A 56,975-nucleotide genomic window follows, 5' to 3' on the forward strand; every position below is an offset into this window, starting at 1 on the left:
TAAGGCCCGTTGGTCAAGGGGTTAAGACACCTCCCTTTCACGGAGGTAACAGGGGTTCGAATCCCCTACGGGTCACCATTTATTTGCTTGCTTCTGGGGATGAGAATCCCAATGGTTCGTCGAAGCATAGACATCGATAGGAATACTTCGCAGTCTCGAACAAAGTGAGAGTATCCCCTACGGGTCACCACTTATTTACTCGCTTCAGTTTTTTATGCAAGATTTACCTCTTGATAAGTGAGTAGTATTTTGATAAGATAAAAGTCGGTTTAATCATGGAGGCTTAGCTCAGCTGGGAGAGCATCTGCCTTACAAGCAGAGGGTCGGGGGTTCGAACCCCTCAGCCTCCACCATATATACACCTTTTAATGACGCGGGGTGGAGCAGTTCGGTAGCTCGTCGGGCTCATAACCCGAAGGTCGTAGGTTCAAATCCTGCCCCCGCAACCAATTATATCGCTACAAAACAGCGATAGTGCCTCATGGAACTGTGGTGTAGAGGCCTAACATGCCTGCCTGTCACGCAGGAGATCGCGGGTTCGAATCCCGTCAGTTCCGCCATTCTTCATTATAACCGAAAGAGATTTTATGGCTCGGTAGCTCAGTCGGTAGAGCAAAGGACTGAAAATCCTTGTGTCGGCGGTTCGATTCCGTCCCGAGCCACCATTTGTTTTAACAACTGTATACGCCGGTGTAGCTCAACTGGTAGAGCAACTGACTTGTAATCAGTAGGTTGGGGGTTCAAGTCCTCTCGCCGGCACCACATGGAGGATTAGCGAAGTGGCCAAACGCAGCAGACTGTAAATCTGTTCTCGTACGAGTTCGGTGGTTCGAATCCATCATCCTCCACCAGTTTTATAGGGGCATAGTTTAAAGGTAGAACAGCGGTCTCCAAAACCGTTAGTGTGGGTTCAATTCCTGCTGCCCCTGCCAATAGAACTATGACTTTGAATATGGCGGTCGTGGCGAAGGGGTTAACGCACCGGTCTGTGGCTCCGGCATTCGTGGGTTCAAGTCCCATCGATCGCCCCATATTTTTCAAAAATCATATTGGGGATTAGCCAAGCGGTAAGGCAACGGACTTTGACTCCGTCATGCATAGGTTCGAATCCTATATCCCCAGCCATTGATTTTTATGCGGACGTGGCTCAGCGGTAGAGCATCGCCTTGCCAAGGCGAGGGTCGCGGGTTCGATTCCCGTCGTCCGCTCCATTTTTGTTTTTGGCGCCATAGCCAAGTGGTAAGGCACAGCTCTGCAAAAGCTTTATCCCCAGTTCGAATCTGGGTGGCGCCTCCATTATAACTATGTGCCCTTAGCTCAGCTGGATAGAGCGTTTGACTACGAATCAAAAGGTCAGGAGTTCGAATCTCTTAGGGCACGCCATTAAGTAAGCCGGTGTGGCGGAATTGGCAGACGCGCGCGACTCAAAATCGTGAGGGAAACCGTGGGGGTTCGAGTCCCTTCACCGGCATCATCAAAAAGGACATGGATAATATCCACGTTCTTTTTTTGTGTTCTGTGGTTGACCGCCGTCATACAACGCTCAGTGTGGCGTTGGGGGTTACGCACGCTCCATACTTTTACTATAGAGTAAAGAGGCTAGAGAGTGATATATTGGTGCTTTCAATTTCATACGTTCCTAATGATGTTATGGCGGAAGAATAAACGGATAAGCAGCAATAGCAAGAACTGCGAATGATGGCATGGCTGTTATTCGCTATTTGTCGTTGTCTTGTTTAGACTGAGGTCTTACCCCTTCCCCGACTTAGGTCGAGGATGAAAAACCGTCCAGGGTCCGTTTTAGATTGAATAGAATTAACCTAAAATAAGGTCATAAGGTTGAACAAGTCACAAACGAATGATAAATAAGACGGAAAGGCGGTGTATAAATGAGAAGTACAAAAGATAATGGAATGGGAATCCTCCTTATTGGTTTGGGGGCGTTAGTATTACTTGGGGTATTCGGTCCAGTGCTTGGATGGTTGTTCAGCTTACTGATACCAGTGGCAATGATCGCACTTGGCTATTACGGAATCCGCCGCGGTAACACGTTCTTCGGCTGGATCATACTAGGTATCGGCGTATTGTCACTGATCGGTAAGCTTTCCTGGCTGTTCGGCCCGATACTTGGGATTGTCTTGATCGTCTACGGAGTTTCCCGATTTAAAGGTGGAAATAGCCGTCGTTACTACTAATAAACCTGTAACACAATGAACTTGATAGAAGAGGAGGATAAAGAAATTATGAGTGTTTTTCGACGCATAAGGGATATCACGGCTGCCACTCTAAATGAGAAGCTTGAACAAAGCCAGGATCCAGTTCGATTGATTGATCAGTTTCTACATTCTACCCGGCAGGACATTACGGAGGCTGAGAAGCTCCTGCATCAGTGTGAGTCTCATACACGACAATTGAAGCTGCAGGTAAGCCAAGCTGAAACAATGAAGAACAAACGGGAAGAACAAGCGCTTCTGGCACTGAAAGCTGGGGAAGATCATCTGGCGAAATTGGCTCTTCAAGAAAAACTGATCTATGAAGAAAAGATTGAACAGTATGAGGGGCTGTTAATGACCAGCCGCGAATCGCTCAGAGAAGTAGAAGAACAACTGGGTGAGCTTCGTATGGAATATCAGTCGGTATACAGTAAGCGTCAGTATTATGTTGCTCGGATGGAGACACTGCGACTTCAGCAAAAAATGAACGAGCGTACAGGATCTTATGGTGGCCAAGATGTACCGAAAATGTTCAACCGGTTGGATGACCGTCTCAACGATTGGGAGCTTGAAGCAAAGAGTCTCCGCGACATTCGCAAAATGGGCCAAGAGTATCTGGTTCAGACTGGTGAAAGTGTTTCGACCGTGTTGGATCGCGAGCTTGCCCGTTTGAAGGAGAAGCTGAATAACAGCGGAAAGGAGTAAATATGACAAGATTGTACCGTTCTACCAGAGATAAAATGTTCACCGGGTTGATAGGCGGATTGTCTGAAACGTTTGGTGTAGAAACAACCCTGCTCCGTATTATATTTGTCATCAGTATCTTCTTTACTGGCGGTACGACATTATTGATTTATTTGATCGCTTCATTGGTCATTCCGAAGGAACCTTATTATCACGATCCATATGGCCCGGGCGGCCCAGGCCGTGGCCAGAACAATTACCATTATGGACCGAATGGCTCATATGGCGGCTATAACAACCGTCCAGGCGGAACTTATCGTGATGACCGGGACAACTTTGGACCGAGAAATGCAGGACCGTCATCTTATGACAGAGGATATGCCTCTAGACATGAGGAAGTAGCGCCAGAGGCTGATCTGGATTCCATGATGAAGGACATAGAGAAGAAGGCTATGAAGAAAGAAATAGAAGAACTTAAGAAAAAACTATCGAAGTATGAGAAGGGAGATTTATAAAATGGGAGTATTTAAAAGAATTAAAGATATGACAAAAGCATCGGTGAACGAATTGCTCGATAAGGTTGAAGATCCAATTGTTATGCTGAATCAATATTTGCGCGACATGGAAGCAGAAATTCACGAGGCAGAGGTAACGGTTGCTAAGCAAATGGCTAATGAGCGTCGCATGAAACAACGTGTGGAAGAAGCTGTGAAAATGGCTGCTCAGCGTGAGGCTCAAGCAGAACTGGCTTTGAAGAATGGTCAAGAGGAAGTTGCACGTAAGCTTCTGGAAGAGAAAATCTATTTTGATCAAAAGGAAACAGAATACACAGAGCTTCACCTGCAGTCTGAAACCCAGGCCAAAGAATTGGTTGCTCAGCTTCATGAAATGAAGGATGAGTTCTACAAAATGCGCAACAAGCGTAATGAGCTTGTAGCTCGTGCTCAAATGGCTAAAGCGAAGAAGCAAATGTCTCAAGTAAGCAGTCTGCACTCGATCGAAAGCGGCAGCGCCTCGATGGGCTTCCACCGCATGGAAGAAAAAATTATGCAGTTGGAAGCAGAAGCGGATGTAATGCGTGCACCATACCGTCCGAACAACGTAGCTTACACAAGTCCTGTGGACGTTGAAAAGCAGATGAAAGTGGATGAGCAGCTTAACGCTCTCAGAAACAAAATGAATGGTGGCTCTGCAAAAGAAGAGTAATAGGAAGACGCAAGTCTAGGATTTTATAAAAGAAGTATTCGTAAAACGAGGAAATGTGATAAACTACTGAATGAACTTGATGTATGGGTATTGGGGTATCCTTCATAATTTCGGGGTAAACCGTTCAGTATATAATGGTAAGCCATACGGTGCGGATCCCCGCACTGTTTTGGCTTTTCAGGGTTTATAATCATCTTGGGGAGGTGCGGCATGGATAGAAACCGCTGGATCGCAATTGGATTGATTGGCATCGGTGTGTTTATGCTTTTCGGCAGATGGTTTGGTTTCTTTACCATCGTCGCTCTTCTACTGATGGTTGCAGGCATTCAGCAGATTCGAAGCGGCTCTGTCCGAAAGGGATATATTATACTTGGTGTGGGGGCCGTTCTGCTTCTTCTGGATCACCTGATGCTCATTATCGGAATCGGCTTGGTGTCGCTCGGAATATTTTATGGGAAAGCACGTCGTGCTCACGAAAGTGACCGATACGTCCAAAGGCAGAATTTCATGTCCAATTTTGATTGGGACAGTGCTCCATGGGTCATGAAGAGTATGAGCGTGTGGCATGTCCTTGGCGAAGCTGATGTGGATTTGTCGCTTGCATTGCCGGAGGAACGGAGTACGGTTATGATGTTCCATGGTATTCTTGGGGATATCGATTTAACGCTCCCTGACTATTATGGTGTAGAGATTGAAGCTTTTGTTCTTTTTGGATCAATAGACAACGGTAGGCAGCGGGAGACCGGAATCATGAATCGTCTGAACTGGAAATCGCCGAATTATGAATCTAGTGAATATAAAGTGAAGTTTATCGTTTCATATCTTGGTGGTGATCTCAACATTCGCCTGGTTTGATCCAAGATACCTCAAAGCGAAGAAAGCAGGAGGGCTGCCCGATGAAATCGGAGAAAAAGGCTAATATTATTACCCGAAGTATCCGTGAGGGCACCCTTCTGGGCTTTGTGGTTATGCTGGTTACGTTGTACATTTTATATACATACGACTATTTGAAGCCTTTTGATTCCTGGAGGAATGGTATTCAAGCCGGGATAACGTTAGTGCTTTTGCCGGTTAGCTTGGGAGCTGTGTATGGTTTTTTTCAGAGCTACCGGATAAAACGAAGGCTTGATGGGGTTAGGGAAACCTTAGTAACCTGGGAAAAAGGCGGCGTAACTTCAGCTATCATGCCCGACATGGGAGAGGACGAGGTAGGACGCCTTGGAGAACAGCTGGGACGGATCAGTAAACGCTGGGAGGAGCAAGTGAATTCGCTTCAGCGTTTATCTACCAACAACGCACAACTGGCTGAACAGGCCCGTGTAACGGCCATTGTGGAGGAGAGGCAGCGTCTGGCACGGGAGCTTCATGATGCGGTATCTCAACAGCTGTTCGCCATATCGATGACGGCCACGGCCGTTGGTCGTACGCTGGAAAAGGATTTTGGTAAAGCACAGCGGCAGGTAGCCCTGATTGAGGAAATGTCAGCGGTAGCTCAATCGGAAATGCGGGCGCTCTTGCTTCATTTGCGGCCTGTGTACCTGGAGGGTAAAGCACTTGAGCAGGGGCTCCGTGAACTGATACGGGAGCTGCAGATCAAAGTCCCGATGGAGATTACATTGGAAATGGATGAAGGAATAACCCTTGTGAAAGGGATTGAGAATCATCTATTCCGCATTATTCAAGAAGCGATGTCCAATACGTTGAGACATTCCAAAGCGGACAAAATGGACATCCGCATTCAGCGGAAGCAAAACACGGTGCGTGTTACGCTGCGGGATGATGGGGTCGGGTTTGAGGTGGATGAGAAAAAACAAACCTCTTATGGTCTTTCTACCATGCAGGAACGGGTGACGGAGCTTGGCGGCTCCATACAGTTTATTACTGCGCCCGGTAAAGGAACTCGCATCGAGATATCCGTCCCTCTGATGGACGAAGAACGAAACCGGGGTGAAGTAGATGGAGTTGGAAACGCCAATTAAAGTGCTGCTTGTTGATGATCATGAAATGGTTCGAATCGGGCTTGCCGCCGTGCTGGGCACGGAGGACGGGATTGAAGTGGTCGGAGAAGCCGGCAGTGGAGAAGAAGGCATACGGTTAGCAAAAGAATATCATCCGGATGTGGTGCTGATGGACCTCGTAATGGAAGGAATGGACGGGATAGAGACCACTCGGCAGCTGCTAAAGCTGTATCCTGACTGTAAAGTGATCGTCCTTACCAGCTATTTGGATGATGAAAAAATGTATCCTGTCATCGAAGCCGGGGCATTCAGCTATTTGCTGAAGACGTCCAGAGCTTCGGAGGTTGCCGATGCCATCCGGGCAGCCGCACGTGGACAGTCGGTACTGGAATCCCAAGTAGCATCCAAAATGATGCACCGATTCCGTCACCCGCAAGCGGAAGCTCCTGCTCACAGTGAGCTGACGGATCGGGAAATGGAAGTGCTGCGCCTGCTCGCACAGGGCAAGTCCAATCAGGATATTGCGGATGATTTGATCATAGGCATAAAAACCGTAAAGTTTCACGTGACAAACATCTTGGCGAAGCTTGGGGTTGAGGACCGTACACAGGCGGCCATCTATGCTTACAAGAACGGGCTCGCAGAGTAACGGTTCCAACATACCAGTAGTACAAAGATCCCGACTGCCGGATAGCGGTTGGGTCTTTTTTTGATATGAACAGAATATTTTCGCTGTAACCGGGAATCCTTTTACTAGATTGATAGATTTCGGTATAAAGGGGCGGTTATTCATGCAGCGGTTCGGAATGAAATTTATAGCAGGTATGGTGCTATTATGCGGGATTACAGGGATATTGGCCGGATTCACGATGGATTCTACGAATAAGAGAGGTTCCGAGCTTTTGGTGGAGTCTTCCGGCAGTCAACTGGAACTGCTGTATGCGCTGGGAAAGGCACAAATTGATTCACCGCTGCATGTAACTGTAAAATTGCAAGGAGAGAGCCAGACTTTGTCGGTTAAGAAAAGTGAACAAGCCGCGAGTATTCTTGCTGAAGAGATGGGTATAAGTGATCTGTCTGTTGAGTTGGAACACGGGGAGAAGGCCTATCGAGCCCGGGATGTCATCTCTGACACCGATATACGGTTGGACTGGGTTCAGGCTGGAGAGACGAGCTACGTGAAAATACAACTGGATGCCCAAGGGCCGGATGGTATTCGGCACCTGATTCGCATACAGGAGAAAGCGCAAGCTTCTATGATGAAAGCGGGAATTACACCCGCATGGAATGCTTCAATTCAGGGCAGTGTATACAATGGAATGACAGCAGGTGAAACTGTACAAAGATTAGAGGAAGAGCTGGCTGTACAACTGCCACTTAACGCAGTGGATTCCTATCAGGATACCACGACCGAAAGCCGCTCTTATGAAGTTCCCTCTCTGAAAACCTATGTTATGGGTGGGGAGAACCCTATTCATATGCAAATAGCAGTGCATGAAGATTCGATGAAGGAAAATAATAGAATAACAATCGGATTTCCCGTTATTACAATAGAATACTAAGCTCCCTTTCTGAAATAACGATGAAAATGTATGAAATGAGATAGCATACTTTATATGAATATGCTAAAATGTCATCACATCATGTTATGTTGTGATGCATAAAAATACACTATATTACATAGAGAAAGAATGAGGAGCCATGGCTGAAAATCAAAATCTAGATTCATTAAAGACACCGGGAGCGGTATTTTTCATCTTTGGAGCGACCGGCGATTTGGCAAGACGCAAATTGTTCCCGGCGATCTATAGTCTCTATCGCGAAGGAAAGTTGGCAGAGGATTTTGCGGTAATCGGCGTGGCGCGGCGTCCGCGGTCTCAGGATGAATTCCGTGAGGACGTGCATCGCTCGATTCAGGAATTTTGTCGATATCGTTCTGAACAGGATGAGGAATGGCATAATTTCGCGCAGCATTTTGAATATAAATCTTTAGATATTAACAATATTGACGGATTCCGCGAGTTACGGGAGCAAACCGAGCAGCTGGAAGCCAAGTTTAATATAGTTGGCAACCGCTTGTTTTACCTAGCGCTTGCTCCTGAATTGTTCGGCAGTGTTTCCTTTAATCTGATGAAGGGCGGCATGCTGGATGGAGCAGGTTGGAACCGTCTTGTCATTGAGAAGCCATTCGGTTACGACCTCGAGTCGGCTGCAAAGCTGAATGAAGAAATCCGCCAGGTGTTTAAGGAAGAGGAAGTCTACCGTATTGACCACTACTTGGGCAAAGAAATGGTGCAGAACATCGAAGTTATCCGTTTTGCCAATGCATTCTTTGAGCCGCTGTGGAATAACAAACATATCGCTAACATTCAAATTACACTGGGGGAAACCGTCGGTGTGGAGGAACGTGGAGGCTACTACGATCATGCGGGTGCACTTCGCGATATGGGACAGAACCATATGCTTCAAATGCTTACTATGATTGCTATGGAGCCGCCTAGCCGTCTTCTTCCGGAAGATATCCGTGATGAGAAGGTGAAGGTACTTCGCTCTCTTCGTCCCTATGCAACAAATGAAGAAGTGAAGGAGAACGTTGTCCGCGGCCAATATACGAGTGGTTCCGTAGGAAGCAAAGATTTGCCTGCGTATCGTCAAGAGGACAAGGTTGATCCAGAATCGAATACGGAGACGTATTTTGCAGCACGTGTGTTCGTGGACAATTTCCGCTGGGCGGGGGTGCCATTCTACATTCGCACAGGTAAGCGCCTGCCGGTGAAAACAACGGAGGTCGTTGTGGAATTCAAGCGTATGCCGGGTAATGTATATCTTGGGCAAAAGCACACGCTGGAACCAAACCTGCTCGTTATTCGGGTTAACCCGATGGAAGGGCTGTACGTGAAGATCAATGCGAAAAAACCGGGTTCGGAATCGGAAATTGAACCGGTTGCTATGGACTTCTGTCAGAGCTGCATGGTTGGTATTAACTCACCTGAAGCTTATGAGCGCCTGCTGCATGATGCGGCCCGTGGCGACTCAACTTACTTCACGCGATGGGATGAGGTTGCATCGGCCTGGTCCTTCGTGGATCGCATCGCTGAAGCTTGGAGAGAAAACCAGGGTGAATTGGAAACCTATCCTGCAGCATCGTGGGGTCCTACGCAAGCGGATGAACTGCTTGAAAAGGATGGATTCCACTGGTGGCCTGTAAATGGACAAGAAGAAGATAATGTAGTATGGCTGAAGGGCTCGAATTAAATATTGTATCGTACCATCAAAAATCATCCTCATACGCTTTGCGTATGGGGTTGGTTTGCGTATGGATTGTGGTACAATAATGTACATGACTTTAGTACGAAGGGAACAGTGAGATGGGCAAAACAGTAGATGAACTGCAAAGTGAAGTGGATAAGCGCAGAACTTTTGCGATTATTTCCCACCCGGACGCCGGTAAAACAACACTAACGGAGAAGCTGCTGCTCTTCGGTGGTGCCATTCGCTTGGCAGGTTCGGTTAAAGCGAGAAAGGCAAGTAAACACGCGACAAGTGACTGGATGGAAATCGAGAAGCAGCGGGGGATATCGGTAACGTCTTCCGTTATGCAATTTGACTACAAAGGTCACCGGATTAATATACTGGATACACCCGGTCACCAGGACTTCAGTGAGGATACTTACCGGACGCTGACTGCGGCAGACAGCGCGGTCATGTTGATTGACGTGGCGAAGGGTGTCGAAGCTCAGACGATTAAGCTGTTCCAGGTATGTGCCAAGCGAGGCATTCCTATTTTCACCTTTATCAATAAATTGGACCGTGAAGGTAGAAGTCCATTTGATCTGATGGAAGAGATTGAGCAAGTACTTGGTATTCGTTCCGTCCCAATGAACTGGCCTATCGGTTCCGGACGTGAACTCAGCGGGGTATACGACCGGATGAAAAATCAAGTTGAACTCTTCCAAGGGGACGACCACTCATCCATCAAGGTGCAAAAGGTTGAAGATTACAATGACCCTGTAATCCGTGAAATGGCAGGAGAGTTTTTGCACGATCAATTGTGTCAGGATCTCGAATTGCTGGATGTCGCCGGAGATCCGTTTGATTTTGAAAAAGTATTGAAGGGTGAACTGACTCCTGTATTTTTCGGCAGTGCGGTTAACAATTTTGGTGTACAGACATTTTTGGAAAATTTCCTTCAACTCGCACCGAAGCCAGAACCGCGCCGGAGCACAGCAGGTCTTGTACAGCCAACGGATGAGAAATTCTCGGGCTATGTGTTTAAGATTCAGGCCAACATGAACCCGGCACACCGGGACCGCATTGCGTTTCTCCGTATCGTGTCTGGTAAATTTGAACGCGGTATGAGTGTGAAGCATATCCGGATAGGCAAGGATATAAAGCTTTCACAGCCTCAGCAGTTTTTGGCGCAGGACCGGGACATTGTGCAGGAAGCATATCCGGGAGATATTATTGGTTTATTTGATCCAGGAATTTTCCGGATCGGTGACTCTCTCAGTCAGAGCGGTGATATCCAGTTTGATGAGATGCCAACGTTCTCGCCTGAATTGTTCGCCAAGGTTACTGTGAAAAATGCATTAAAACATAAGCAGTTCCAAAAGGGAATCGATCAGTTGACTGAGGAAGGCACGATTCAGGTGTTCCGTACGGTCAGCTTTGACGAAATGATTCTCGGAGTTGTAGGCCAGCTTCAGTTTGAGGTGTTTCAGTACCGGATGAAAGCTGAATACGGTGTTGATGTTCTGCTCCAACGTATGCCTTATCAGTTTGCACGTTGGCTTGTTGATGAGAAGGTTGACCCGTCTAAATTCCGAATTAACTCAACGCTAGTTAAGGATAAGAAAGATAATTATGTTGTTCTCTTTGAGAATGAGTATGCGATGAGAACAGCCGTGGATAAAAATCCGACAGCGAAGTTTTTGGAGACTGCTCCTTAAGTAGAGTAGCTGTAATATTTCAAACATAAACAATCCCCCTGTCCATGCTCTGACAGGGGGATTGTTTGTTCATTCCCGTTCCCCGCTTAGCTTAGACCAGCTTGCCGGGAGTTACGGTTTTGAGGTGATCATGAAGGGAAGTGACAAGATCGTTTTGAGCTGACGGATTCATGTCTTTCCACATCATTTCGAACATGACGCCGAGACCAGGAAGGGCGGCTTCGGGCCCGTCCACGGAACCCTCGATCATGGAGCGAAGCTGCTCTTCATCCTGATTATGGACTTTGTGAATGACGGCCTGCCTTAGATCTAACAATATGGACATCGAAATGTTCCTCCTTGTTATTTAAGGGTCATTGATTAATGTGCCCGCAGGGAGACATATAAATTCAAGATTAACGTTCATTATGGTATACTAACACAGATAACCTAGGGTTCGGGGAGGAAAGAAAATGGCTAAGAAACAGTACGCGGTCATCGGTATGGGACGTTTCGGTACGAGTGTGGCCAAGGAGCTTAGCGGGATGGGTTTTGATGTGCTTGCCATTGATGCTAGCGAGCAGCGTATACAAGAAGTCTCTAATATGGTTACGCACGCCGTGTCATCGAATTCGACGGATGAAGAGGCACTTCGGGCTCTGGGGATCCGTAATTTTGACGTGGTCGTTGTTGCGATTGGTGAGGACATTCAGTCAAGTATTTTAACGACACTGATTCTAAAGGATTTGGGTGTACCTGTTATTATTGTCAAAGCAAAAAATGAACTTCACGGTAAGGTGCTGCAAAAAATCGGAGCCGATAAAGTGATATTCCCCGAACGAGATATGGGTTTAAGGGTAGCGCATCATCTGATTTCGCCGAACATTCTGGATTATATCGAAATATCGGATGATTACAGTATTATGGAAATGCGAGTATCAGCGGAGATGGTTGGTCAAAACCTGAAGGAGCTGAATATCCGGGTTCGCTTTGGCTGCAACGTTATGGGTATCCGCAGTAACGGGGAGATGAACATCTCACCACACCCTGAAGATCGCCTTGCTGAGGGTGATATTCTGGTTATGGTTGGACATAAGAATGATTTGACGAAGTTTGAGCTTGCTTACCCGAAATAAGTAATTTGATTATGGATATACGCCAGGAATGGGTGGAACATATATGGAAATTTTATCGCTGCAAAATGCAAGAGTGAAAAGCTGGACCCAGCTGCAGGAGAAGAAGCATAGGGACAAGCAGAACAAATTTGTGGTGGAAGGCATTCATCTGGTGCAGGAGGCGCTAATATCTGGAGCAGACATTGAATGTATTGCCTACGATTATGATCAAGGTATTCCTCATGAGCTTAAGGAATTGCCGGACAACGGACAAGGTGTCGAATGGATCGGTGTGACGGAAGCCATTATATCGAAAGTCAGCCATACTTCGACCCCGCAGCCCGTGTTCGCGGTTGTTCGTAAAGAGAAGATGACATGGGACGATCTTTTTGCCCAAAAGGACAAGCTGGTCATCGTTCTAGATGGCCTGCAGGATCCCGGAAATGTCGGTACGATCATCCGCAGTGCGGATGCGTCGGGTGTCGGTGGCGTAATCTTAGGCAAAGGCTGTGCCGACCTGTACAACCCGAAGACACTGCGCTCCACGATGGGATCGTTGTTTCATCTACCAGTGATAGAGGGGGAATTAACGGATATTCTCCCACAAGCTAGAGAAATGGGCGCACGATTAGTTACGACTTCCCTAGAGGGACAGACTACAGCCTTTCACTATGATTTTGGCGGCTCTTGCTGGATTGTTATCGGCAGTGAAGGCAGTGGTGTATCGCCAGAAGTTTCGGCACTTGTGGATGATGCAATCATCATTCCTATGCCCGGCAAGGCAGAATCACTGAATGCGGCTATGGCTGCATCGGTGCTGATGTTTGAAGCGCTGCGACAGCGGGAGTATTCAAACTAGCAATAGGCTATTGAATCCGCTTCGGAGTTTTTCAAAGTATGGCAGGACGGTCATGTCATCGGTGCTGTCATTGTATGGATTCATGAAAATCACGATAACCGGCAGGGCTGCTTATTAAGTCCGTTCGATATTCGGGAAGAGTGCTACGTTATGGAAAAAGAGATGTGAAGAAGAGCAAAGACAACCTTAACCGGTACTCTTGCTCTTCTTTTTTACACTTTGTCCGCATATCCTCTATGGATACTTGCTAAGAAGTGGGGTGCACGCCTCCAGCGCAAATGAGGGGAGGGCAAATGTGTGAGGCGAAAAAAATGGGGGAGCCGGCGGATATCGTTTCCGTCCTTGCCGTCATGGCCCAGGCCGAGAATCCGGCGTGTATATAAAAAGCGGCCTAGAAATCACTTTACACCTGTAAAAGCATCTTGGAACAGTGTACGTCCTCAGGGATCGAAACCGCGGAGCCGAAGAAAATTGTGGCTTATCGCGTCACTGATCTTATTGTTCGGAATCATTCAATTGTTTCTTTATGTGGAAAGAAATTTGAGACCGCCCATTATGCATCTGGCTCAAATCCGTGTTAAGCAAATTGCGACGGAAGCCATTAACAAAGCAATTACAAGTCAGGTAACCGACGGTAAGCAGTTTGATAACCTGGTGAACTGGAAAACCGACAGTACAGGCAAAGTGACCGGGTTTATGCTGAACTATGCAGAGCACTTAAAGATCACATCTTATACGACTCAACTTGTTCAGGAAACTTTGGAGAGTATTCACAAACGGAAAGAGCATATCCCTCTGGGCCAAGTATTAAAAAGCCCCATCGTAGCATCCTTTGGGCCGCAAATTCCAGTCAAGATTGAACCTCAAGGAGCTGTGAAAGTTCAGCTGGATACTAGGCAGCAGGAAGCCGGGATCAATATGATTCTAGTCGAGGTATACGTTCATATTGTGACAGAGGTTGCCGTTGTCGTTCCTTTTGATATGGAGCCTCAGGTTGTTGAAACGGATATCCCAATCTCCTACATGTTAGTAGTTGGTGATGTGCCCATGTATTATTACGATAATCAGGGCAGGCCGGTAGGCGAAAATAGCAATAATGCGCCGAGCATCGCTCTTCCTCCAATGAGTAAGTCAGAAGGCGGTGCTGCAACAGGGGAAAAGGCTGATCCGAATCCGGGAATCTCGGTACCAGCTCCGGAAGGGCATAAGGAAGTACCCCCTCAGGAATCAGAGGGTGTCCCTGATACAAGTATCGATCCGTAGCTCAAATCAAGAAGAAGCGCGCCCTAATGACTTAGGGACGCGCTTTTTTATTTTTTCGTAACGATTGGCGCTCTTCATTCTCCCAATGCCTGAGAAGCGGGTAAGGATCAAATGACCACTCGCTAAGACCAGTGTCTCGGTAAATTCCATAGTGTAAATGAGGTGGGAATTTACCCTGTGTTCCCGGTTTTCCATATCCGGAGCTTCCGACCCAGCCAATGGTCTGCCCCGGGGTCACCACATCGCCTGACTTGATTCCTTTATCAAAGCCCTGAAGATGTGCGTAATAATGATAATGATTGTTTAGATCACGGATGCCAATCCGCCATCCTCCGTATTTATTCCAACCCTTGAGTTCGACTATACCATAGCAGGTGCTGCGGACAGGCACCCCGTACCCCGCAAACAGGTCAGTCCCCTCATGAATTCGTTTGCCTCCCCAACTCCGTCCCATACCATAGGTGCTACGGTAGGAGTAGTTATTGCCCACAGGGAGCGGAAAGGCATGGGCGAACAGATCGAGTTTGCCAAATGTTTCATAAAGTTTGGAATACTGCATGACCCGCTGAACGGCTCTTCCGTTCTGATAATACGACCATAATCCGATTGCGAAATCATCCTTAGAGTGTCCGTAGGGCTTCAGTTTGGCCGAAATGCTGTATAGCAAGTCAGTGTTATTGTTAGGATCCGCTTTTCCGTCTCCGTCTCCATCTCGACCTAAACCGGAGAACATTTCGATCGTTGGGGGATTAGTGTCCTCTTGGTTCGGATTCAACGGACCTGTCCAAGCTGTAGTTGGAACGAAAATACCTGTAAGACGTTCAGGATGCTTGCGGTCTTTAGGATGCACGCGGGTCAATGTCCGCTCGTATTGATCGATGGCTGCCAAACGATACCAGGGTACTTGGGTCACGGCTGAAATTCGGTCATACAACATCTTTCTGGATGTAAAGACATCATCTTCCTTCGTCTGCGCAACTGTTGACGCATCAGTTAGAATAGCTTCTTCTGCTGCAGCGCAGCCCGGTCCCCAAAAGTATGCGGCTGCTGTAAAGGCGGTTAATAAAGCCGCAGTAAAGTGGCGCTTCATACCCAATCGACCTGATTTTCGTCGTGGTTGTTTCATGGTGTCCCATCCTCCTAACCTTCGTTTTCAAAAATACACGGACATTGATGCCTACCTGTAGGGTGAATCGAATGACTGATTTTTATCCATGCCGCTGAAAGATGAATTCCATATCGATGAAGATAGGTAATCATAAGATTTTCATGATATAATATGGAACAGTTAAATGGACTATCTAACTCAACTCAAATCGAACGAAAGAAGGTTCTCTTCTTGTCCAAAACTTTGAACAAACAACCTAAGCCGGACTGGATTAAGATCAAGCTCACAACGGGCGATAACTATAACGAAATCAAAAGCATGATGCGTTCCAAGACACTTCACACCGTGTGTGAAGAGGCGCGCTGCCCGAACATTTATGAATGCTGGGCTAACCGTACTGCTACGTTTATGATTTTGGGAGATATATGCACTCGGGCATGCCGTTTTTGTGCAGTCAACACAGGTTTGCCTACAGAACTGGATCTACAGGAGCCTGAACGTGTGGCTGAAGCAGCCGAACAGATGAATTTGCGCCACTGTGTTGTGACAAGTGTTGCCCGTGATGATTTGAAAGATGGCGGAGCTTATATATTCGCGGAAACGGTAAAGGCTATCCGCAAACGTCTGCCGTTGTGCAGTGTTGAAGTGCTGATTCCTGACTTTATGGGTAGCGCGGAATCGCTGCAAATCGTCATGGACGTAAAGCCGGATATTCTGAATCATAATATTGAAACGGTTGAACGGATGTCTGACCGTGTCCGTGCCAAAGCCAAATATGAGCGTTCCCTGCAATTGTTGAAAAATGCAAAGCAAATGCAGCCGGACATCCCAACCAAATCCAGCATCATGCTGGGCGTAGGTGAGGAATGGCACGAAATTTTGCAGGCGATGGACGACCTTAGAGCAGTAGATTGTGATATTATGACAATTGGTCAGTATTTACAGCCTTCACCTAAACATTTAAATGTGGAGAAGTATTATACTCCTGAAGAATTCGCTTTATTGAAGGAAGAAGGACTAAAACGAGGATTCAGCCACGTGGAATCTGGACCGCTTGTGCGGAGTTCTTATCATGCGCATGAGCAGGTAAAATCGGCTGAACGCCATAAGGATGAGATTGTACGGTCATAGCCGGGAAAGGCAGGGGAAGTTTGTTTGATCGTTATAGGCAACAGAAGTTACGAAGTACTTGAGGATCATAGAAACGGTTGGAATGCTGAGGCTTTCCGCGAAAGGTACAGTGAAGTGCTTGAGCGGTATGACTATATTGTCGGAGACTGGGGATACAACCAGCTGCGATTAAAGGGGTTTTATCGGGATAACCATCCGAAAGCCTCCAAAGACGTAACCTTCTCGACAATGTCTGATTATATTAATGAGTACTGCAATTTTGGTTGTGCTTATTTCGTGCTCCAGAAAAGCAAGGAGATCAAAGACCCGAAAGAGCTCAAGGAATTGAAGGAACAGGAATTGAGGGAGGCACGGGAGGCTCAGGAAAGTCGCGCCGAGCAGGAAGCGGATGAGTTAACCGAAAGCGAGGAAAGAATAGAGCTTAGGGAAAACAAATCTGGCGGGCGTTCGAGTGAACCGGGAACAGGTAAAGAGCCGCAGGAATACCGGAGCAAACGCGAGGCAGTAAAAGAAGTAAAAGAATCCAAGGAGCCGCGACCTAACAAATCGCCAAAATCCTGGAAGGAATCTAAGCAGCGAGACAACCGGGACAATCGAGACAATCGTCTCAATCAAAAGAATCAGCATCAGGCTGAGTAGGATACATACTATACGTACCACCAAAAACAGCAGCTCCTGCGCAGGGCTGCTGTTTTTGGTATGAATCGATAAATATTATCCGAGGAAAGCGTCCCGTACCCGATTCCAGAAGGGGAACGGACGATAGCGAGCAAAACTTACCTTCTGTTCTGCGACCTGACAGCGAACGGAAATAAGATCATCAATCATGAAATTGTTATGATCGACCGTAAGCAGCAAACGCTGGTCTTTGCATGAAAAAATATCGCAATGATGATGTTTCGGAAGAAGAAGCGGAGACCCCAGCGTTCGGAAGATCCGATTGTTTATAGAGGCAATTTCCGCGATTTGAAGTGCATCGATGGAAGGGTGAACCATAGCCCCCCCGACACTTTTGTTGTAAGCTGTACTGCCGGAAGGTGTTGAAATACAAATACCGTCTCCCCGAAACATTTCAAAGGTTACATCATTAATGTCGACTTGGGCAACGACAGTGCCGTCTACACCTTTAAGTGTGAATTCATTTAGGGCGATATACGATGCCGTCCCCGATTTTTTATGAATTTCGAGTTGAACTAACGGATACTTAACAATGCGGGGTTTAAGAATTTTAGGATCGCCGATGCCGCACATGAGATCAATCAGTTTTGGCAGTTCGTCTGCTTTCCAGTCGGCATAAAAGCCGAGATGTCCGGTATGAACCCCGACAAAAGCAAGGTCTGGAATACGGTCGATAAACGTATGGAAAGCATGGAGCATCGTGCCGTCTCCGCCAATGGAGACAACGATCTCCGGAGATTCTGCATCCAGTTCGAAGCCCCGCTGTTCCGCCAGCTTGTGAAATTGTTGACTCAATTCTACAGACAATGGGTCTCCGCGGTCCAGAACATAGTATCTCAAGTTGATAAGCTCCTTCTGTAAGGTTATATATCGATGATAATCAATCTTGGAGAATAAAACAATGTCACCTTGGGAAATTGCGGAACTTTCGTCGCAGTAGGATAAATACTTCCATCAAGAGAGTCAGACTGATAAGGATACCGAGCAATATGCAAAATACCGCCATAATATGGTTATACCCGCTGGAAGACAAATAAGAAACGGCTGAGATGGCTTGAGTTGTTATCGTCTCCCCCATAATCGGATTCCAGAACAGTAGGACCGCAGTTGCAGCCACGACCCCATGGATCAAGCGGGCAATCATGAACGGTAAATAGCGAAGATCCGTGGCATTCAAAATACTTGCGATTTGGGCATGTACTGACAAGCCGCCCCATGACAATATGAAGGCTGCAACTGCCGCTTTGTAAGCTAAAGGAATTACGTCCCCAGCTTCACCCGCATAACGGGCACCCAGCGTGACTTCAAACAGGCCACCGACCAGTGCCGTAGATAATTGTTCTGGAACACCGACAAGGGACAGGAGGGCACTTACAATCTGATTCAGGGCGGGGATGGCTCCCGCACGTGTCCAGAGCTCCAGAAAAACGGAAAAGAATACAACCAGGCCGCCTACGACAATAATAAGCTGGAGAGAAGATTGAACCGCTTGTCTCAAAAGAGTCCCAAAATCACGACCGTCTGCTTCTCTCGCATGATGCATGGCGTGAATCGCAACTTTAAGACGACTGCCCTTTGCCAAATCTGTAGAATGATCCGAAACTGTATTGTTTTTACGACCGTGGAATCGCATCAAAAGTCCTACCAGAAATCCACCGCCGTAATGCGCTAATGCAAGAATTAAACCGATTTGCGGGTTGTGGAAAAAACCAATTGAAACGGCACCAATGAGAAAAATAGGATCTGAGGAGGTTGTGAAAGCAACCAGGCGTTCTCCTTCGTCCCGGTTGACCATTTTTTGTTCCCATAACTTAGCTGTCAATTTGGCTCCCACTGGATAGCCAGACACATATCCCATAGCCGCGACAAATCCTCCGCTTCCGGGAATACGAAATAAAGGTTTCATTAAGGGATCCAGCAGAGTTCCGATAAGGTGAACAACGCCAAATCCAAGTAGCACTTCGGAAATAACGAAAAAGGGAAAGAGTGATGGGAAGAGTACGTCCCACCAAATGGAGAGACCACGGATTGCAGATTGCAGAGCGGCCCCGGGAAAAGCCGCCATAAGGACGACAATGCTGAATAAACCGGTCATGAGAAATATCCAACCCATTCTTTTCATGGTCATATATTTAACAACGCCCCCTGGGTAGAACAGATCATGTCTGCGGTAAATTTAGCCTTACTGCTTCATCTTTATGCGGAAATTAGGACAAACAGTACAAAAATAGTTAGAAAGCGGTTACAGAGGTGCTTTATTTTTGAGGACATTGTGCTATAATTAAAGCATCAAAGCACATCTTTCGAATTATGTTTGGATGGAGTGATGATCATGAGCATAGTCGCAGGTATTCTGGTTTGCGCCTTCGTTTATGTAATACGTGCCTCTCTCGTCCATCAGGGTGAAGAGGACTGGCGCAGTTATTAAATAGGAACAGGGTGCTAAACTTCGTTTAGCGCCTTTTTTGTTTTAGACGACATCCTTATATCGCAATAAAAACTTCCGCTAAACGCGGTCTGGCTTCATGTGATTACGTTGATAGAAATTTTTGTTATGTCTGATATAATGAGACTAACTTACGATTACTTATTTCAAAGATGGGGGATGGATTACGGAAATGGATCCGAGCTTGAGCATATATGATAATCTTGGCGGTGCAGAAGGAATCCGCTCATTAGTGGAAGCTTTTTATCCGCGCGTTCAGAAGAATCATCTGATTGGCCCTCTTTTTCCAGAGGATATTATGCCGGTGATGGAGAAGCAATATATGTTTCTGAGCCAGTTTTTTGGAGGGCCTGCCCTGTTCTCGGAAGCTTACGGACACCCGATGATGAGAGCAAGACATCTTAATTTCCCGATTACGAACCGCCATGCAGATGAATGGCTAGGTTGTATGGCTGGCGCTTTGGAGGAGATTGGCGTGGAAGAGACACTGCGGGATTTTGTTCTTAAGCGCTTATCCGGTCCCGCCCGACATTTTGTGAATACACCTTAAAGCTGCTTTTAGTTAAGACACCATCATGGGGGAAAGGGATGTCAACGGTATGGTTTTAGAACCTTTGTACACGATTACAGTTACATGCGGGAACTGCGATCATCCATTTACTACTTCAAGAGTACGGCCAAGTTTTAAAAAAGCGGTGAGGACAGACACGGATTTTTGCGGGTATTACAAAAATGAGAATCCTGACTATTATGTGGTAAGAGTCTGTCCAAAATGCGGATTTGCCTCAACTGAGAATTCAGCTGAAACCTTAAATGATCACCAGAAGTCAGAATTCCAGTCGAAAATCGCGAGTAGATGGATTAAGCGTGATTTTGGGGGTTCACGCAGTCTGGAGGATGCATTGGAGGCATATAAGCTGGCCCTCCTGTGCGCCCAGAGCATTGGGGAGAGGGAGCGGATTATCGCTAGTCTTCTTCATCATATTTCCTGGTTGTACCGCTATCAAGAGAATGAGGAGCAGGAACAGCGTTTTTTGACTTACAGTCTTGAATCGTACATTCGAGTCTATGAGATGGATGGGGTTGGCGCTAACGATGCTCGCTTGCTGTATCTGATCGGGGAAATTAACCGCCGGGTGGGCCGTTACAGCGAAGCCGTTCAATGGTTCTCTCGCGTAATTCAAGACAAGAAAATTGTTGATTCAGCCATGATTCGTGCTTCTCGCGAACAGTGGGCCGTATTGCGCGAACAAATGCTGGCTGAGAAATTAGCGCTCCCGGAAGAAATGAATTCCCTATAAGTGTGTGTTCAAAAAGGTCGGTTTTCAGCACCGAGAAGGTTGGATGAAGCTAGGGACTGAGGAGCGGAACGTACGTTTTGGGTACGTGAGTACCGGAAGGACCGGCTGAATTCAAGAGTCGATGCCGAGCCCACTTCCTGATTCACTTCGTGATCAAAAGCGGACTTTTTGAACAACCTCTATAACGCTAAAGAGGCCCTTGTAGAAGAGCCTGAAGCGTCACAATATGTTGTTCGCAGTGCGGTAAAAGCTTGCGTTACCTCAGCTTCTGATCGGTAAGAATATAATCGGCATCGCTGTCGAGTACGGTAACTCTATTATGGCAGCATGGAAAGATGAGGAGTTTCTTCTTGCCTTCGCGCACGCTGATCAGTTCTTTCGGCTTCATGGGAAGCAAAACATTGTCACAGCCGCAAAAAGGGCAGTTCTGTACATACACGTCTCCGGAAAGAATGTCATAAGGCCAAGCGTTTGAAAAAGGGATCATGGTTTCTCCGTGGAACCGTTTTTTGGGTCCGCTTCCCCAGACGAAGGCTTCTGCTCCGATCCAGCCAATTCTGCAATTTTTTGCATCAGAATGTGCTGCGGCATATGCATAAGGTGCTCCAACGGAACGCCAAGCTGTTTTGAGAGGATGATTGCCGTCTCCGGCGATATTTGCAATGGTCTCATAGAAGTCGCCCTCCAGCAGTAATTTATAGGATATAGTTATAGTTATACACTTTTACACGGTACCACACAAATTAAAACTTAGATTTTTGTATAAAGAAAGGTGATGACCATGAAAAAACGGCTACAGCAAACGTGGGATTTGGAGTCCATTTTTCCGGGGGGATCGCATTCTCCAGAGCTCGCTGCGTTTTTAGATTCACTTGAGAAGGAAGCAAATGAGCTCCGTGCAGCCGTTCAGGCCGCCAATGTTCCAGCAAATCTGGAGGAAGCTAAAAGTTTGGAGAACATTCTTTCTTTATTAGAGAAATGCACCGCTATGACAAGTGAAGCAGGTGCATTTGTAGGCTGTCTGGCGGCTCAGGATCAAAATGATAAAAAAGCAGTTCAGCTGTCCGGACGGGTTACTGCGATTAGAGCAAATCTTCAGAGTGTTATTGCTAAATTCAACAATCTTCTTCGTGGAATTGAAGATACACTGTGGGAAGCATGGACTTCAACAGAGAAAGTCTCGCCGCTGAAGTTTATCCTGAATGAGAGCCGTGATCTGGCGCGTGAGAAAATGAATCCTGAACTAGAAAGTCTGGCACTTGAGCTTGCGATTGACGGATACCACGGATGGGGAAACTTTTACGACACAATTGTAAGCAAAATACAAATACCATTTGAAGAGAATGGCAAGACCGAAATCCTTTCTGCAGGTCAAGCTTTCAACAAGTTACATAACCCAAATCGTGAAGTAAGACAGGAAATGTTCGAAAAATGGGAACAAGCCTGGACAGACTCGGAAGATTATTGTGCGGATACGCTGAACCATCTCGCCGGCTTCCGGCTTAAGCTTTATGCTAACCGAGGCTGGGAAGATGCTCTTAAAGAGCCACTAGCTATTAATCGTATGTCCCATGAAACCTTGGATACGATGTGGGCTGTTATTCAAGACACAAAGCCGGTGCTCGTGGAGTACCTAAACCGAAAGGCCAAACTCCTCGGACTTGATGGGTTAACTTGGACCGATGTAGAGGCGCCAATACGAACTTCCGTTTCCAAAATTACCTATGATGAGGCGGCTGAGACCATCGTTGAGCAATTTAGCAAGTTTAGTCCGAAACTGGCTGAATTCTCCCAGATGGCTTTTGACAAAAGCTGGATTGAGGCAGAGGATCGCCCAGGCAAACGTCCTGGTGGTTTTTGCACATCCTTCAAAGTAAGCGATCAGACGAGAATTTTTATGACCTTTGGCGGAACTGTTTCAAATGTATCTACATTAGCTCACGAATTGGGTCATGCCTACCATCAGCATCTGATGAGGGGCTTGCCGGTTCTGAATCAAAGTTACGCTATGAACGTAGCCGAAACGGCCTCCACTTTTGCAGAAATGATCGTGGCAGATGCTCTCGTCAAGGCGGCTAAAGACGAAGAAGAAAAACTTGCTTTGCTGGAAGAGAAAATTCAGAATAGCGTTACTTTCTTCATGAATATCCATGCCCGCTTCTTATTTGAAACCCGCTTCTATAACAAGCGGAAAGAAGGACTGCTGAACGCGGCTGAGATTTCGGAGTTAATGGAAGAAGCTCAGAAGCAAGCATACTGTGAAGCCTTATCTTCTTACCATCCTCATTTCTGGGCTTCCAAGCTGCACTTCTACAGTACGGGTGTGCCGTTCTATAATTTCCCGTATACGTTCGGCTTTATGTTTAGTACAGGGCTTTACGTTCTGGCGCAGCAGGAAGGCAGTACATTTGCGGATAAATACGATGCACTTCTTCGGGATACCGGAATAATGACAGTAGAAGAGCTTGCGAAAAAGCACCTTGATGTCGATTTGACAAAGCGGGATTTTTGGCAGAGTGCAGCCGACATGTGTGTTTCCGATATTCAACAATTTTTGCGTATGACAGATCATTTGGCGTAACTTGCAGAAGATTGAAATATCATGGATTAAAGGAAGTCCGCAAGGACTTCTTTTTTTGTCGCAAAAAATAGAATAATGCCGTAATACAGCACAGGATGTTATGAATCATATGAAAATAATAGTAATAAATACCCAATTATGTTGAATGTTGTTGATGATTGCTAATATTTGACCTATAATGAGTCATAAGCCCTATAAAAGGGAAATTTTTGAAAATACAAGGGGGGTTGAAATGATTAAATTGGATCAACTATCGCTGGTTAGGCAGTTAGATTTAGTGTTTAGAGAGTTGGAGGAGGAGTTGTCAGGACTATCTTCTGGCACTGTATTTGTGCAAATACGAAATAATGTCATCGGTAAATTCGGGATTCGTCATAATCCGCTTACCGGTCGAAACGGTGTAATTACTTCCGCTGGAGAAGGGTTGAACCAAACTCAACAATTATCCTTCCGTGCTATGGCGCTTGAAAGCTTGAAGCATAAACGCCACTGGACTCATGGAGAAATAAGCTATGATTTTACCGTGAGACAGGGACTAATAATTATTGATGCCGTACTTGAGTCAAACTACAACATGGCAAATCTGATGATTCGATACCCTAGAACAAGTGTCTCTGAAGCCGCTTTGGAATCCTGATATCATATCATTTTATATCCATAAATTTTATAAAATACATGCCGAAAGAGGCGATCTTTGGGGAGAAGATCGCCTCCTTCTTTATTTGGAGGAACAAAATCAACTACATGTTCGAACGACCTGTCAATTGTTGTTCAGCCATTTGAACCAGACGTTTAGTGATGTATCCTCCCAAAGAACCAGTCTCGCGGGAAGTGTAGTTACCCATATAACCGTCTTGTGGGATAGATACGCCCAATTCCTGTGCCGCTTCATACTTCAACTGTTGAAGTGCTGCGTTAGCTTGGGGAACGACCAGGTTATTAGAACGGCTTCCGCCTCTGCGGCCTTGACCTGCTTGACCCATACCCATGTTTGTCACCTCCTTCGGCGTTGTATGAAGTTATTATGGTTGAAAGAAGAGAATCTCATGCGTGTAGTTTCTAACATCATTCCTGGTAATATTAGGACAAAAAAAGAGCCCTGAAACTATTCAGGGCTGCGGTTGTTTTATGATACGATTTTATCCTTATGTATTCGGATAGTGTATCTGCAATTTCGTATGAAGTTCGACAGATTGACCGGGTTCCAAATGGATAAGACCCGTTGTTTCATTCGGTAGATCCAGATTCGGTGCATTAGGAAGCCAAGTATAAGGTTCAATGCACAGAAATTCATCCGCTTTTCCCTTGGTGTACAAGACCCAATGCTTGAAATAGGAGCGGTCCGCAGAATAATGGATTCCGTATCCGTCATTTCGGGTGAGAATTGCTTCGGCAGGCTCTCCCTCAGGGATACTTAAAATAGTGTCAAAATCAGCGTCTTTTAGATTGAAGCCTTTATTTAATGCTTCCAGTTCACCGAGGGGGGCCTGACGCCCTGTTGGAATAAGTTGATCATTCAATGTGTAAATACCCTCTACCGGAAGTTTTAATGTCCACTGATCAGGCTGGCCATCTAACAGGAACCAGGTGTGGTATCCCATACCAAAAGGAACAGGTTCGGTACCATTGTTGATGACGCGTAAACGCTTGTGCAGTTCCGATTCTTGTAACCGGAAATTCATCTGCAGCTTTAACGGTTGTGGCATTTGTGCCGTCCAACGGGGATCTTCAGAAGTTGAGAACTCCGTTGTAATCGCACAGCCTTCATCATCCTCTTCGATATCACTTACACACCAAGCTTGGGTGCGGTGCAGTCCATGGATATGATTGTCGTTAGCTGTATTTTGGTCAAACTGATAACTGGTGCCGCCGTATTCAAAACGGCCTTTCTCGATTCGTCCAGGCGGGATAAGCATCGGCATGCCGAAGTGGTAAGGTTTCTGTAAGTAGAACGCCAATTCACTTTCTTCTGGCCTCCGAAGTACGTGGCGCTGTTCTTGTTGGTCCTTAATTTCGATGACATTGTTACCGAGACGGGGAAGGAGTGTCACTTCTAGCCGGCCGGTTTTTAAGATATAGGTGTCGTAACCATTCCATTGTCCTTTGGTCACTTGATTCATATCGATGCCCCTTTACCACAGTAATCAATAGTAGATGATTAACCTCATCATAACAGATTTTACGGGCTGACGTAAAAAAAATGCTTGGAAAAGATACTTGCAATAGAAATGTGTGAGCTGAAAAACTTAAAAGGCTGTAGTTGCCAGAGGGCGATTGCTTACAAAATGACAAATTAGGAACGTCTGCTTCTGGCTTTAATGATAAAGCCCCAACCTATATTGAAAATGGTAAGTATACCGAGTCCTATAGCTAAGAGTATGTTATGACTTATACTTATGGAAGCTGCAGTCATCAGGATGATGGAAGATACCGCGAACCAGAGGGACAGGCCCTTGCTCATGTTAATCACCTCCAAATTTTTTAAATTTATATTTCGGTATAAGGTTACGAGAAGGAGACATAATAAGCTTGCAAGCTTGCACTGGAACACAGACATATTTCATTCAGTGAAGGGAGATTAGAATAACATGGCACAAAGAGGTTCCCGCAGCAATAATCTGGTTGTACCACAAGCAAATGCAGCCCTGCAGCAACTTAAAATGGAAGCAGCTCAAGAACTGGGTGTCACCATTCCTCAAGACGGTTACATGGGTCATTATACTTCCCGTGAAAACGGATCGCTGGGTGGATATATAACCAAGCGTCTTGTACAAATCGCAGAACAGTCGCTTTCTGGTCGTAACTCGTAATCACTATTCATAATGTGCAGTCCAAGCCCGGAGCTTTTGCTTCGGGCTTTTTGGTGCAGCGCTTTCTTAAACAAATTGTGCCTTAATAGAAGGCGTAACGTCAAGACGAAAAAGTGACATCAATTTTCACTGAATTGTCATATAGATGGAACGAATTCCGAAGGATTGATAAACACTTTTTACTAATGATATGATAAACTTTATAGCGGAGGCAGTCTTCCTCCATAACGACAGAAATAAGGAGGAATGTTTAGACGTGGAAAATCCCATGAGTTATCAGGCTCCTTCGGATTCCGCAACACTGGCTTCCGCAAGACCCAAGCCTCCCGAAAAAGCGGGTACATGGAAAGATTTCATAGCTGTGACAAAACCCGGGATTATTCGCTCTAATCTAATAGCGGCATTTGCCGGATTTTGGATGGCATCCCGTTGGGACATACATTTTGGTTTAATGATCATGACACTTCTCGGAACCGTTTTGGTTATGGCTTCCTCCTGTGTCTTTAATAATTACTTTGACCGGGATCTGGATATGAAGATGGCACGCACGAGCGATCGCTCGCTGCCAACGGGACGCCTTACGCCGACAGTGGTGCTATGGTATGCAATTACTTTAGGCATCGTTGGACTAGCCGTATTATTTATTTTCTCCGGTGTGCTGTCCGGTATATTTGGACTCGTTGGTATGTTCGGGTACGTAGTTGTTTACACGCTATGGCTTAAACGCAGCTCGACCTGGAGTACATCCATCGGCGCCATTCCGGGTGCTATGCCGCCGGTTATCGGTTATGTGGCCGTGACTCAAACGGTTGATATGGGCGCATGGCTATTGTTTGCTTTGCTGTTTCTATGGCAGCCGCCGCATTTTTGGGCATTGGGCATCCGCCGTGTCGAAGAATATCGCGCTGCAGGCTTCCCGCTTCTTCCGGTCGTGAAGGGCATTCAACGGACGAAGATTCAAATGATTCCATACATTGCGCTGTTGGTTCCGCTGCCTATCTTGATGTATGTGTACGGATATGCGGGGATCTTTTTTCTTGTCATCTCACTGCTGCTATCCGTGGTTTGGCTCTACCTTGCCTTTAAAGGCTTCCGGGCAAAAGATGATGAGGCCTGGTCGAAAAAGATGTTTTTCTTCTCCATTAACTACCTGACTATAAGTTTATTTGTTCTTGTTCTCAACACACTCCAATAACGTAGAGTGTGTTTCCATATATAAACATAGGTGGATGAAGGGAGAACGGAATTAGATGACTTCGCTAAAGCGGTATAAATGGAGTTGGCTGCTGCTCGCCGTTTGTGTGATTGCTGCAGTGGTTCTGGTTTACAATGCGCTCGGTATTGGACAAAGCAAATTTCCGGTCGTGGGGCAGGTTGGGGATTTCGCCATGGAAAATGTGGATGGTAAAAAGGTGTCCAGGGACGATACGAAGGGGCAAGTGCGATTGATGTACTTTTACTTCACCAGTTGTCCGGATGTTTGTCCTGTAACGACATTTCTGCTGTCCCAAATCCAGAATGAGCTAAAGAAAGACGGAACGTTTGGTAAAGACGCTACATTTGTTTCGATCTCCTTTGATCCGGTAACGGATACTCGGGAGAAAATTAAGGAATTCGGTGATCGTTTCTTTGCTGATTATAGCGGTTGGTATTTTCTCCGCGGTGATCAAGAAAAAACACGCGATCTGATGCAGAATTCGTTTAAAATCCCGCTTCTCGGTAAGGATTCAAGCAACTATACTCACGGCAATTACATAGCTTTGGTTGACCGTGACAACAATATCCGAAAAATGTACAATGCTGCAGATCCTAACAGTGTGCAGATCGAAGATGTCGTGAAGGATGTCAAAGCATTAGCTAAAGAGTAGGATACGATAAATTGAAGAAGCGCCTGAACTATTCTGTAGAATGGTTCAGGCGCTTCTTTTCTTAAAAGCTAAGAAAGTATAAACATCGGAGTAAAGTACATCCTTATCTCGCAAGAAAAACTACCGCTAAATGTGGTCTGTCTTCTTTGAGGTAGATCGATAGAGGTTTCTTATCGTTATTCATAAGGGCCATTTAATATCGGAGGTGGGTAAATTATAAACTCCTCCAATCCGGCCTTTTCTAGCTGGGCGATGAGGTATTCATCTGGTGTACCCTCAACCCCGGCGTACCCGCGACGTGTGTAAATATGGGAGGCATCTGGAAAAACGTCCCGCAAGAGTCCACGAATTTTTTTGCCTGAGCTGTCGTTATCCATAAACAGATACACTTCTTGATCTTTTACCCGTTTGTGCAGTGACTCCGACTTGACGGTATTCAACGTCCCAAACGTACAAAGTATCGTAATGTCGGAAGTTAGCAATCGACGAAGTCTGCTGCGATCATTTTTGCCTTCAACGATAATGAAAATCGACATGTCAGTCACCTCTGTCATATTACGGCATACCCCATCGAAATTCCCCGGGAAATGTTGCTGGTTTATATTTATGAATTCTCTATGTATGTTTAACTTGTCAACCGGACTTCATGCAAAATCAAAAGTTCCATTGACTATGACGCTTCTTTTGTACATTCAATATACAATGAACCAACTCTATCTGCCAATGGATGGGAGTGAAACACCTACGGTATGCTGGATATGTAAAGCGATGCCTCCAGAATGAAACAAACCCAAGTTATGAAGCGAAACAACTAGGGATCGACAAAAACACGGTTACAGATTGGATAAGGAAATATAGAGCAGATGGTTATGAAGGATTAAAGAAATCCAGAGGATGTAAAGCATACTCAAAGGAACTGAAGCTTGCTGCCATCAGGGATGTTTTATCCGGAAATCATTCTATACGAGAGGCGACAAAGAAGTATCATATTTCGAGTAAAAGTGTTTTGACGGGATGGATTTCCAAGTATACTTGTAGGGAAGAAATAAAACCTACTCGTAAAGGAAAAGGACTATCTCATATGAATAAAGGACGTAAAACCACTTTCGAAGAACGCATTGAAATCGCGCAGTATACGATCGCCAATGATTTGGATTATCAGAAATCCATGGAAAAATATAATGTTTCTTATACCCAGGTCTACTCATGGGTGCAAAAATATAAATCTGACGGCGAGGAGTCCCTCAAGGACAATCGTGGTCGCAAAAAGCCTGTAGAAGAGCTAGATGACCATGACGACTCAAGCTTCGGATCAAAGAACTGGAAGCACGGAACGAATATTTAGAAATGGAGAACGCCCTCGCAAAAAAGTTGGCAGAGATCAAGCGACGAAATTCACGCTAACGTTAGTCCGGCATGTGGATTTGTACCAAAGAAAATAAACCCTCAGCTCTGTTAACTTGAACTGAGGGAAATAATCTAACCAGTTTTTGTTTTTTACACTGTCTACTTGACAGGGGGCACTTCAAAACCTCGAGTGGCCTGCTTTTTCTTTTTCTGAGAGATCCCCTAGTTTTCTAACCTGAAATCTAATTTGGGAAGCCCCGGTTGAACATTTTAAATGAAGCAGCTGAGGATGATTACCAGCAAAATGTAGAGAACTAAAATCATACCTACAGAAGAGCAATGTGATACCATATGATGACAATGTTTATGAACGTGACTCATTTATCTTCACCCCTCATTTAATCTTGGTGGTCATTTGCCACACTGTATATTATGTGGAAATACCCATATGGACTGTGTGTTGGCCTACATCAGTACTTTTGGGCTGATATCATCAGGAAATTCGTTCATGATGTTAAATGTTTGCACCTGCCGGCATATCGATAGAAGGTATCTGTTTCCGGTGAGGGAGAAGCAGTAGGACGATCATCAGCATAATAAAGGCAATGAAGTACGGAGAAATTATGTCTCTAAACTGTCCTGCTGTAATAGGGCCGACAAAGGAACCTATGGACATGGCAATGGATTGATAGGAGAATACTCTGCCCAATCTTCCACCGCCGCTAAGTTCGATAAACAGGGAGGACAAGGCAGGGAAAAGAAGACCCTTTGCCGTGCCGAGCATGAACAGAATAGCAATCAACGGAAGATGATTAGCTGCAGCCAAAGTATAGAAACACAAGGCGAGTCCAAGGATGCCGATAGCCACTCTTTTACCTGGCCCATAATTATTCAAAAAGAGCATACTTAGTGTGACCAAGGCTCCCAGACTGATGGAGGAGAAGAGAAGCCCGGTTGACATAATGCTTGCCTGACCGTTAGCACGAAGTGGAATTTCGAAAAATAGAATGCCTTGCGAGCAGGCGATCACAAATGGGATCAGATACAGACGCAGACTGAAAGGGAGTGCTTTACTCGTTTCCGATTCCAATCTTTCGTTATTGTTTGTATTTTCTAGAGCAGAAGGCTTAGGAACAGTGAGAAGTGCCATGATACCTGTAAAGATCAACACCCATCCCAGAGTTTGGAATGTGCCTGAAAAGCCGGTTTTAGCCACGATAAAAGCACCTGCAGCAGGTGATAGAACGGAAGCGAGTGTATGAACTACGCCGTGACCGGACATATACTTCCCTTGAATTACCTTATCCTGTGATAATGAGGCTAACAGGGCGAGGCATGCCGGTGATAAAAAGGCGAGTACAAATCCGCTGATGGAGCGGAGTGCAAGCAGTTGCCATGGCAGCTGTACATGAGCTTGCAGCAACAGTATGATACCGGCTGCCGTCAAACTAAAAACAATGTATCTCCGGCTGCCGTGCTTGTCGATCAATCCGCCGGCAATCAGATTACCCGGTAGATGTGTTAAGGCATAGATACCCATCATCCACCCGATGAAGGTCGGGGCAGCACCGAGTGATATGGCGAACGGTGTGAGGACAGGATACTGGGCATGCAGATCAAAGAATGCCAGAAACAAAAACATGTACAACCAAATCGCTGTTTTCATAAAAGCACCTCCTACCCGCATTTAGACAGGTTATGTTCTACTTGTACGTTGAAGATGCCAAGCTTATACCTTAATTTGTATTTAAGGGGTCTTACTGACACTGAGGTGGGGAATCATGTATAATCTATAAGGACGGCTACAGGCTGCCCAGTTGATGTAAAGTGATAGGAGTGAACATGAATGGATACACAAGTATGGTTGGAATTTCTGAAACAAAATTGGCTGGTGATCGCTATCGCTTTGATCGTGCTGATTATTGTTATTAACCTGGTTAAGACAGTCATCAAATGGGCTTTGGTTATTTTGATAATCGGGGGGTTACTCATTTACAGCGGGATATCCTTAGACCAAATCAGTGAAGTTGTGACTACAGTGACGAATGAAACGGTAGATACCGTCAAAACAGAAGCTATGAACATGATGATGAAAGAAGCGAAGGAAGCAAAATATACATCAAACGGTGACGGGACATTTACCGTAAAGGCACCGAACCTGGAACTCAAAGGCAGCAGTGGATCAAAGGAAGTGGAAGTGAGCTTCCGTGGAGTGTCGGTTGGAAAATGGGATATTAACGAAACTATTCAGGAATTTATAGGACAAGCGAAAAAAAATTGAAGCAGCTAAGAGGCTAGTTAACAGGAAGGAGGGGTTTCCATGTTATCGGCATGGAGTGACAGCGTGCGGGAAGGCAATGGTATTACCATCCTGCTGCTGTTTATCGTAGCCTTTTCTTTAATACAGGGTTGGACTCGGGGAGCTTCCCGTTCGGCAGGGAAGCTTGCTTTTTTTCTCGGTGACGCTCTTCTGCGTCTAATTAGTATAGGTATTTCAGTTCCATTTACACTATGGCTGTCACCCAAAGCTTCTGCATGGCTGGAATCACTGGGAAGCCAGATTCCTGACCGAGAGCTTAAGCTGTGGGAGCAAATCTATTATACCTTTGTCAAATCTATGGCTGATTTTGCACTGCTGCGATTTGCGGTTCTCTTTATGATCAGTTACTGTCTGATTGTCTTTATACTTCGTTTATTAGTGTCATTGACGATCGGCGGCAGTTTGGGGCTGTTCGGTCTGAAGAAAGATAAACCGTCTACAATTGCTAGTCGTCTGGCAGGAGCAGGAATCGGTGCCGTTATGGGAGTAGCTCGAGGGATTGTTGTCATTGCAATTCTGTTCATATGGGTTAGTCTTTATCCGGATCATTCGTTCAGCAGATATGTTGAGTCATCACCTGTATACCAGGATGGTGCACAGGCGGTCATGGAACCATTGTCGGGTTCTCTGGTTCGTGACAAACTACCTGTATTTACTCAATCGGTTCAGGAAGAGCTGAACGGCATTATGCAGCAAAAGTATGAGGTCATTGACCATTCGATTCCGGAAGGTATCGAACAAACGGCTGCACATGTAGTTAAAGGGACGGCAACGGACGAGGAAAAGGCCCGCAAACTTTATGATTGGGTAGGAACACGAGTGTCGTACGATTATGACAAAGTAAAAGCCTATGAGGAGCAGCGGATTTGGCATGAGCAAACTCCTCAGGATACTTACGATACCCGTTCCGGGGTATGCATCGATTACGCACGTCTATACTCCATGATGGCCCGCTCCCAGGATATGAAGGTAAGAGTAGTTACAGGGCGGGGGTACAACGGTCAAGGCGGCTATGGGCCCCATGCATGGAATGAGGTTTACCTGAGCGAGAAGCAGCAGTGGATACCGCTTGACCCAACGTGGGCACAGAGCGGGAATTGGTTTAATCCTCCCCGGTTTAATGAGACGCATATTAAAGAGCAGGTATTCTAACATTAGAGGCCTCTACCTCTAAGCGAACTGTATAGTAATTCAACTGACCTTTCTTTTGAAAGGTCTTTTTTTGTTGGATTATTTTACTTCGATGTTAATTTCTTGAAATGCTCAGGGAATATGGTAATATTTTCTTATAAGGATGTGAACAAAGGGGAGAAGCTTAAGGTGAATCTTTTTAAGCCGGATAAACGAAAGCTGGATGAAGGAGATGCCGGAAGGCAATTTAATATGAGAATTAATTTGTTCTTCTTCAGTACGTTTATTATTTTTTGTGCCATCATTGTTCGTCTTGCTATTTTGCAATTTGTTGAAGGGCCTGAACTAACGGAACAGGAAACGGGTGGTCATACCAAGAACTTTCCGCTGCAGCCGATTCGAGGCAGTATCATTGATGCTTCAGGAACTCCGCTGGCTTATTCTAAGCCATCTAATGCTCTCTATGTGATACTGCTGAAGAACTATAGCCAAAAGTTAGATAAAGGCCGGGAAAACCGAACGGAAATTAAGAAGACCGCAAAGGATATTGTGAAAGCATTTAACAAATTGGGCGATGGGAATCCCGATAACAAGATGACGTTTGAAGAGGTCATTAAGGCGCTTGATCTGGATTCACAGAAGCAGCACGGTTATGAGCCAAGGCGGATTAAAGGGGATCTGACCGATAAAGAGGTTGCGTATTTCGTGGAAAACAAGGACCTGTTTCCAGGAATCGAAATTGTCGAGGAGAACATCCGATTTTATGACAAGGATACGGTGGCTGTTCAAACGATTGGTTACCTCATGGAATTTAAGAGAGTCAAAAGTTTTGAGAAATACGAAAAAATCGATAAGAAAAACAAGAACCAGAAAGATCCCGCTCTAAAATACACGGAAACGGAACGTGTTGGTGTGGATGGACTGGAAATGATGTTCCAGAATGAACTGCGTGGCAAAAACGGATATATGAGCATACCGATCAATCCGCAAAATATGATTGACGGCGTCCCGACGATGGTTCCGCCGGAGAAAGGCTATAACATCTACAGCACGATTCATAAAGAAATTCAGATGAAAACCGAGCAGGCGATTGTGGACCAGATCAAGTGGCTGCATTCGACTCCGTTCTCAGGCAGAACCCATCCGGAGGCCATAACAGGTTATGCGGTTGCGATGGAAGTGGATACTGGAAACGTGGTTGCGATGGCAAGCATTCCGGATTATGACCCCAACGTGTGGAAAGACGGTACGAATGATTTGGACAGCGTGCGCCCTTATATCGGGAACGGTACGATTTCGCCTTACAGCAGCGGTCGTTCAGCAAGAGGTCTGGATTCGATCCCCTGGCTGGGTTCCACAATTAAGCCGCTAAGTGTGCTGATCGGTTTGAACGAAGGATTATTTGGGGTCAATACTTCTTATCATGACCAAGGTTATGCTCAAATTGGTAATGACAAGAATGCAAGGCCCTCTAACTCAGGAGGGAAAGCATTAGGTTCCATCGATCCTGCCAAAGCGATTGAACAGTCTTCGAATGCCTTCATGGTTGATATGGTTGGTGAGGGGTTGTATGGCAAATATGGGGCTGAAGGTATTGATGTATGGCACAGGTATATGACAGACTTTGGTTTGGGAGTGGCACCAGGATCCGGATTGCCAAATGAACATCGAGGAAAAAAAGACTATGACAAGATTAAACAGGCAGGCAGTCCACTTGCTGCACTAGCCTATGCTTCGTTTGGTCAATCCGGCGGTTATTCGACGCTTCAGCTTGCTCAATATACGGCGATGCTGGCAAATAAAGGTGAACGAATTAAGCCGCAGCTGTCCAGCAAAATCGAGACACAGGATGGTAAACTTGTGAAAACCTTTAAACGAGAGGTCCTCAGTAAAGTAGATATTCCTGACAGGTATTGGAACGAAGTGATCCAAGGGATGAACACGCAGGGTCTTCCTTCATTTGAGGGGTTTGGTTATGACTTTGCACGCAAAACGGGTACGTCCCAGATGGAAATCTACGTAGATGGAAAACGAATCCTGACCGACAACGGTGTCTTCATTGCATTTGCACCGCGGAAGAATCCCAAACTTGCCGTAGCTGTAATCATCCCGGAAGGCGGTTTTGGTGCTTACAGCGCCGCTCCCGTCGCCCGCAAAATATTTGATGCCTATGATGAGGTGTACGGGTTGGACGGCACACCGCATCCTAAGAAAGCGGAATCCGTAGATGAGGGTGCTGAAGGATCAGATAAACCAGACGATTCAGACGCAGAAAGCACGGAATAAACTCGATCTCACGGATGGATAACGTAAAGAGCAGGCTGGGATTACATGATCCGGCCTGCTTTTTTTGAGTCCATATTGTTAAATTCTTGAAAGGTGAACCGTGTATATGGTTTATGGTAAGATGATCTTATGTGAAAGTGAACAAAGGGGAGAAGCTTAAGGTGAAGTTTTTTAAGCCGGATAAACGAAAGCAGGATGAAGGAGATGCCGGAAGTCAATTTAATCTGAGGATTAATTTGTTCTTTTTCAGTACGTTTATAATATTTTGCGTGATTATTGTCCGACTTGCTATCTTGCAGTTCGTGGAGGGCCCTGAACTGACGGAGCAAGAAACCGGCGGTCGGACGAAGAACTTTCCGCTTCAGCCGATCCGGGGCAGTATTATTGATGCGTCGGGAACACCGATTGCTTTCTCTAAGCCCTCGAATGCGCTTTATGTTACGTTGCTGAAGAACTACAACAGTCAAACAGAAAAAGGGAAGGAAAACCTTCCGGAGATTAAAGCATTTGCAGAGAAGATGTTCAAGGTGTTTGAGGAGCATGGGGCTGCAGATGCAGAGAAGATGACGGTTGAAGATATTCTGGATAATTTGGATCTCGACTCGAAGAAACAGGGCGGATACGAGCCACGAAGAATCAAAGGGGATCTTACGGATAAGGAAGTTGCTTATTTTATTGAAAATAAGGATGAATTCCCCGGTGTGGAAATTGTGGAGGAGAACATCCGTTATTACGATAAGGATACCGTAGCTGTGCAAACCATTGGCTATTTGCAAGAGTTTAAAGGTGTTAAAAGCGTTGATAAATATAAAAAGATTGATGAACAGAACAAGGACCAGAAGGATCCCGGATTGAAATATACGGAAACTGAGCGGGTTGGCAGAGATGGATTAGAACTGATGTTCCAGGATGAACTCCGGGGTAAAAACGGTTATATGAGCATTCCAATTAATCCTCTAAATATGATTGACGGTACGCCTATACTTGTTCCACCTGAGAAAGGAAACAACGTACACACTACAATTCATAAAGAGATTCAGCAGAAGACAGAGCAGGCGATTGTAGATCAGCTCAAATGGCTGCAAACCGTACCGTTTTCGGGTAAGACCCATCCCAATGCCAAGACGGGGTACGCAGTGGCCATGGAGGTGGATACAGGCAACATAGTTGCCATGGCTTCCATACCGGATTATGACCCTAATGTATGGAAGGATGGAACGGATGATTGGGATAAAGTTATGCCTTATTATGGAAATGGAACCATTACTCCGTACAGCTCTGGCCGTTCAGGGAATAATCTCGATTCTGTACCACTGCTTGGTTCAACGATCAAACCTTTGAGTGTTCTGATGGGTCTGAACGAAGGATTATTTGGAGTGAACGACTATTATTATGATAAGGGGTATGGAGAATTTGGCGGTGACAAGTCAAGAGTCCGTAATTCCCAGTCGAGAGTATTCGGACCCATTGATCCTGCCAAAGCAATCGAGCACTCCTCCAACGCCTTTATGGTGGAGTGGGTAGGGAAACAATTGTTTAACAAGTATGGTGCCAAGGGCATCGATGTATGGGATAAATATATGAAGGATTTCGGGCTCGGGGTATCAACGGAATCAGGACTGCTAAATGAATTCAAGGGTAAGATTGAGTACAGAAATATCAAACAGGCGGGCAGTCCGTTGGCCGCGCTTGTATTTGCCTCCTTCGGTCAATCTGGGGGATATACAACACTTCAGCTAGCCCAGTATACGACTATGCTTGCGAATCAAGGCGCTCGGCTCAAACCTCAGCTGGCTAGCAAGATTGAGGATCAGAACGGTAATGTTGTCAAGGAGTTTAAACGTGAGGTTTTGAATGAGGTGAAATTCCCCCAAATCTATTGGGATGAAGTCATCAAGGGGATGAATACGCAGGGATTGCCATCATTCGATGGCTTTGGGTATGATTTTGCCCGTAAGACAGGTACATCACAGCAGGATGTATATATTGACGGAAAAAGAATTTCAACAGATAACGGGGTGTTCATCGCCTTTGCCCCAAGGGAAAAACCGAAATTGGCAGTAGCCGTAATTATACCAGAGGGCGGATTCGGATCTTATAGTGCTGCGCCGATCGCTCGTAAAATCTTTGACGCATATGATGAAGTATACGGCTTAGACGGCACACCGCATCCTAAGAAAGTAGAAAATGCGGATGAAGGTGCTGATGAGTCAGATGCTGAAAGCACGGAATAATCTGCTCCCACGGATGGACAATATGAAAGGGCAGGCCGGGATCATATTATCCTGGTCTGCTTTTTTTAAAGTTCGAGGTTGTCTGTCAAATCGAGCTTTGGGCTTCTTTTTTTATTTGTGGTAAAATGTCGTTATATTTATACAAGAGAGAAGAACTAAGGGGGATAAAGTCATGAATCATAAGTTCAAACTGTTGGCATTGGATATGGACGGAACACTGCTTCAGGATGATCATGAGGTTTCACCGGAAACAGTGAAGTGGATTAAGGAGGCAGTTCGGCAAGGGGTTCATGTATGCTTGTCCACAGGCCGGGCATTTTCCAATGCATATCCTTATGCACAACAGTTGGAGCTTACAACCCCGATGATCACCGTGAATGGCAGTGAGGTTTGGCGGGCGCCCTATGATTTGTACCGCCGTTCGCTGCTTGACGTAGAGCTTGTTCGCAAAATGCACGCACTCGCTGTTGAGACCGGCTCTTGGTTCTGGGCCTACACCGTAGATCAGATGTACAACCGGGACAACTGGGCCGGAGACATTGATACTAAGGAATGGTTGAAATTCGGTTATCATATGGATGACGATGATGTACGACATAATATTCTTATGAGGCTTCAAGAAATGGATGGCCTAGAGATCACGAATTCATCGCCCTCTAACTTCGAGATTAATCCTAAGGGAATTAATAAGGCTGAAGGCATCAAGCAGGTGTGTCAGCTTCTTGGACTTGATATATCACAGGCGGTCGCTGTAGGTGACAGTCTGAACGATTTGGCAGCAATTCAACAGGCTGGCTTAGGCGTTGCTATGGGGAATGCCCAGCAGACCCTCAAGGACGAAGCGGACGTTGTAGTGGCCAGTAACAATGATGACGGTATCGTCGAAGTGATCCGTGATTATATTTTGTGTGGGGAGTGATTTATAGGTGGATGTATTGGGTTGGATCATAGTCATCGCCCTGTTTCTGGTCGGTATGGCCGGTGCTATTTACCCGATCCTGCCTGGCGTGGTCGCCATTTATTTGGCACTGTTCGTTTACGGCTGGTTCTTTACTTTTGAGCATTACAATGCGTTATTCTGGATTATTCAGACCTTGATCTTAGTTATGCTGTTTGTTGCCGATTATGCAGTTAACGCCTGGGGTGTTAAAAAACTGGGCGGCTCCAAGGCATCCATCTGGGGAAGCACCATCGGTTTAATTATCGGTCCATTTGTCATTCCCGCTTTCGGTCTTGTGATCGGTCCGTTTGTCGGAGCCTTTCTCGGGGAGATGCTGGCAGGCTCAGCACCGGGAAAATCGGTTAAGGTAGGACTCGGTTCGTTACTAGGCCTATTCAGCAGTATTGTAGTGAAGATCGTTTTACAGCTTGCTATGATTATTATTTTCTTTGTTTGGATTTTTTAGGGTGGAACTGCACTAGCAGGCGCCTTTTGTGAGAAAGAAGGGTAAGGACTTGTCAAAAAAAGATACATTCATCAGAGGTACGATCATACTGGCAGCAGCTGCATTAGTGGCCCGGGTATTGGGTCTGGCCCAGCGGATACCGCTGGAGCACATGCTCAATGATATAGGGGACGCGTCCTTTACGATTGCAAACAATGTGTATTTAATGCTGCTGGCCTTGGCAACGGCTGGTATCCCGAGCACACTCAGTAAGATGGTATCTGAGCGCTATGCGCTGAACAGACCGGCCGAGGCCAAGCGGGTTTATCAGGCAGCGCTATTCTTTTCGGCTGGTGCCGGGGTTGTCATGACGTTGCTACTCTATTTTGTCGCGCCTTATTACGCCACCTACGTTGCGGAGGTACCGGAATCTGCTGCTGCAATTCAGGCTCTGGCTCCAGCGTTGCTGCTTTTCCCAACTATTGCGATGATGCGGGGGTATTTCCAGGGTCGGAACTTTATGACGGTTGGCGGGGTATCACAGATCGTGGAACAGATCGCCAGGGTGGTGACCGGTATTGGTCTGGCTTATATTCTGGTCCGCCTCGGTTATGATGACACATGGGTAGCGGCAGGGGCGTCCTTTGGTGGTGTGCTCGGAAGTATTGCTGCTTTTGGCGTCATGATCTTTTTTGCCATTAAGCTGCGCCGTCAGGATCGGAAACAGAATCTGCCAGGAGCGGATAGGTCCATTCCTCTTGGGGGTATTTATAAAGCTATTTTTACTTTGTCCATTCCGATTGTGCTGTCGTCACTTGCGGTTCCAGCGATTAACTTCATAGACGGTTCCATTGTTAAACCATTGCTGACCGGAGAAATCGGTGCCGAGGAGGCAACGGCGGCTCTAGCGGTATTAGGGACGAGGGCGCAAAGTATCGCGGGAATTCCACCAATCCTTGCGATCGCACTGAGTCAATCCTTGATACCGATTATCTCTGCTGCGTATGCCAGAAAAGATCAGGATCATCTGCAGCGTCAAGTTACACTCGCCTTAAAGATATCGATTCTGACGGGAATGCCTATTGTACTTGCTCTGGTTGCTGCATCCTACTCCGTAAATGGCCTACTTTTCAGCTCATTAAACGGCAGTGGGATTATCGCTATGCTGACCTTCGGTACGATATTCCAAATCACGATGATGACTTCAGGCTCCATCCTGCTTGGAATCGGGAAAGCCAAGGTTTCAATGGTTCACGTGATGATCGGTATTGTTATCAAGCTGGGCGCAAGTGCCCTGCTCGCTCCGCTGTTCGGGATTTATGGAATCATTGGCGCTACATCTCTATGCTTCCTCGTGATCACAGTGCTTAACTTACGTGCAATTAAAGCCATTGTCCCGTTCTCTATTTTGGGCTCTCGTTGGACAGGCTTTATCATTACAGCACTGGCTGCTCTAGGTATAGGTTATGGAGTAAACCAGCTGGGGATCCAAATGGTCGACTTGATGCCTGCCCGGCTTGCTTTCTTTATCACATGTTTGTTGGTAGGAGCGGTCGTTGTAATAATTTATCTGGTCCTGCTTATCATGTTAGGTGTACTGCGGCAGTCGGAGCTTTCGAGCTATCCACGTCTGCTGCAAAAGTTGTTCCGTCCTCTCATGCGCCTTCAGCCTTCACGGCTTCGGGAACGTGGTTAGAAGGGGGTTTACAGCAATAACAAACGGTTCTCCGATGCGGGGAGCCGTTTTTTGTTAAAATACGCGGACAATAAACATTTGTTCATTAAGAAGCTGCGTATATCGCGGCTTGTTGGTGCTATCTAACGAAAGAGGTTAGTCTTGGAGAATATACCCTTTACACTATCAGCACTTGTTGTCATTCTAATTATTAAGAGTTTATAAAGGTTCCGGGAGCTTTATATGTTCTGCCTATAATAGATATTGAAAGAGGGATACGGCTATGAAGCAGAGCGCAGCGGTACTGCTGGTGGAGGATGACCGGGAGATTGCAAGGATTGTGTGTGATCATTTGCGTAAGGAGGAATACCATGTAACCTGGGCATCAACAGGCAAGGAAGGCTGGGAAGATTTTAAGCTGGGGCATTATGATTTAGTGCTGGTTGATCTTATGCTTCCTGAAGTGGATGGGTTCACACTTTGTCGGAGCATTAGAAAAGAATCGGAAGTGCCAATGCTAATAATCAGTGCCAGGATTGAGGATGAAAGTAAGATCCGAGGGCTTGATCTCGGCGCAGATGATTATGTGACCAAACCTTTCAGCCTGGAGGAATTAAGTGCAAGGATCGGATCTCATTTAAGGCGATACCGGCGGTATCAAAACCAGCAGGATACGGAGAAGGCGGTCAGCTATGCTCATGGCCTGAGCATTGATTTTTCCAGCAAAAGCGTCTATCTAAACAAAGAGCTTCTGCTGCTGACGGCGAAAGAGTGGGAATTGCTGTGCCTCTTGGCCAAAAACCCTTTCGAGATTTTTTCCAAATCGGCTCTGTATGAGCATGTCTGGCAGCAGGAGGATGTGAATGGGAATAATACGGTCACAGTCCATATTAAAAGTTTAAGAGCAAAGTTAAAGGATGATACCCGCTCATCTTCCTTTATTCAGACTGTCTGGGGCGTCGGCTACCGCTTTATTGGAGAGGTACTATGAAAATCAGAAATTGGCTGATGATTAGTTATATTATTGTTATGCTGCTGCCGATTATGGCTCTGTATCTTTTCTATATCACTGTGAGCAGCTATGATCAAAAGCGAGACATGCTCGAATATATGGAGTTTACTAAGTCACTATCTGAACTTGAGCCTGTCTTGGAAAATCCGGTTTATTACAAAATACAGCCGCAGAAGCAGTATAGGAAAGTGGACAGTCTGGCTGATAAGTCGATGAGAATTACACTGTATCGTTATGATGGCATCCTGCTCTACTCTTCCTCGCAAGAGCCGTTTGTAGGCCGGCTTACTAAGCTGGATAAGAATCAGCTATACAAAAATGTGAATCAGTTCCAGAAAAATCTGCGCACATATTCTGTAAAAAAACCTGTGACTGGCAGTGAAGGTGAATTAGTCGGGTTTTATGAGGTGACCATCAGCAGGGATGAATGGCTGAGGGGTGTGCAGGACCGCACGATTTTAATTTTTGGCGGACTGTTCATCTTTATGATCATTGTCTTCTTAACAGTTGTATATTTGCTGAACCGGAAGCTGAATCAGCCCTTGCAGTCGCTGCAACGACAAATGACCGCTTTTGCGGACGGCAGGAAAGTCTTATCATCAAATCCTCCCTCTAACGATGAAATTGGAGAGCTGCAGACTTATTTTTATAGAATGAAAGAACAGATCGAAAAGTCGCAGCAGGAAGTTGTTCAACAGCAAAAAGAAAAAGAGTACATTCTTGCCGCTCTATCGCATGATCTGAAGACGCCCTTGACTGTCATCCAGGCTTATTCGGAAGCATTACAAAGCAACCGGCAGCTATCTGAAAAAGAAAAGAAAGAATATCAGACTATTTTATTTGAAAAATTGGCATATATGAAGCAATTGATTGATGATTTGACGCTTTATGCCACTTTACAGGCCTCACACCACCAAACAGAGCTGGTTGAAGTGGAAGGAGAGGAATTCTTTGATATGCTTCTTTCCGGTTACGAAGAACCATGCTCGAAGAAAGGGATAAAGCTCCGTATCGACCAAAGAATCTCCGGTACTTACAGAGTAAATGTTAAGCAGATGGTTCGGCTTGCTGATAATTTGGTGGCCAATGCCATTCGCCATACAGATTCAGGAAAAGAGATTCTGCTTGCTGCACTATCGTCAGATGAGCATCTATCACAAGAAGTTTTCCCCGTATTTAAAGAGGAATTAGATGAATGGCGAAAAGGCGGAACCATAATATTGATTCAAAATGAAGGAAACAGCATACCGGAGCCTATGCAAGAAAAAATATTTCTTCCTTTTGTCCAGGTAGACGGATCGAGAGGGCATGGCGGAAGCTCGGGGCTAGGGCTGAGCATAGCCAAAATGCTGATCGAGAGACATGAAGGGAAAATAAAATTGTGGTCCAGCGCTGGATACGGAACCTTGGCCGCATGCTGGATAAAAGAAAGGTAGGAGAAGAGAGTTGAAGATAAGAAATCTGTTAATCGTACCTGTTGCAGCTATCTTTATGTTATCAGGATGCACCGGGAATATCACCGCTTCTTCGGAGGATATTATGTCTTATGTACTGGAGACGGATAATAAGCTCGAAACGTATATGGGCGAAGGAGAACTCAAGATTTTTACGAATGATGAGTTGACTGAGGATGTGTCCTTTAAGGAGTATGCCGGAACTGATGGAAAAAGAAAGTTTGTTTCAGTTGATAAATTGCGTGATAAGAAGTCTTACACACTAAATGACGGTAAACAGGTGCTGATGTATGAAGAAGGAAGTAACCAGGCTCAATCGATTGACCTTGCAGGCATAGATTTGCCAAGCAACCTGACGCAAAAAGAGCAGCTGACCAGGATGCTCGAAAGCCTGCAAGACCACTATACGTATGAAGTGGTGGGAGAGGAAAAATTACTTGGTAAGAATACTTATCATTTAAAGGTAAAAGCCAAGTCGAAGAATTCTCTTTTAGGAGACATGGAGTTTTGGGTTGATCAAAAAACATGGTTTCTGGTTAAGTCAAATTCTATCTCAGGCGATATCCGTTCTGAAGTGACTTACACATCACTGGATGATTCACCAAGTTTTGATAGTAATACCTTTACGCTTGACCTGCCTGAAGATGTAGAAATCAAGGCATTGAATACGGAATACCCAACCCATTCAGGAACGCTGGCGGAGGCTGTTGAAGCACTGGGCCATCCTTTTCTTGTATTCCAGGATTCCGAAGAGAAGATAGATAAAGTGGAATGGAACATCTATGAAGGCGAGCTGAACAGAACAGAAGTAACCGTTTATTATACCGAGCAGGATATCCCTTCATCGACACTGAGCATTTTTGAAATCCCTAAAGGAGAGGGTGCTAAGATTAAAGGAAATGTGACGGTACGAGGTATGAAGGGTGAATATATGGAAGACTTACGCGTACTCACCTGGGACGAAGGAAAACTACGCTATTCCATTATGATTGACCATCCGGATATCACCAAGGAAGAAATAATCAAAAAAGTAGATAAAATGGAGCTGAGCAGCGGAAGAGAAAGCTAAAGAAGAAAAAGAGAGAACTGCATCATGTGACCCCCACCAATAAAGCAATTGGTGGGGGTCCTTTGATTTGAATATGTTATGGATTCAAGTGCCCGCTCAGATCATGAGCGAATGCCGTTCTCTCCAGCGCAGTGCGGTGGGCATGGGTCATATCAACCAGAAAAGGGCGAATAGGCTTGCTTAGATGACGCAACATGGTAGGTTCCTGAAACCAATCAAAGCGGGGAATAGGCTCGTACTCCGTATCATGCCACACATCTTCAAGGAGCGGGCTGTATAGCTGATGGCCGTTTGTCAGCCACTCTGATTGAAGGAGCTCTTTACTTTCTACAAGTGAGTTCATAGTTTTATTGCGCTGTGTTGTGAATAGGGCTGGCCAGTATTCCGAGCGTGAGCCCAAATGCGGTGAGCAGTGGACATATTTGAATACGCCGCGGTAAATATCCTCATATCCAAACAGCATGGCATACAGCGATTTTCCAGCTTTGATCCGGGTTGATGGATCGTCAAAATGCTTCATGGTCAATCCGACTAAAGGCCGAAGAGGCAGGATGGATTGTTTAAATAAATCATGTCTGCAGCGGGTATCGCCTAATGGAAAAATGATTTGATTCAACCGCGCAAGCTCGTGCAACTGGAAAGATGGAGCGTCTAATACATTTTTACGGAAATATGGGTGGCGTACGACACGGTTTTCTATATAATTTTGCTCATTGATGATCAAGGCGACAGTCAGCAGGCTGCTGTTCCGATCGATCCAAAACCGCTCCCAAAATGGAGACATGAATGCCGAAACGTGAAAATAAGGGAGAAGATGAAAGTAGCTTTGTTCCTTCTGTTTGCTAAATTTATAGAGCAAAAGTTGCGGATAGGCGTCTTGAAATATCAAGGCATTACAACGTTCGAGAAACCGATACAGATGGCTCTTGAACCGGTTGTCGGTCAAATCGGACATGAGACCGCTCTGCAGGTCGGACATATTCCATCCGGCATTTCTAGAAACCATGTGAGCAAGAAGAGCCCAATGAATCTCTGGATAGTCCTCGTAAAACTCGAGATAAGCCCGGGTACGTGTAATGTTGCTTTTATTGGCTTCGGTAACAGCTTCATGAATACGCTGGATGAGAAGATGATCTTGTGCGGGAAGCTGACCCAGGTTATTTTCGGCCGTTGAATCCCTGAGCAAGGGATCGAACCTCATCGTTTGACCTGCGCGTTCTCGCTGGCATCCTTCGGCAGTTTTATCCAGCAAACATGTGATACTTCTGGCGGCGCCTTCATTCCAGGCTAGGTCCTTAGGGTAGCGCCGAAGTTCACTGGACGCAATCCAAGCGGCGGTTAAACCGCCAAATGCTTCAGCAGCAGCACGAGGGACGGAAAACAGCAGTGACCAGATAGACTGGCGACCGGTCTTGAAACCTTTGGAATGGCTCATAAGGCACCTTCTTTCCTGAATTTCAGTGATCTTATTGTCAGTATGGCTTTAAAATTTGACTTCCACTCAACATTTTGCTTCACTTAGGGAGAACAAATTCAGACGGAAAGGGGAGATTCCCATGGAAAAGATTACATCAGAAGCTGAATTTCAGGTATCGATTCAGTCTCCTAGATTGACGGTTGCTGTATTTAAGGCAGACTGGTGCGTCGATTGTAAATTTATTGATCCATTTATGCCGGAAGTGGAGAGTAAATATTCCGACCGGTTAACACTGGTGGAAGTTGATGTTGAAGCCGTTGGTGACGTAAGCCAGCAGCAAAACATTATGGGCATCCCAAGCTTCGTAGCCTACACAGATGGTCGTGAGCTGGTCCGGTTTGTAAATAAGCTGCGCAAGTCACGGGAAGAAATTGAAACTTTCCTAGATCGCGCTTTAGAGGTATACGGAACAATCCACAAGTAATTACATCACACCGCTGACCGTTTACACGGGCAGCGGTGTTTTGTTTTTGAACATTTTGTCACAATCAGTCTATATCGAATCCAGTGAATCAGTTATAATATATGTTGGACTGTCATTTAGTAGCTGTGAAAGGCAGTAAGCAATGTTAGATTAGTAATTATTATGAATACGGTCAGCAGGTGAAATCGTGAATAATAAACAATTAAAATGGCTTAGTTACTTGACGTGTCTGGTCATGTTTCTGGCAACCTTTGGCGGTATGGTCGTAACTAAAACCGGTTCGGGCATGGGGTGCGGACAGGAGTGGCCTTTGTGTAACGGCAAGTTTGTTCCCGCTTACACATTGTCATCCATGATAGAGTACTCCCACCGTGCTATCAGCGGAATGGCCGGCTTGTCGGCTCTTGCTTCTTTGATTGCGTTCTGGAAGTTTAAGCGCGAGCGCCGTGACCTCGTTACATATGCGGTCCTGACCTCCATATTTGTCATTCTTCAAGCAATTATGGGCGCAATGGCTGTTATGAAGCCGCAATCCGCAGCTGTGATGGCGTTGCATTTCGGATTCTCCCTTGTTGCGTTCGCAAGCTCTGTCATGCTTGCATTAGGTATGCGCAGAATTGAGCAGACCAAAGAGTCTGGTAGGCTCGAACAGCTGCCTCGGGTGAGCAAGTCATTCCGTAATTTGGTCTGGGCTACAACGATATATTCCTATATCGTCGTGTACATCGGTGCGTTTGTCAGTCACACCGATTCGAGGGAAGGCTGTTCGGGGTGGCCGCTGTGCAACGGCGAGATCATACCAGAGCTTTCCGGTGGAGTAGGTATTGCATTTATGCATAGAGTTGCAGCTGCACTTCTGCTTATCGTGGTCGCGATCATGGGGCATTTTGCATTTTGGCGTAACCGGGATAACCGTGAAATTCAAATGCTTGGAGTCGCCGCAGTGACGCTCTGTTTACTGCAAGTTCTGAGCGGTCCACTGCTGATGGCAACGATGCATAATGAAGAACTGTATATTTTTGCAGCTTTGGGACATACACTGCTTATTTCTGTGTTATTTGGAGTTTTATGTTATTTAAGTGTAAGGGCATGGCAGTTAAGCAAGCTTGAAGCACCACTTAGTGAAGAGTCAATCCCTTTCAACAATAGAGTATAAATCGTTGATTTATCATAATCATTTCTACAAAGTCCACGGGCAAGCTGTTCGGGGATTTTGTTGTATCGGGGGGAAGCTGTGAATTATCAAAATGTACGCCAATGGCTGGAAACGCTGGGAAAAGAAAAAGATCTGGCTGTGATTGAAGCACCAGTCGATCCATATCTGGAGCTGGCAGAAATTCATCGCCGCGTTATTGAAGAAGGCGGCCCAGCTCTTCTGTTTACCAATGTAAAGGGGACACCGTATCCTGTGGCTACCAACCTATTTGGTACACCGAGACGGGTTGATCTGGCGTTCGGCCCACGGCCTGAACAACTGATAAAATCGCTTATCGGCGCTACTGAAACGCTGCTTCCTCCTACAATGTCCGCGTTGTGGAATGAACGGGGGCTTATTAAGGACATTTTAAAGATAGGAATGAAAACGGTGCCTGAGCAGGAAGCGCCTGTTCTGGCGGTTAAGTTTACCGAAAATCCGTTGAAGGATCTGCCGAAGGTAACCAGCTGGCAAGCGGACGGTGGGCCTTTCATCACCTTGCCGCTGGTGTATACGGAAAGCCCTTCGAATCCAAAAGATCATAATCTGGGCATGTACCGGATTCAGCTTTATGATGACCAGACGACAGGAGTCCACTGGCAGATTCATAAAGGCGGCGGTTTCCATTACTATGAAGCTGAACAGCAGAACCAGCCTCTGCCAGTTTCTGTCTTTATTGGTGGCCCTCCGGCGCTAATTGCTTCAGCGATTGCTCCTGTTCCAGAGCATTTACCTGAACTGTTACTGGCATCGTTGATTCTCGGGGGGAAGCTTCCAATGACGGATAATCCGCTTGGAGGCCACCGTATCCCTGCTGAGGTGGAATTTGCGATTCAAGGACTTGTTCCGCCGTATGAACGTAGGCTCGAGGGGCCTTTTGGCGATCATTACGGTTACTACTCGTTAGCACATGATTTCCCAGTATTTCATGTTAAACATATGTGGCGCCGAAAGGACGCCATCTTCCCGGCTACCATCTTAGGAAAACCGCGACAGGAGGATTACTATCTCGGTAATTTCCTGCAGCAGCTGCTCTCGCCGGCTTTCCCGATGATCATGCCTTCAGTACGTTCGTTATGGACATATGCAGAAACAGGCTTTCACGCCCTTACGGCTGCTGTTGTCCGTGAAAGCTATTCGCGGGAGGCGTTGGTATCGGCTTTTCGAATTTTGGGTGAAGGACAGCTTTCTTTAACCAAGTTTCTCATGCTGACGAATCGTCCGCTTGATCTTTCTGATTTTACCGAAACACTTGAAGCTGTATTGGAACGGTTTAATCCGACCACAGATTTGTTCATATTTAATAAAACATCTCATGATACGCTGGATTATACTGGTGAGAAGCTGAACCACGGCAGCAAGGCTGTCATGATGGGCATTGGCCAGCCGATTCGTGAGCTTCCACGCACTTATGAAGATGGGGATATTCCGGGGATCGATCAGGTCATTCCCTATTGCAGAGGCTGTCTTGTCGTCTCGGGCGCATCATACGAAAGGGAGCCTAGTCTTGCTGAACGGGTGATGCACCATATGGACAGTCGGAACACAGCTTGGCCGATGATTGTATTGGTGGACGATGCTGCTGAGGTGTCTGCTACGCAGACTTCCTTCTTGTGGTCCGTATTTACCCGCTTCAACCCGGCTACCGACATTTTTGCGGCTGCAGAGGTTCGCGATCATCACCTGTCCTACAAGCTCCCGCTTGTCATTGATGCACGCATGAAGCCAGGCTATCCGGATGTGTTGATCCCACGGGAAGATATTGTAGAAATCGTGGACAAGCGTTGGAAACAATATTTCGGAAAAACCACGGTGTAGAAGTATCAAAGCTCCAGAACTTGACGCTTAGGGGGGAAAGCCATGCTTCGAATTTTGCTCGGGGAACCGCCCCGAAAAAATGAGGGTCTGCTTAAAGACGCCATTGAAACGATGTTGAAGACAACCCAGCTTTTGCAAAGAGAGATTGAGAAAAATCAGGATCCAACGCATGACTTTCGCAAGCTTGAGATATGGATCCGTGGCTTGATTGGATCATTGGATGAGCTGGAGCAGAGCTGGTTCGCGGCATGTCATTTCCGTAAATCGGTAAAGGCCGGGTATGTTGATGACATGTCGATCCAGGAACAAGGGGAATATGCTCGTTACGTGTATTTTTATAAGGACGGATTTATCCGGGTGTTCTCCATTCTTGATAAACTCGGGACAGTGCTGAATGATTTGTATGATCTTCATACGTCCAAGGTTAAGGCTCATTTTTCATATTTCACAGTGCTTCGCCAGTTTAGGTATTTAAAATATCACGATGAATTGGTGGACAAGCTCGAAGGTATTAAGAACCACTATAAGTCATCCCTAAGTGTTCTTCGCAAACGACGCAATGCGGAAATTCATTACATGAACTCTGAGATGCAGGATGATCTGTGGCAGCGGCACCAAGGACTTAACGATAGGGTGGGGCTGGAAGATATGGATAAGCATCTGGACGATTTGAATCAAGGACTTGATATGGTATGCAAAACGCTGGCCGTTTCATTTCATTACACAAACGATCTTTGGGCAGCAAAAGGCGTTAGTTCTAAGCGTATGAACCTATAAATTCCTTTTGACAAACGTGTGAAAAGAAACTATACTAACAATTGCATTCCTTGATCTGTTTTTTTAAGTAAATCAAATTATAATTTCATATCGATGTTTTCTTATCGAGAGAGGCGGAGGGACAGGCCCGATGAAGCCCAGCAACCGATTCCAGTGCACAGCCAACCTGGCTGAAGCGCAAGGAATGTCATGGTGCTAATTCCTTCAAAACTGCGGACAATATGGCAGTTTTGACAGATGAGAAAAGGCATTCGTCTTTACGTAAAGAGAGCCCTTTTTGATTCTGCAAAGAGAGGGCTCTTTTATTTTTCGATAAAAGATGTGAAAAATTAAGAATAGGAGGAACTGGGATTGATCGAACTTAAGCGATTGACGAAGCAGTACGGAAAAGCCGGAACGTTGACCACAGCCTTGTCCGAATTGAATCTGTCGATTGAAAAAGGTGAAATATTCGGAGTGATCGGACATTCTGGTGCCGGCAAGAGCACACTGATACGTTGTATTAACTTGCTGGAACGGCCAACCTCCGGTGAGGTATGGGTTAACGGGGTTAACCTGACGGGTCTTGGCAATAAGCAGCTACAAGGAGAGCGCCGCAAGATAGGAATGATATTTCAGCATTTTAATCTGCTCTCTTCAGCAACGGTATTTGATAATATTGCGTTTCCGCTGCGTTTAATCAAGACACCCAAGTCAGAGATTGAACGGAAAGTGAGTGAACTGCTGGCTCTGGTCGGGCTGGAAGCTCACCGGAACAAATTCCCTTCGCAGTTATCCGGGGGACAGAAACAGAGAGTCGGTATTGCAAGGGCGCTGGCTAGCGATCCGGAAGTGCTACTCTGTGACGAAGCGACCTCTGCATTGGATCCGCAGACTACCGATTCCATTCTCAGATTGCTGTTGGATATTAACCAGCACTTTAACTTAACGATCGTTCTTATTACTCACGAGATGCACGTTATCCAGAGTATTTGTGACCGGGTTGCGGTGATTCACCAAGGTGGCATTGTAGAGCAGGGGCCTGTGACGGAAGTGTTCCTGAAACCTAAACATGAAGTGACAAGGGAGTTTATCCGAAATGAAACGGATAGCGGAGAAGCATTGAGGCTCGCTATTCATGCTCCTCATACCGAGTCATCTCGCGCAGCAAAAATCACTTTTTTGGGTTCGAAAACATACGAATCCACTCTTTCTCAAACGGTGCGCGAAACTGGGGTAGCTTTTGCGATTTTGCAAGGTACCATTTCTACGATCAAGCATACGCCATATGGCCAGTTGATCGTCCGATTTGAAGGGGATAAGCCGGCTATTGATCTGACCATTCAGAAGTTGCAGGAACAAGGGCTTGACGTGGAGGTGATGGACTGATGTTCGGACTTGATTTTTCCGAGGTGAACTGGGAAGAGATCATCACGGCAACACTGGATACACTCCGAATGCTGGCTTCATCGGCTTTGTTTACGATTCTAATCGGCCTGCCGCTCGGTGTGCTGTTATATATGGCGGCACGATCTTCATCAGGATGGGTGCGCTTCGGATATTCCATCATATCATTTATCGTCAATGTTCTTCGTTCCGTACCATTTATTATATTGATTGTCGCAATGATTCCGATTACGAAATCAATTGTAGGTGTATCCTATGGGGTTCTCGGAACGATTCCACCGCTTGTTATTGGAGCGGCTCCATTCTTCGCACGACTCGTGGAAACCTCACTGAATGAAGTAGATAAAGGTGTAATCGAAGCGGCGCATGCGATGGGTTCATCTACACGTCAGGTCATCTGGCGGGTGCTGCTGCCAGAAGCGCGTCCAGGCCTACTTGCATCAATCACGATTACGATCGTTACGCTCGTCTCTTACACGGCGATGTCAGGACTGGTAGGCGGCGGTGGTCTGGGTGATCTGGCCATTAGATATGGTTACCACCGCTATGAAACCGAAGTTATGATTGTGGCTGTCGTCTTGATGGTGCTGCTCGTGCAGCTGCTGCAGATGGCAGGCGATCGTCTGGTACGGCATTTCACAAGAAAATAACCTAATTATGCCTGATAGCAAGACAAGATATAAATAATTTATAATTCATGATTTGGAGGGAGAGTAAGATGAAGAAAAAGTTGTTATTGGGATTGCTCAGTTTGTCATTGGTAGTAGTTTTAGGAGCTTGTGGGGATAAGGCAGCAGAAAATGGCGGTAAGGAAGGTCTGACGATTAAAGTTGGTGCATCACCAAAACCGCATTCCGAGATTTTGGAGCATATTAAGCCGGCACTTGAGAAAGAAGGCGTCAAGCTTGAAATAGTAGAGTTTACGGATTACGTGCTTCCGAATCAGCAGGTAGATCAGAAGCAAATTGATGCTAACTTCTTCCAACATAAGCCTTATATGGACAGTGAAGTGAAACAACGTGATATGGATCTTGTGTCCGTAGTAGCTGTTCATGTTGAACCTTTGGGGGCTTACTCCAAAAAGATCAAGTCAGTAGATGAACTGAAGGATGGCGCAGTGGTTGCAATTCCGAACGATCCTACCAATGGCGGACGTGCGCTTACATTGCTGGCCAAAAATGGTCTGATCAAGCTGCAGGATGAGAACAAGCTGGAATCCACAGCAAAAGATATCACAGAAAATCCGAAAAATCTGGTGATAAAAGAAGTAGAAGCGGCTATGCTGCCACGTATGTTGGATGAGATGGACATGGCGATCATTAACACGAACTATGCTCTCGAAGCAGGTCTTGATCCTACGAAGGACGCAATCTTCATCGAGGATAAAGATAATCCTTATGCAAACATTCTTACAGCACGCTCGGATAGTAAAGATTCCGAAGCGATTCAGAAATTAGCTAAAGCACTGACTTCGGACGATGTGAAGAAATTTATTGAAGAAGAATATAAAGGTGCGGTTATTCCTGCCTTCTAAGAAAGAAAAGGATATGCCCCAAAAGTTAGATTTTTAAATAAGTATTAGAGGCATCTCTAATAAAAGAAAAAGCAGGCCATCCATCCTTGGGTGGCCTGCTTTAATTTTATGATTTTTTTGAACTAGAATAACGGAATAATAACAGAGTACATGAGACATAACATATGGTGTATCATACTTTTCCAACAGGAGGTACTAAAATGAACCCTGTCTCTAATAATTCCCAGGTTTCTATTTTGGGCATCGGAACGGCTCTGCCGATCCATTCGATATCACAATCCGTTATAGCCGAGCTTTTGGCTACTTCTTTGCATGACCAACCGGACTTGGCTCGATTTTCCAGAAGAATTTTCAGATCCTGCGGAGTGGAGACTCGTTATACATGTGAACCGAACTATTTAGGTACATCCGAAGAATGCCGATACTTACCTGTTGGTGATCGGTCCAACATTCCTACAACAGAAGAAAGAATGAATACATATAGAAGAGAAGCATTGCCTTTAGCAATAGAGGCTGCAGAAAAAGCAATAAAGGATGCCGATATCCAGCCTGGAAATATTACTCATCTCATCTCGGTTAGTTGTACCGGCCAATATGTGCCAGGTCTTGATGTTATGCTGATAAGACATTTAGGGCTGTCTTCCCGTGTTAATCGTCTTCCATTGATCTTTCAGGGCTGTGCAGCAGGATTAAAAGCCATTCAAATGGCCAGGGATATCGTACAAAGTACACCAGACTCACAAGTTCTTGTCGTATGCGTTGAGCTGTGTACTTTGCATTTTCAGCCTGTAAAGGAGAGGGAAGCATTATTCGCGGCTTCATTTTTCGGAGATGGGGCTTCGTCGTGTGTTATTGGCCATGCCGACCAGTACCATACGCATTACTTGCAGCTTGGAACAGGATACTCGGTTTTATTGCCTGATTCTACGGAAGATATGACCTGGGAAGTTGGTAATGCCGGGTTTGATCTTTATCTCTCCCCGCGTATACCCAAACTGTTAGGCACACATCTTGTACCTGAATTGGAAATGTTACTTGCCGGTGACAATCTGCCAGATCTATGGGCCATTCATCCTGGAGGTCGTGGAATCGTCGATTCTGTACAAAATGTGCTGAACTTGCGTGATGATCAGACCAAATTCAGCAGGGATATTCTCAAAAATGCAGGCAATTTGTCCTCTGTAACGATTATGTTTGTTCTCGACGCCATGCGCAGCGAGCTCCAATCCGTGGATAGCACGGCCAAAGAAGGAGTCGCATTGGCCTTTGGACCAGGCCTGACAGCAGAACTTATGCGATTCAGGTATGTCCCATCTTATGCCTCTTTACTCACAGAGCATGACCATGCCTATCTTTAGAAATTTAGCTAAACGGGCACAGGAAGATGAATTGATGGATGATTTTTCGACCGGAGGCGAAGAATTGATTGAGGCGCTTAAACATTTAAGACGTCTGAACAAAATATTTGCTGCACCTGGGCCAACGAGGTACGGGATCGAGAAATTGTGGAATGACATAGGAAGACCTGAGTCTCTGACCATCCTGGATGTGGGTGCTGGTTCGGGAGACGTCAATCGCAAGCTCCTTCAATGGGCGGACGATAAAGGAATACATCTCAATATCACGCTGGTGGATCTGACGGAAGAAGCGTGTGAGGAAGCCAGGTCTCTTTTTCAAAATGAACCGCGTATACAGGTTAAACAGGCAGATGTCCGGCAAATGCCTGAGGCATTTGCCGATATTGTGACCGGTTCACAATTTGTTCATCATTTTGATGGCGAAGAATTGATTGATATCGTATCTCATATGCTGAAAGCTTCCAGGTATGGTGTTGTAATTAATGATATTCACCGCCATGTGGTCTCATATACAGCCGTATGGATTACTACGCGCATTATATCTCGTAATCGTTATATCCGGCATGATGGTCCATTGTCTGTTGCCAAAGGATTTACCGGGGCGGACTGGAAGGACCTGAAGAGAAAATTGAATCATGATTCGATGACCTACGTCTGGAAACCTCTGTTTCGTTATGCCGTCGTGATACCTCATAAGCGAACTTGAACGAATGGACAAGTGTGTGGTCAAGATTCGACGTCGATTCCAACTTCCTAATTCATTTCGTGATCAAAAATTAGCTTTTTGAAAAACTCTCAAAGGAAGGAGCTGTCCCATGGATAAGCAAGTGGATGTCATAGTGATTGGAGCCGGGGTTGCTGGCAGTAGTACAGCGGTGCAGCTTGCAGAGCGGGGACATGACACACTTTTGCTGGATCGCCAACCGTTTCCAAGGCATAAAACGTGCGGTGAATTTATGTCCCCAGAAACTCAAGAAATGCTGGAATTTCTGGGTGTTGATCTACTGCAGCATCAGGTGAAGCCGAGCACGATGAATAAGGCACGCATCTTTATGCCTTACGGTGGTGAAATAGAGGCACCGCTTCCTGGAAGCGCCTGGGGAATAAGCCGTTATGAGCTCGATCGCCTGCTTCATCAGAAAGCGTTATCTGTCGGGGCTGAAATTATAACCCAAACAACCGTTACTGGTATTGTCCAGCTGGATAACAACCGGTACAAGGTTGAAACAAGGCAAGGTAATGACACCATTTGCTATTATGCCAAGGCTGTCATTGGCGCGTACGGGACCCGAAAACCCAAGTGTGTTGTGAATACAGATGAAGCACATCGGGATGAAATCATATATGTTGGATTAAAATCGCATTACACCGGGATTAACGTAGAGTCACAGGTCGAGCTTTATTTTTGTGAAGGTGGTTACACAGGAATCTCTCCTATACAAAATGGAATGGTTAATGTGGCGGCGTTACTTACACTCGATGTCGTTCAGTCGAACGGTAAATCCGTACAGGATATATTGCAAGCAGCCTCCCGTACCAATCCGAAACTGGCTGCAAGACTGGAGCAGGCTGTACCCGTCCAAGGAACCCAGGTATCGATCGCGCCCGTCAGGCTGTCTGACATACCTGAGCCTTGGTCCACATTTCCACATGTGGGGGACGCCCTGTTGATGATCCCTCCTCTATGCGGAGACGGAATGTCCGTAGCGCTACGATCTTCTATACTGTGTTCAAACCTGACGGATCGGTATTTACGGGATGAAATGACTTACACCGAATGGCAAAGCCAGTACACAAAGGAAGCCAACTTCGAGTTTACGAAGCTGCTCAGGAGAGCACGTAACATCCAGAAGTTAGCTTTTGCGAAAACAAATCGTTTATATCCGGGGATGGCGCGCATGTTTCCGGGCTTAGCGTCATATGTAGTGAAGGCTACACGATTATCAGAGGCAGGATTATCCCGCTGAATTCGTTCATAGTATATGATTAATGTACAAAAAAACCGTTCTTTTTGTAAGTGGATGGGTTGTAACTCCATTTTATTAAAGAACGGTTTCTTTATGTGTAAATGTTTAAAGTATGATTTTTCTCATGAGGAAAAGCGTCATGTTGTGGGGATGAATTAAATCTTTTATACTGAAGAAAGATGATTATGTACGGAGGAGGGAAGGCCTTGAAGGGGAAAGTGGCGCTGATTACCGGAAGTGCGACTGGATTGGGCAAAATGACCGCCTTAACGCTGGCCCGGCAGGGATGCGATATTGCGCTGAACTTCGTTAACAGTAAAGAGCAGGCACACGCTCTTAAGAAAGAAATCGAAGGGATGGGTGTTCGGGCAATTGCAGTGAAAGCGGATATCGCTGTGGAAGAGGAATTGTACAGTCTTGTAGATCAGACTGAGGAACAACTGGGACAGGTCGATATTCTAGTGAACAATGCGGGTCCATTTATTCGGGAACGACGTCTGTTTTCACAATATGATCGTAATGAAATCGTACATCTGATTAATGGTAATCTGACAGGCGTTATGCTGCTGGACCATCGTGTCCTGCCCTCCATGAGAGAACAGAAATGGGGGCGCATTATTCATTTCGGATTCGGTCATGCGGGTGAAGCAAGATCCTGGCCGCACCGTTCTGTTTACGCAGCTGCCAAAGTGGGACTTGTGTCCTTCACCAAGACATTGGCTGTAGAAGAGGCCCCTTACGGTATTACGGTAAATATGGTCTGTCCCGGAGATATCCGGGGAGCGAATAAAGAGAAGACGATCGATGAGGTGTTCGGTATAACGGATGAGCTTACTCCTCGTGGACGTTCCGGAAGCGGTGAAGACATCGCCCGGGTCATCGAGTATCTCTGTATGGAGAAATCGGATTTCATCACAGGCAATATTATGGATATATCCGGCGGGCTGGATCCTATTCGCCCCCGCATCATCCCTGAG

At 45.9% G+C, this 56,975-nt stretch carries 56 protein-coding genes, 14 tRNA genes and 1 riboswitch (1 of these 71 running past the window's edge); of the genes, 58 read left to right on the forward strand and 12 right to left on the reverse strand.

Annotation, left to right across the window (positions count from 1 at the left end; translation table 11 throughout):
• Positions 1–3 precede the first annotated feature (3 nt).
• The 24 genes from B9N86_RS03505 to B9N86_RS03620 all read left to right on the forward strand — a co-directional run bounded on the left by B9N86_RS03505 (position 4) and on the right by B9N86_RS03620 (position 11,010).
• A tRNA-Glu gene (locus tag B9N86_RS03505) sits at positions 4–78 on the forward strand.
• A 199-nt stretch (positions 79–277) separates the two neighbouring features.
• A tRNA-Val gene (locus tag B9N86_RS03510) sits at positions 278–353 on the forward strand.
• 19 nt (positions 354–372) lie between these two features.
• A tRNA-Met gene (locus B9N86_RS03515) sits at positions 373–449 on the forward strand.
• A gap of 34 nt (positions 450–483) precedes the next feature.
• Positions 484–560: transfer RNA gene (locus B9N86_RS03520), tRNA-Asp, on the forward strand.
• A 29-nt stretch (positions 561–589) separates the two neighbouring features.
• Positions 590–665, forward strand: a tRNA-Phe gene (locus tag B9N86_RS03525).
• Between the two features lie 21 nt (positions 666–686).
• Positions 687–762, forward strand: a tRNA-Thr gene (locus tag B9N86_RS03530).
• A 3-nt stretch (positions 763–765) separates the two neighbouring features.
• A tRNA-Tyr gene (locus B9N86_RS03535) sits at positions 766–851 on the forward strand.
• A 7-nt stretch (positions 852–858) separates the two neighbouring features.
• Positions 859–932 (forward strand) — tRNA-Trp (locus B9N86_RS03540).
• Between the two features lie 23 nt (positions 933–955).
• A tRNA-His gene (locus B9N86_RS03545) sits at positions 956–1,031 on the forward strand.
• A 19-nt stretch (positions 1,032–1,050) separates the two neighbouring features.
• Positions 1,051–1,125: transfer RNA gene (locus B9N86_RS03550), tRNA-Gln, on the forward strand.
• An 11-nt stretch (positions 1,126–1,136) separates the two neighbouring features.
• Positions 1,137–1,211: transfer RNA gene (locus B9N86_RS03555), tRNA-Gly, on the forward strand.
• Positions 1,212–1,222: 11 nt separating this feature from the next.
• Positions 1,223–1,296: transfer RNA gene (locus B9N86_RS03560), tRNA-Cys, on the forward strand.
• 10 nt (positions 1,297–1,306) lie between these two features.
• Positions 1,307–1,383, forward strand: a tRNA-Arg gene (locus B9N86_RS03565).
• 8 nt (positions 1,384–1,391) lie between these two features.
• Positions 1,392–1,471 (forward strand) — tRNA-Leu (locus tag B9N86_RS03570).
• Between the two features lie 418 nt (positions 1,472–1,889).
• Positions 1,890–2,195 carry a hypothetical protein gene (locus tag B9N86_RS03575; protein WP_208917794.1) on the forward strand — a complete coding sequence of 102 codons (306 nt, stop codon included), beginning with the start codon at positions 1,890–1,892 and terminating at the stop codon, positions 2,193–2,195.
• A 48-nt stretch (positions 2,196–2,243) separates the two neighbouring features.
• Positions 2,244–2,918, forward strand: coding sequence for a PspA/IM30 family protein (locus tag B9N86_RS03580; protein WP_208917795.1), 675 nt, complete (start codon positions 2,244–2,246; stop codon positions 2,916–2,918).
• A gap of 2 nt (positions 2,919–2,920) precedes the next feature.
• Positions 2,921–3,412 carry a PspC domain-containing protein gene (locus B9N86_RS03585; protein ID WP_208917796.1) on the forward strand — a complete coding sequence of 164 codons (492 nt, stop codon included), beginning with the start codon at positions 2,921–2,923 and terminating at the stop codon, positions 3,410–3,412.
• Between the two features lies 1 nt (position 3,413).
• The gene (locus B9N86_RS03590) at positions 3,414–4,103 is read left to right on the forward strand and encodes a PspA/IM30 family protein (RefSeq protein WP_208917797.1); all 690 of its coding nucleotides are present in this window, start codon (positions 3,414–3,416) and stop codon (positions 4,101–4,103) included.
• Positions 4,104–4,313: 210 nt separating this feature from the next.
• Complete coding sequence (gene liaF, locus B9N86_RS03595; RefSeq protein WP_208917798.1) at positions 4,314–4,958, forward strand: cell wall-active antibiotics response protein LiaF; 645 nt, start codon at positions 4,314–4,316, stop codon at positions 4,956–4,958.
• A 41-nt stretch (positions 4,959–4,999) separates the two neighbouring features.
• The gene (locus B9N86_RS03600) at positions 5,000–6,082 is read left to right on the forward strand and encodes a sensor histidine kinase (RefSeq protein ID WP_208917799.1); all 1,083 of its coding nucleotides are present in this window, start codon (positions 5,000–5,002) and stop codon (positions 6,080–6,082) included.
• Positions 6,060–6,710 (forward strand): response regulator, encoded by a 651-nt coding sequence (locus tag B9N86_RS03605; protein WP_208917800.1) that lies wholly within the window; start codon positions 6,060–6,062, stop codon positions 6,708–6,710. Before B9N86_RS03600 ends, B9N86_RS03605 begins: the two co-directional genes overlap by 23 nt.
• A 142-nt stretch (positions 6,711–6,852) precedes the next feature.
• Positions 6,853–7,623 (forward strand): YwmB family TATA-box binding protein, encoded by a 771-nt coding sequence (locus B9N86_RS03610; protein WP_208917801.1) that lies wholly within the window; start codon positions 6,853–6,855, stop codon positions 7,621–7,623.
• A 139-nt stretch (positions 7,624–7,762) separates the two neighbouring features.
• Positions 7,763–9,316: a glucose-6-phosphate dehydrogenase gene (zwf, locus tag B9N86_RS03615; protein ID WP_208917802.1), complete on the forward strand. Its 1,554-nt coding sequence runs from the start codon at positions 7,763–7,765 to the stop codon at positions 9,314–9,316.
• 113 nt (positions 9,317–9,429) lie between these two features.
• Positions 9,430–11,010 (forward strand): peptide chain release factor 3, encoded by a 1,581-nt coding sequence (locus tag B9N86_RS03620; protein ID WP_208917803.1) that lies wholly within the window; start codon positions 9,430–9,432, stop codon positions 11,008–11,010.
• Positions 11,011–11,101: 91 nt separating this feature from the next.
• Here the strand turns inward: B9N86_RS03620 and sspI are convergent, their stop codons facing one another.
• The gene (sspI, locus tag B9N86_RS03625) at positions 11,102–11,335 is read right to left on the reverse strand and encodes a small acid-soluble spore protein SspI (protein WP_208917804.1); all 234 of its coding nucleotides are present in this window, start codon (positions 11,333–11,335) and stop codon (positions 11,102–11,104) included.
• Between the two features lie 127 nt (positions 11,336–11,462).
• Between sspI and B9N86_RS03630 the strand changes: the two genes are divergently transcribed.
• The 3 genes from B9N86_RS03630 (at position 11,463) to yunB (ending at position 14,226) form a co-directional block, all read left to right on the forward strand.
• Positions 11,463–12,125: a potassium channel family protein gene (locus B9N86_RS03630; protein ID WP_208917805.1), complete on the forward strand. Its 663-nt coding sequence runs from the start codon at positions 11,463–11,465 to the stop codon at positions 12,123–12,125.
• Between the two features lie 43 nt (positions 12,126–12,168).
• The gene (locus tag B9N86_RS03635; protein WP_208917806.1) at positions 12,169–12,963 is read left to right on the forward strand and encodes a TrmH family RNA methyltransferase; all 795 of its coding nucleotides are present in this window, start codon (positions 12,169–12,171) and stop codon (positions 12,961–12,963) included.
• Positions 12,964–13,260: 297 nt separating this feature from the next.
• Positions 13,261–14,226, forward strand: a complete 966-nt coding sequence (yunB, locus tag B9N86_RS03640) for a sporulation protein YunB (protein ID WP_208917807.1) — start codon at positions 13,261–13,263, stop codon at positions 14,224–14,226.
• A 31-nt stretch (positions 14,227–14,257) separates the two neighbouring features.
• On the opposite strand, the gene B9N86_RS03645 is transcribed toward yunB, so the two are convergent.
• Positions 14,258–15,352 carry a M23 family metallopeptidase gene (locus B9N86_RS03645; protein WP_244562937.1) on the reverse strand — a complete coding sequence of 365 codons (1,095 nt, stop codon included), beginning with the start codon at positions 15,350–15,352 and terminating at the stop codon, positions 14,258–14,260.
• A gap of 153 nt (positions 15,353–15,505) precedes the next feature.
• On the opposite strand from B9N86_RS03645, the gene lipA reads away from it, so the two are divergent.
• Both lipA and B9N86_RS03655 read left to right on the forward strand, forming a co-directional pair.
• Positions 15,506–16,465 carry a lipoyl synthase gene (lipA, locus tag B9N86_RS03650; protein ID WP_342193551.1) on the forward strand — a complete coding sequence of 320 codons (960 nt, stop codon included), beginning with the start codon at positions 15,506–15,508 and terminating at the stop codon, positions 16,463–16,465.
• Between the two features lie 24 nt (positions 16,466–16,489).
• A complete protein-coding gene (locus B9N86_RS03655) occupies positions 16,490–17,104 on the forward strand; it encodes a YutD family protein (RefSeq protein WP_208917809.1) in 615 nt (204 codons plus the stop codon).
• 75 nt (positions 17,105–17,179) lie between these two features.
• Here the strand turns inward: B9N86_RS03655 and B9N86_RS03660 are convergent, their stop codons facing one another.
• Positions 17,180–17,983, reverse strand: coding sequence for an NAD kinase (locus B9N86_RS03660; RefSeq protein WP_208917810.1), 804 nt, complete (start codon positions 17,981–17,983; stop codon positions 17,180–17,182).
• Positions 17,984–18,047: 64 nt separating this feature from the next.
• A complete protein-coding gene (gene ylbJ / locus B9N86_RS03665; protein ID WP_208917811.1) occupies positions 18,048–19,271 on the reverse strand; it encodes a sporulation integral membrane protein YlbJ in 1,224 nt (407 codons plus the stop codon).
• 490 nt (positions 19,272–19,761) lie between these two features.
• On the opposite strand from ylbJ, the gene B9N86_RS03670 reads away from it, so the two are divergent.
• The gene (locus B9N86_RS03670) at positions 19,762–20,139 is read left to right on the forward strand and encodes a globin domain-containing protein (RefSeq protein ID WP_208917812.1); all 378 of its coding nucleotides are present in this window, start codon (positions 19,762–19,764) and stop codon (positions 20,137–20,139) included.
• Between the two features lie 49 nt (positions 20,140–20,188).
• A complete protein-coding gene (locus B9N86_RS03675; RefSeq protein WP_208917813.1) occupies positions 20,189–20,890 on the forward strand; it encodes a DUF2225 domain-containing protein in 702 nt (233 codons plus the stop codon).
• Positions 20,891–21,146: 256 nt separating this feature from the next.
• Here the strand turns inward: B9N86_RS03675 and B9N86_RS03680 are convergent, their stop codons facing one another.
• On the reverse strand, positions 21,147–21,377 hold the full coding sequence (locus B9N86_RS03680) for a hypothetical protein (protein WP_208917814.1): 231 nt from the start codon (positions 21,375–21,377) through the stop codon (positions 21,147–21,149).
• Complete coding sequence (locus B9N86_RS03685; protein ID WP_208917815.1) at positions 21,374–21,562, reverse strand: YycC family protein; 189 nt, start codon at positions 21,560–21,562, stop codon at positions 21,374–21,376. Before B9N86_RS03685 ends, B9N86_RS03680 begins: the two co-directional genes overlap by 4 nt.
• 109 nt (positions 21,563–21,671) lie before the next feature.
• Here B9N86_RS03685 and B9N86_RS03690 point away from each other — a divergent pair, with 109 nt between their 5' ends.
• Both B9N86_RS03690 and B9N86_RS03695 read left to right on the forward strand, forming a co-directional pair.
• Positions 21,672–23,471, forward strand: coding sequence for a M3 family oligoendopeptidase (locus B9N86_RS03690; protein WP_208917816.1), 1,800 nt, complete (start codon positions 21,672–21,674; stop codon positions 23,469–23,471).
• Positions 23,472–23,703: 232 nt separating this feature from the next.
• The gene (locus B9N86_RS03695; protein WP_208917817.1) at positions 23,704–24,108 is read left to right on the forward strand and encodes an O-methyltransferase; all 405 of its coding nucleotides are present in this window, start codon (positions 23,704–23,706) and stop codon (positions 24,106–24,108) included.
• Positions 24,109–24,211: 103 nt separating this feature from the next.
• Here the strand turns inward: B9N86_RS03695 and B9N86_RS03700 are convergent, their stop codons facing one another.
• From B9N86_RS03700 to B9N86_RS03710, 3 genes are all read right to left on the reverse strand, one after another.
• On the reverse strand, positions 24,212–24,454 hold the full coding sequence (locus B9N86_RS03700; RefSeq protein WP_208920071.1) for an alpha/beta-type small acid-soluble spore protein: 243 nt from the start codon (positions 24,452–24,454) through the stop codon (positions 24,212–24,214).
• A 162-nt stretch (positions 24,455–24,616) separates the two neighbouring features.
• On the reverse strand, positions 24,617–25,591 hold the full coding sequence (locus B9N86_RS03705; protein WP_208917818.1) for an aldose 1-epimerase: 975 nt from the start codon (positions 25,589–25,591) through the stop codon (positions 24,617–24,619).
• A 173-nt stretch (positions 25,592–25,764) separates the two neighbouring features.
• Positions 25,765–25,932, reverse strand: a complete 168-nt coding sequence (locus B9N86_RS03710) for a hypothetical protein (protein ID WP_208917819.1) — start codon at positions 25,930–25,932, stop codon at positions 25,765–25,767.
• 127 nt (positions 25,933–26,059) lie between these two features.
• Here B9N86_RS03710 and B9N86_RS03715 point away from each other — a divergent pair, with 127 nt between their 5' ends.
• The 3 genes from B9N86_RS03715 to B9N86_RS03725 all read left to right on the forward strand — a co-directional run bounded on the left by B9N86_RS03715 (position 26,060) and on the right by B9N86_RS03725 (position 28,149).
• The gene (locus B9N86_RS03715; protein ID WP_208917820.1) at positions 26,060–26,281 is read left to right on the forward strand and encodes an alpha/beta-type small acid-soluble spore protein; all 222 of its coding nucleotides are present in this window, start codon (positions 26,060–26,062) and stop codon (positions 26,279–26,281) included.
• A 268-nt stretch (positions 26,282–26,549) separates the two neighbouring features.
• Positions 26,550–27,476 carry a heme o synthase gene (cyoE, locus tag B9N86_RS03720; protein WP_425298597.1) on the forward strand — a complete coding sequence of 309 codons (927 nt, stop codon included), beginning with the start codon at positions 26,550–26,552 and terminating at the stop codon, positions 27,474–27,476.
• Positions 27,477–27,531: 55 nt separating this feature from the next.
• On the forward strand, positions 27,532–28,149 hold the full coding sequence (locus B9N86_RS03725; RefSeq protein WP_208917822.1) for an SCO family protein: 618 nt from the start codon (positions 27,532–27,534) through the stop codon (positions 28,147–28,149).
• A gap of 176 nt (positions 28,150–28,325) precedes the next feature.
• Here B9N86_RS03725 and B9N86_RS03730 read toward each other — a convergent pair whose 3' ends face one another.
• Positions 28,326–28,685, reverse strand: coding sequence for a toprim domain-containing protein (locus tag B9N86_RS03730; RefSeq protein ID WP_208920072.1), 360 nt, complete (start codon positions 28,683–28,685; stop codon positions 28,326–28,328).
• 191 nt (positions 28,686–28,876) lie between these two features.
• Here B9N86_RS03730 and B9N86_RS03735 point away from each other — a divergent pair, with 191 nt between their 5' ends.
• Positions 28,877–29,494, forward strand: a complete 618-nt coding sequence (locus tag B9N86_RS03735) for a helix-turn-helix domain-containing protein (protein WP_208917823.1) — start codon at positions 28,877–28,879, stop codon at positions 29,492–29,494.
• A 516-nt stretch (positions 29,495–30,010) separates the two neighbouring features.
• Here the strand turns inward: B9N86_RS03735 and B9N86_RS03740 are convergent.
• Positions 30,011–31,162 carry an MFS transporter gene (locus tag B9N86_RS03740; RefSeq protein WP_208917824.1) on the reverse strand — a complete coding sequence of 384 codons (1,152 nt, stop codon included), beginning with the start codon at positions 31,160–31,162 and terminating at the stop codon, positions 30,011–30,013.
• Between the two features lie 180 nt (positions 31,163–31,342).
• Between B9N86_RS03740 and B9N86_RS03745 the strand changes: the two genes are divergently transcribed.
• The 10 genes from B9N86_RS03745 (at position 31,343) to B9N86_RS03790 (ending at position 44,062) form a co-directional block, all read left to right on the forward strand.
• Positions 31,343–31,777: a hypothetical protein gene (locus tag B9N86_RS03745; protein ID WP_208917825.1), complete on the forward strand. Its 435-nt coding sequence runs from the start codon at positions 31,343–31,345 to the stop codon at positions 31,775–31,777.
• A 39-nt stretch (positions 31,778–31,816) separates the two neighbouring features.
• Entirely contained in the window at positions 31,817–32,968 is a 1,152-nt protein-coding gene (locus tag B9N86_RS03750; RefSeq protein ID WP_208917826.1) for a transglutaminase domain-containing protein, read from the forward strand.
• 168 nt (positions 32,969–33,136) lie between these two features.
• Positions 33,137–35,233 (forward strand): peptidoglycan D,D-transpeptidase FtsI family protein, encoded by a 2,097-nt coding sequence (locus B9N86_RS03755; protein WP_208917827.1) that lies wholly within the window; start codon positions 33,137–33,139, stop codon positions 35,231–35,233.
• A gap of 161 nt (positions 35,234–35,394) precedes the next feature.
• A complete protein-coding gene (locus B9N86_RS03760; RefSeq protein ID WP_208917828.1) occupies positions 35,395–37,467 on the forward strand; it encodes a peptidoglycan D,D-transpeptidase FtsI family protein in 2,073 nt (690 codons plus the stop codon).
• 172 nt (positions 37,468–37,639) lie between these two features.
• Positions 37,640–38,386: a Cof-type HAD-IIB family hydrolase gene (locus tag B9N86_RS03765; protein WP_208917829.1), complete on the forward strand. Its 747-nt coding sequence runs from the start codon at positions 37,640–37,642 to the stop codon at positions 38,384–38,386.
• 7 nt (positions 38,387–38,393) lie between these two features.
• The gene (locus B9N86_RS03770; RefSeq protein ID WP_208917830.1) at positions 38,394–38,873 is read left to right on the forward strand and encodes a DUF456 domain-containing protein; all 480 of its coding nucleotides are present in this window, start codon (positions 38,394–38,396) and stop codon (positions 38,871–38,873) included.
• Between the two features lie 49 nt (positions 38,874–38,922).
• Complete coding sequence (locus tag B9N86_RS03775) at positions 38,923–40,548, forward strand: putative polysaccharide biosynthesis protein (protein ID WP_208917831.1); 1,626 nt, start codon at positions 38,923–38,925, stop codon at positions 40,546–40,548.
• Between the two features lie 262 nt (positions 40,549–40,810).
• The gene (locus B9N86_RS03780) at positions 40,811–41,518 is read left to right on the forward strand and encodes a response regulator transcription factor (protein WP_208917832.1); all 708 of its coding nucleotides are present in this window, start codon (positions 40,811–40,813) and stop codon (positions 41,516–41,518) included.
• Positions 41,515–42,975, forward strand: coding sequence for a sensor histidine kinase (locus B9N86_RS03785; protein WP_208917833.1), 1,461 nt, complete (start codon positions 41,515–41,517; stop codon positions 42,973–42,975). The genes B9N86_RS03780 and B9N86_RS03785 overlap by 4 nt, the downstream gene beginning before the upstream one ends.
• 10 nt (positions 42,976–42,985) lie before the next feature.
• Complete coding sequence (locus B9N86_RS03790; RefSeq protein WP_208917834.1) at positions 42,986–44,062, forward strand: LolA family protein; 1,077 nt, start codon at positions 42,986–42,988, stop codon at positions 44,060–44,062.
• A 76-nt stretch (positions 44,063–44,138) separates the two neighbouring features.
• Here the strand turns inward: B9N86_RS03790 and B9N86_RS03795 are convergent, their stop codons facing one another.
• Positions 44,139–45,497 (reverse strand): DUF2515 family protein, encoded by a 1,359-nt coding sequence (locus B9N86_RS03795; protein WP_208917835.1) that lies wholly within the window; start codon positions 45,495–45,497, stop codon positions 44,139–44,141.
• Positions 45,498–45,618: 121 nt separating this feature from the next.
• Between B9N86_RS03795 and B9N86_RS03800 the strand changes: the two genes are divergently transcribed.
• The 11 genes from B9N86_RS03800 to B9N86_RS03850 all read left to right on the forward strand — a co-directional run.
• Positions 45,619–45,963, forward strand: a complete 345-nt coding sequence (locus B9N86_RS03800; protein ID WP_208917836.1) for a thioredoxin family protein — start codon at positions 45,619–45,621, stop codon at positions 45,961–45,963.
• 187 nt (positions 45,964–46,150) lie between these two features.
• Positions 46,151–47,119 carry a COX15/CtaA family protein gene (locus tag B9N86_RS03805; protein ID WP_208917837.1) on the forward strand — a complete coding sequence of 323 codons (969 nt, stop codon included), beginning with the start codon at positions 46,151–46,153 and terminating at the stop codon, positions 47,117–47,119.
• 78 nt (positions 47,120–47,197) lie between these two features.
• Positions 47,198–48,976 (forward strand): UbiD family decarboxylase, encoded by a 1,779-nt coding sequence (locus tag B9N86_RS03810; RefSeq protein ID WP_208917838.1) that lies wholly within the window; start codon positions 47,198–47,200, stop codon positions 48,974–48,976.
• A 42-nt stretch (positions 48,977–49,018) separates the two neighbouring features.
• A complete protein-coding gene (locus tag B9N86_RS03815; RefSeq protein WP_208917839.1) occupies positions 49,019–49,753 on the forward strand; it encodes a Cthe_2314 family HEPN domain-containing protein in 735 nt (244 codons plus the stop codon).
• 98 nt (positions 49,754–49,851) lie between these two features.
• Positions 49,852–49,997, forward strand: a riboswitch (SAM riboswitch).
• Between the two features lie 107 nt (positions 49,998–50,104).
• Positions 50,105–51,121 (forward strand): methionine ABC transporter ATP-binding protein, encoded by a 1,017-nt coding sequence (locus tag B9N86_RS03820; protein WP_208917840.1) that lies wholly within the window; start codon positions 50,105–50,107, stop codon positions 51,119–51,121.
• The gene (locus B9N86_RS03825; RefSeq protein ID WP_208917841.1) at positions 51,121–51,789 is read left to right on the forward strand and encodes a methionine ABC transporter permease; all 669 of its coding nucleotides are present in this window, start codon (positions 51,121–51,123) and stop codon (positions 51,787–51,789) included. Before B9N86_RS03820 ends, B9N86_RS03825 begins: the two co-directional genes overlap by 1 nt.
• A gap of 68 nt (positions 51,790–51,857) precedes the next feature.
• Positions 51,858–52,673, forward strand: a complete 816-nt coding sequence (locus tag B9N86_RS03830; RefSeq protein ID WP_208917842.1) for a MetQ/NlpA family ABC transporter substrate-binding protein — start codon at positions 51,858–51,860, stop codon at positions 52,671–52,673.
• Between the two features lie 200 nt (positions 52,674–52,873).
• Positions 52,874–54,031: a type III polyketide synthase gene (locus B9N86_RS03835; protein ID WP_208917843.1), complete on the forward strand. Its 1,158-nt coding sequence runs from the start codon at positions 52,874–52,876 to the stop codon at positions 54,029–54,031.
• On the forward strand, positions 54,018–54,737 hold the full coding sequence (locus B9N86_RS03840; RefSeq protein WP_208917844.1) for a methyltransferase domain-containing protein: 720 nt from the start codon (positions 54,018–54,020) through the stop codon (positions 54,735–54,737). Before B9N86_RS03835 ends, B9N86_RS03840 begins: the two co-directional genes overlap by 14 nt.
• A 109-nt stretch (positions 54,738–54,846) precedes the next feature.
• Positions 54,847–55,998, forward strand: a complete 1,152-nt coding sequence (locus B9N86_RS03845) for an NAD(P)/FAD-dependent oxidoreductase (RefSeq protein WP_208917845.1) — start codon at positions 54,847–54,849, stop codon at positions 55,996–55,998.
• A 206-nt stretch (positions 55,999–56,204) separates the two neighbouring features.
• Positions 56,205–56,975: the 5' portion of an SDR family oxidoreductase gene (locus B9N86_RS03850; RefSeq protein ID WP_208917846.1), read on the forward strand. The gene runs 3 nt beyond the window's last position; the window shows 771 of its 774 coding nt (coding positions 1–771); its start codon is at positions 56,205–56,207; its stop codon lies off the right edge, out of view.

The sequence above is a fragment of the Paenibacillus uliginis N3/975 genome, from assembly GCF_900177425.1.
GTDB classification, from domain to species: domain Bacteria; phylum Bacillota; class Bacilli; order Paenibacillales; family Paenibacillaceae; genus Paenibacillus_AQ; species Paenibacillus_AQ uliginis.

Excerpts from the sequence above, each read along its gene's own strand:
- B9N86_RS03795 (WP_208917835.1), bottom strand. The coding sequence starts at position 45,497 with ATGAGCCATTCCAAAGGTTTCAAGACCGGTCGCCAGTCTATCTGGTCA.
- B9N86_RS03800 (WP_208917836.1), top strand. The coding sequence starts at position 45,619 with ATGGAAAAGATTACATCAGAAGCTGAATTTCAGGTATCGATTCAGTCT.
- B9N86_RS03630 (WP_208917805.1), top strand. The coding sequence starts at position 11,463 with ATGGCTAAGAAACAGTACGCGGTCATCGGTATGGGACGTTTCGGTACG.
- B9N86_RS03575 (WP_208917794.1), top strand. The coding sequence starts at position 1,890 with ATGAGAAGTACAAAAGATAATGGAATGGGAATCCTCCTTATTGGTTTG.
- lipA (WP_342193551.1), top strand. The coding sequence starts at position 15,506 with ATGGAACAGTTAAATGGACTATCTAACTCAACTCAAATCGAACGAAAG.
- B9N86_RS03610 (WP_208917801.1), top strand. The coding sequence starts at position 6,853 with ATGCAGCGGTTCGGAATGAAATTTATAGCAGGTATGGTGCTATTATGC.
- B9N86_RS03620 (WP_208917803.1), top strand. The coding sequence starts at position 9,430 with ATGGGCAAAACAGTAGATGAACTGCAAAGTGAAGTGGATAAGCGCAGA.
- B9N86_RS03710 (WP_208917819.1), bottom strand. The coding sequence starts at position 25,932 with ATGAGCAAGGGCCTGTCCCTCTGGTTCGCGGTATCTTCCATCATCCTG.
- B9N86_RS03685 (WP_208917815.1), bottom strand. The coding sequence starts at position 21,562 with ATGAGACCATTGCAAATATCGCCGGAGACGGCAATCATCCTCTCAAAA.
- B9N86_RS03765 (WP_208917829.1), top strand. The coding sequence starts at position 37,640 with ATGAATCATAAGTTCAAACTGTTGGCATTGGATATGGACGGAACACTG.
- B9N86_RS03815 (WP_208917839.1), top strand. The coding sequence starts at position 49,019 with ATGCTTCGAATTTTGCTCGGGGAACCGCCCCGAAAAAATGAGGGTCTG.
- B9N86_RS03735 (WP_208917823.1), top strand. The coding sequence starts at position 28,877 with ATGGGAGTGAAACACCTACGGTATGCTGGATATGTAAAGCGATGCCTC.
- cyoE (WP_425298597.1), top strand. The coding sequence starts at position 26,550 with ATGAGTTATCAGGCTCCTTCGGATTCCGCAACACTGGCTTCCGCAAGA.
- B9N86_RS03695 (WP_208917817.1), top strand. The coding sequence starts at position 23,704 with ATGATTAAATTGGATCAACTATCGCTGGTTAGGCAGTTAGATTTAGTG.
- B9N86_RS03750 (WP_208917826.1), top strand. The coding sequence starts at position 31,817 with ATGTTATCGGCATGGAGTGACAGCGTGCGGGAAGGCAATGGTATTACC.
- B9N86_RS03700 (WP_208920071.1), bottom strand. The coding sequence starts at position 24,454 with ATGGGTCAAGCAGGTCAAGGCCGCAGAGGCGGAAGCCGTTCTAATAAC.
- zwf (WP_208917802.1), top strand. The coding sequence starts at position 7,763 with ATGGCTGAAAATCAAAATCTAGATTCATTAAAGACACCGGGAGCGGTA.
- B9N86_RS03785 (WP_208917833.1), top strand. The coding sequence starts at position 41,515 with ATGAAAATCAGAAATTGGCTGATGATTAGTTATATTATTGTTATGCTG.
- B9N86_RS03745 (WP_208917825.1), top strand. The coding sequence starts at position 31,343 with ATGGATACACAAGTATGGTTGGAATTTCTGAAACAAAATTGGCTGGTG.
- B9N86_RS03645 (WP_244562937.1), bottom strand. The coding sequence starts at position 15,352 with ATGAAACAACCACGACGAAAATCAGGTCGATTGGGTATGAAGCGCCAC.
- ylbJ (WP_208917811.1), bottom strand. The coding sequence starts at position 19,271 with ATGACCATGAAAAGAATGGGTTGGATATTTCTCATGACCGGTTTATTC.
- B9N86_RS03725 (WP_208917822.1), top strand. The coding sequence starts at position 27,532 with ATGACTTCGCTAAAGCGGTATAAATGGAGTTGGCTGCTGCTCGCCGTT.
- B9N86_RS03845 (WP_208917845.1), top strand. The coding sequence starts at position 54,847 with ATGGATAAGCAAGTGGATGTCATAGTGATTGGAGCCGGGGTTGCTGGC.
- B9N86_RS03600 (WP_208917799.1), top strand. The coding sequence starts at position 5,000 with ATGAAATCGGAGAAAAAGGCTAATATTATTACCCGAAGTATCCGTGAG.
- B9N86_RS03740 (WP_208917824.1), bottom strand. The coding sequence starts at position 31,162 with ATGAAAACAGCGATTTGGTTGTACATGTTTTTGTTTCTGGCATTCTTT.
- B9N86_RS03635 (WP_208917806.1), top strand. The coding sequence starts at position 12,169 with ATGGAAATTTTATCGCTGCAAAATGCAAGAGTGAAAAGCTGGACCCAG.
- B9N86_RS03705 (WP_208917818.1), bottom strand. The coding sequence starts at position 25,591 with ATGAATCAAGTGACCAAAGGACAATGGAATGGTTACGACACCTATATC.
- B9N86_RS03730 (WP_208920072.1), bottom strand. The coding sequence starts at position 28,685 with ATGTCGATTTTCATTATCGTTGAAGGCAAAAATGATCGCAGCAGACTT.
- B9N86_RS03780 (WP_208917832.1), top strand. The coding sequence starts at position 40,811 with ATGAAGCAGAGCGCAGCGGTACTGCTGGTGGAGGATGACCGGGAGATT.
- sspI (WP_208917804.1), bottom strand. The coding sequence starts at position 11,335 with ATGTCCATATTGTTAGATCTAAGGCAGGCCGTCATTCACAAAGTCCAT.
- B9N86_RS03605 (WP_208917800.1), top strand. The coding sequence starts at position 6,060 with ATGGAGTTGGAAACGCCAATTAAAGTGCTGCTTGTTGATGATCATGAA.
- B9N86_RS03830 (WP_208917842.1), top strand. The coding sequence starts at position 51,858 with ATGAAGAAAAAGTTGTTATTGGGATTGCTCAGTTTGTCATTGGTAGTA.
- B9N86_RS03590 (WP_208917797.1), top strand. The coding sequence starts at position 3,414 with ATGGGAGTATTTAAAAGAATTAAAGATATGACAAAAGCATCGGTGAAC.
- B9N86_RS03715 (WP_208917820.1), top strand. The coding sequence starts at position 26,060 with ATGGCACAAAGAGGTTCCCGCAGCAATAATCTGGTTGTACCACAAGCA.
- B9N86_RS03585 (WP_208917796.1), top strand. The coding sequence starts at position 2,921 with ATGACAAGATTGTACCGTTCTACCAGAGATAAAATGTTCACCGGGTTG.
- B9N86_RS03835 (WP_208917843.1), top strand. The coding sequence starts at position 52,874 with ATGAACCCTGTCTCTAATAATTCCCAGGTTTCTATTTTGGGCATCGGA.
- B9N86_RS03680 (WP_208917814.1), bottom strand. The coding sequence starts at position 21,377 with ATGATCCCTTTTTCAAACGCTTGGCCTTATGACATTCTTTCCGGAGAC.
- B9N86_RS03580 (WP_208917795.1), top strand. The coding sequence starts at position 2,244 with ATGAGTGTTTTTCGACGCATAAGGGATATCACGGCTGCCACTCTAAAT.
- liaF (WP_208917798.1), top strand. The coding sequence starts at position 4,314 with ATGGATAGAAACCGCTGGATCGCAATTGGATTGATTGGCATCGGTGTG.
- B9N86_RS03670 (WP_208917812.1), top strand. The coding sequence starts at position 19,762 with ATGGATCCGAGCTTGAGCATATATGATAATCTTGGCGGTGCAGAAGGA.
- B9N86_RS03675 (WP_208917813.1), top strand. The coding sequence starts at position 20,189 with ATGGTTTTAGAACCTTTGTACACGATTACAGTTACATGCGGGAACTGC.
- B9N86_RS03690 (WP_208917816.1), top strand. The coding sequence starts at position 21,672 with ATGAAAAAACGGCTACAGCAAACGTGGGATTTGGAGTCCATTTTTCCG.
- B9N86_RS03825 (WP_208917841.1), top strand. The coding sequence starts at position 51,121 with ATGTTCGGACTTGATTTTTCCGAGGTGAACTGGGAAGAGATCATCACG.
- B9N86_RS03840 (WP_208917844.1), top strand. The coding sequence starts at position 54,018 with ATGCCTATCTTTAGAAATTTAGCTAAACGGGCACAGGAAGATGAATTG.